Below are 57,671 nucleotides of genomic sequence, written 5' to 3' on the forward strand. Positions count from 1 at the left end.
TATCGCCGACCCTCGAACCTGTTCGTGCGCGGCTACAATCAGGCCTCGGTCAGCCTGCCCAACAAGGGCGCGGTCTACCGCAAGATCGGCCGCCGCAAGCTCGTGCCCTATTACGACCGTGGCGAGATCGAGGACGGCAAGATCGCCGGCCGCGGACTGGAGATTGCCTGGCTGAAAGACCCGACCGATCTGCTGTTCGCGCAGATCCAGGGCTCGGCCCGCATCAAGTTCGATGACGGCGCCACACTCCGGCTCAACTACGATTCTTATAACGGCTTTCCCTACACGGCCGTCGGTCGTGTCTTGATCGAGCGCGGCATCATTCCGAAGGAAGAGATGTCGATGCAGAAGATCAGGGAGTGGATGGCGCAGAATCCTGACGGCGCCAAGGAGCTGCGGCGCCAGAACCGCTCCTACATCTTTTTCCGCGAGGTCAATCTTTCCGACAAGGACGAGGCGGTGGGCGCGCAAGGCATTCCGCTGACGGCTGGGCGCTCGATTGCGGTCGACAAATCGCTGCATGTCTACGGCACGCCGTTCTTTATCGAGGGCGAGCTGCCGATCGATTCCGAACGGTCCAAAACACCATTCCACCGCCTGATGATCGCGCAGGACACCGGCTCGGCCATTATCGGTCCCGCGCGCGCCGATCTCTATTTTGGTGCCGGTCAGGACGCCGGTCGCGTCTCGGGCCGGCTGCGCCACGCCATGCACTTTGTGATGCTGGTGCCGAAGAGCCTCGATCCCGGCGTGCGCGCCGCGCGGCTGCCGGTGCCGGACCCGCGGCCGTCGGAGAAGATCGCAAAATTGTTTCCGCAGACTGATCCGGCCAAGGATTCGATCAAGGATTCGGCCAAGCCGGCGGCTGCCGCCGCGGCTGTGACGCCAGGCAAGGGCGAAACGGTCGCCGTCGCCAACCCGATCCCGTTGCCGGCGCCGCGTCCCGTGATAGAGCCTGTCCGCGAGCCGCGTCGGCACCCGAAGAGTCGTCCCCACCAGCAATGAAGCGATCGTCCCGTCCGCCCGTGCTGGATCCTCCTCGTCCCTCGCCGCGCCGGCGTGGGCTGAGCGAGGAGGACCGCGAGCTCTGGGAGCTTGTCGCGAAACAGGTCAAGCCGCTCAGGAAGCATCGCGCGACGAAGGTGCACGCCGCACCGCGAGCTGAACCTTCGCCCGCAGCGCCGGTTACCAAATCCGCGCCCTCAGCGAGGCCGTTGGCTGCCGCGCCGACGCCACGCCCATCAAAGCCGGCGATGCCGCCACTGGCTCCGCTCGGCAAGCGCGAGCGGACAAAACTGTCGCGCGGCCGCAGCGAGATCGAGGCGCGGCTCGATCTTCACGGCATGACCCAGCTGCGCGCCCATCGCGCCCTGTCGGGTTTCCTCCATCGCGCCCATGATGACGGCCTGACCTTCGTTCTCGTTATCACCGGCAAGGGCCGCAGCGGCGGCGAAAGCGGCGTGCTGCGCCGCCAGGTGCCGGAATGGCTGAGCCTGCCGGAATTCCGTGCCTTCGTGGTCGGGTTCGAGGAAGCCGGCATCGGTCATGGCGGCGAGGGCGCACTTTATGTGCGGATCAGGCGGGCGAGGTTCTAGAGAGCATGATCCGGAAAAGTGGAGACCGGTTTTCCGACCAGATCATGCTCAACTAAAAAGGCCGCACGATTCCGACGCGCGGGATCAGCGTGAGCACCAAGCCGAAGATATTGGTGTTGCGATCCTCCGCCGGGATCAGCGGCGTCTCCTGTTTTGCCGGCAGCATCTTCACCGCATGCAGGATCAGGAACATGCAGACCGCCCAGTTCGAGATCCAGCGCGAATAGTCGAATACCATCGCGAACATCACGAGATAGGCGAGGCTGACGCCGATCAGTGCGGCGATGACGAGACGGCGATGCATGCGGCTTGCGAGCGCGCCGATCAGGCCGGCAAAATAGCGCCATAGCGGCGTGTGCAGCCAGATCAGCAGCGCGAACACGGGCACGCCGAGAATGTTGTGGGGCAGGCGTCCCCAGGTATCCGCGAGCTCCTTCGCCAGCGGCTGATACCAGATGTAGCTGAATTGCAGCAGGTCAGTACGCGCCGGATCGGCCATCCGGGTTTTGAGGTAGGCGACGAAATCCGCCTCCGGGATAGGCATCGTCCCCAAGAACTGCGCGGCGAAGAACAGGATGCTCACGCAGAGCAGTGCGACCAGACCGAACGCGACGTTCGTTCGGGTGACGCCGTGTGAAAGATAGTGCCTGATGACGACGATGGTGATGATCGTCGGCACATACATCAGCAGATGAATGTGGTGGATCAGCACGAGAACGATCGAGAACAGTGCAGCCGTCGCCACGAACAGGAGTGAGCCGGCCGGCATCAACAACAGGATGATCGCAAACGCACAGCCATAGATGTCGAAATGGCCAAGCGTGTGCATGAAGTTCTTCAGGAAGAACGGCGAGCCTGCGATGAAGACGAACAATGGCAGCGTCTTCGCGGCAAAGCCGAACGTCTTCTGGAACAGCTTTGCGTACAGCGCCAGCGTCACCAGCCACGTCACCCCGCCGATTGCGAACACCAGCCACACCGGCACCTTCGCCGTGAACAGCGCGACGATCGCGCCGATCAGCGCGCGCTTGATGAAGCCGAAATGGTAGTCGACGAGGAGGTGGATGTAGGGGACATAAGGCGGCAGCTGGATCTTGTGAATGAACACGCCGGCGATGATCGCGGCGTTGATCGCGAGCAGAAGGCGCCAGGGATTTTTCTGGACGTTAGCGAGCATGTGGCACTCGATGCGCACAAAACTCCGCTCTCGTCCCGGCGAAGGCCGGGACCCATAGCCACGAATGTTCGTTTTGAGCCAAGGCTGGAGCCGCTATCTTTTCCAACAATAACCGCTGGTGGTTATGGGTCCCGGCCTTCGCCGGGACGACGGCGGATAGATAGCGGACTGGAAGGAAATTACAAAATGAACCGGCTCAAATCCGCGTTCTTGGCAAGATCGCCGACGTGCTTCTGCACGTAATCGGCATCGACCCGGAGGGTCTCGCCGTTGCGATCGGGCGCCGCGAAGGAGATTTCGTCCAGCACCCGCTCCATCACCGTCTGAAGCCGCCGCGCGCCGATATTCTCGACGGTGGAATTGACGGCGACCGCGACGTCGGCGAGCGCATCGATGGCGTCGTCGGTGATGTCGAGCGTGACGCCCTCGGTCTGCAGCAGCGCGACATATTGCTTGATCAGGGAGGCCTCGGGCTCGGTCAGGATCCGCCGCATGTCGTCGCGGGTCAGTGCCTGCAACTCGACGCGGATCGGCAGCCGGCCCTGCAATTCCGGCAGCAGGTCGGACGGCTTTGCGACGTGGAAGGCGCCGGACGCAATGAACAGGATGTGGTCGGTCTTGACCGCGCCGTGCTTGGTCGAGACCGTGGTGCCCTCGATCAGCGGCAACAGATCGCGCTGCACGCCTTCGCGCGAGACGTCGCCGCCGACGCGTCCGTCGCGGGCGCAGATCTTGTCGATCTCGTCCAGGAACACGATGCCGTTGTTCTCGACCGCGCTGATCGCTTCCTGCGTCAGCTGATCGGTGTCCAACAGCTTGTCGGATTCCTCGTTGACGAGGATCTCGTGCGAGCTTTCCACCGTCAGCCGCCGCGTCTTGCTGCGGCCGCCGAGCTTGCCGAAGATGTCACCGATCGAGACCGCGCCCATCTGTGCGCCCGGCATGCCCGGGATCTCGAACATCGGAAAACCGCTGCCGGAGGACTGCGTCTCGATCTCGATTTCCTTGTCGTTCAATTCGCCGGCGCGCAGCTTCTTGCGGAAGGAGTCCCGCGTCGCGGCGCTTGAATTGGCGCCGACCAGGGCGTCGAGCACGCGCTCCTCGGCGGCAAGCTGGGCGCGGGCCTGCACGTCCTTGCGCTTGCGCTCGCGCACCTGGGCGATCGCGACCTCGACGAGATCGCGCACGATCTGCTCGACATCGCGGCCGACATAGCCGACCTCGGTGAATTTCGTCGCCTCGACCTTCAGGAACGGTGCATTGGCAAGCTTCGCCAGCCGCCGCGCGATCTCGGTCTTTCCCACGCCGGTCGGGCCGATCATCAAGATGTTCTTCGGCAGCACTTCCTCGCGCAAGGAACCGGTGAGCTGCTGCCGGCGCCAGCGGTTGCGCAGCGCGATCGAGACGGCGCGCTTGGCGTCGGCCTGGCCGACGATGTAACGGTCGAGTTCGGAAACGATTTCGCGGGGAGAAAAGTCTGTCATGGGACCTTAGCTAGGGTCAGATGGCGGCCGGGACAAGCTGCTTTTTGGGTCGTCAGATGATCGGCGGACCCGATTGCCATTGTTTCACGGCGTCGATCGGATGGACCAGCATCAGAATATTCAGCGTCAGATTGTCGCGAATGTGCAGCGCCAGCATGATCTCGAAGGCGAGCCCGATCACGACCGTCGCCGGAATCGGCAGCACGCGTGCGGTGAGGAACCCCAGCACCATGAACAGCGTGTCCGAGATCGAATTGACGATGCTGTCGCCAAAGTAATCCAGCGAGATCGTGCCGGCGCGGTAGCGCTCGATGATGAACGGCGAATTCTCGACAATCTCCCAGGCGCCCTCGATCAGCATCGCGATGATCAGCCGCGCTGGCCACGATAGCCGGCGCGAGAGCACCAGCCAGGTCAAGCCGTAGAACAGGAAGCCGTGCAGGACGTGCGAGAAGCTGTACCAGTCGGCGATGTGCTGGGAGTTCTCAGAGCTGTTCACCACGCCATGCCAGAGCTTGACGTAGCCGCAGGTGCAGATCGGCACCCGGCCCATCGCAAACAGGATCGAGGCCTGGAGCGCCAGCAGCAGCAGTGCGATGCCGAGGAAGGCCAGCGGCCGGAGAGCTGCGGGTTGGGTCGGGCTGGAGCTCGGGGCCAATTCCATCCGCTCAGCCGGCCGTCAGCGCTTCGATGGTGACGTTGCGGTTGGTGTAGACGCAGATGTCGGCGGCGATGTCGAGGGAGCGGCGGACGATGGTCTCGGCGTCCTTGTCGGTGTCGAGCAGGGCCCGCGCCGCCGCCAGCGCGTAATTGCCGCCGGAGCCGATCGCCATGACGCCAGCCTCGGGCTCCAGCACGTCGCCAGTGCCGGTCAGCACCAGGGAGACGTCCTTGTCGGCCACGATCATCATGGCCTCCAGCCGCCTCAGATAGCGGTCTGTGCGCCAGTCCTTGGCGAGCTCGACTGCGGCCCGGGTCAACTGCCCCGGATATTGCTCGAGTTTGGCTTCCAACCGCTCAAACAGCGTGAAGGCGTCGGCGGTGGCGCCGGCGAAGCCGCCGATCACGTCGCCCTTGCCGAGTTTCCGGACCTTCTTGGCGTTGGACTTGATCACGGTCTGGCCGATCGAGACCTGGCCGTCGCCGCCGACCACCACCTTGCCGTCCTTGCGGACCGTCAAAATCGTGGTGCCGTGCCAGACCGGCAGGCTGTTCTGGGAATCCTGCATGAAATACCTCGTTGTCCGGCCTGATTTAGGCGGTCAGGGCAAAGGGTACAACTGGGGCACAACCGGCCGGTCCGGACCCAATTTCGCTCACCATAGGCAGAAGTAGAGGCCCGTCGGCCGATCCCGCAGTAGCGAACGCGTCATTGGGCTGTTAAAAGACCGGCGTTTTCAAATAGAAGCGAAAGCCAGCTTTCAATGCGCACCGCGACGATCAAGCGCAAGACCAAGGAGACCGACATCGAGGTCACCGTGAACCTCGATGGATCCGGCGTGTCCAAAATCGCGACCGGCATCGGCTTTTTCGACCATATGCTCGATCTCCTCGCCCGCCATTCCCGCATCGACCTCACGGTCAAGGCGGTCGGCGATCTGCACATTGATCATCACCATACCACCGAAGACACCGGCATTGCGCTCGGCCAGGCGGTCAAGCAGGCGCTCGGCACCATGGCGGGCATCACCCGCTATGCCGACGTCCACATGCCCATGGACGAGACGCTGTCGCGCGTGGTCATCGACATCTCGGGCCGCCCGGTCCTGGTGTTCAAGGTCGATTTCCCCCGCGACAAGATCGGCGAGTTCGACACCGAGCTGGTGCGCGAGTGGTTCCAGGCCTTCGCCATGAACGCCGGCGTGACTCTCCACGTCGAGACCCTATATGGCGATAACAGCCACCATATCGCCGAGTCTTGCTTCAAGGGTCTGGCGCGGGCGCTGCGGGCGGCGGTCACGATCGATCCACGGGCGGCGGGCGAGGTGCCCTCCACCAAGGGCTCGCTCGGCGGCTGACATCTCCGTCTTGCGGCAATCGCCGCCAGCGGCATCTACCCAATTCTCGAGAACGGGGCATCACCATGCCTGTCTATACAGTTCATGCACCCACCCCTGGAGGGGCCGATCTGCGCGCGACCGACAGATTCGTGTTCGTGCGCGACGGCTTCCATTTCTGGGCGATGGTGCTCGGCCCGTTCTGGCTGCTCTGGAACAGGCTTTGGCTGGCCCTGATCGGCTGGATCGTCTTCGTCGCTGCGTTCGATGCCGGGCTGTCCAGCCTCGGCGTTGGCCGCGGCTCGATCTTCTTCGCGAATATCATCGTCGCGCTCTTGATGGGCTTTGAGGCCTCGAGCCTGCGCCGCTGGACGCTGTCGCGCGGCAAGTGGCGGCAGCTCGACGTCGTCGTCGCTGATGATGAGGACACCGCCGAGCGCCGCTTCTTCGAGCGCTGGAGCCAAAAGCAGCGCGGCATCGTCAATGATCAATGGGCTGTCGATCGCGGCGGCCCGCCACCGACCCGCAATTTGCCGGGTCAGCAATTCTCCAGCCCGCCAATTCCGGCCGGTGGCATCATCGGATTGTTTCCAGAACCGGGAGGGTCAAGATGAGCGTCGCCATCATCGATTACGGTTCCGGCAATCTGCATTCCGCCGCCAAGGCGTTTGAGCGTGCCGCGCGCAGCATGGAGAATCCGCAAAAGGTTTTCGTCACCAGCGATCCGGATCAGGCCTACAGCGCCGATCGTCTGGTGCTGCCGGGCGTCGGTGCGTTCGCCGATTGCCGGCGCGGGCTCGATGCCGTCAACGGCATGGTCGAGGCGATCACCGAATCGGTGCGCGTCAAGGCGCGGCCGATGTTCGGCATCTGCGTCGGCATGCAGCTGTTCGCCACCCGCGGCAAGGAGCACGTCATCACGCAGGGCCTGAACTGGATCGGCGGCGACGTCGAGAAGATCACGCCGCGCGACGAAAGCCTGAAGATCCCGCATATGGGCTGGAATACGCTCGACGTGCTGCGCGATCACCCGGTGCTGGAGCGGCTGCCGCTCGGCCCCAAGGGCCAGCACGCTTATTTCGTGCACTCCTACCACCTCAACGCAGCCAATGAGGCGGACGTGCTCGCGCGCGCCGATTACGGCGGGCCGGTCACCGCGATCGTCGCCAAGGACACCGCCATCGGCACGCAATTCCACCCCGAGAAGAGCCAGCGCTTTGGGCTGGCCCTGATCTCGAACTTTTTGCGATGGAAACCGTGATCCTCTTCCCCGCTATCGACCTCAAGAACGGCCAATGCGTGCGCCTCGAGCAAGGCGACATGGCACGCGCGACCGTGTTCAATCTCGATCCCGCCGCACAGGCGCAGAGTTTTGTTGCACAGGGTTTTGAGTATCTCCATGTCGTCGACCTCGACGGGGCCTTCGCCGGCAAGCCGGTGAATGCGCAGGCCGTCGAGAGCATGCTGAAGACAATCAAGATTCCGGTGCAACTCGGCGGCGGTATTCGCGATCTCGCCACCGTCGAGGCCTGGCTCGGAAAGGGCATCAGCCGCGTCATCATCGGCACTGCCGCGGTGCGTGATCCGGAGCTGGTGAAGGTGGCTTCGAAAAAATTCCCCGGCCGTGTCGCGGTCGGGCTCGATGCCCGAGACGGCAAGGTCGCGGTCGAAGGCTGGGCCGAGACCTCGCAGGTGACGGTGCTGGAGATCGCGCAGCGTTTTGAGGATGCCGGCGTTGCCGCCATCATCTTCACCGACATCGCGCGCGATGGCCTGCTCAAGGGGTTGAACCTCGATGCGACCATTGCTTTGGCCGATTCCATCTCGATCCCCGTGATCGCCTCCGGCGGCCTCGCTTCGATCGAGGACGTCAAGGCGATGCTGACGCCGCGGGCAAAAAAGCTCGCCGGCGCGATTGCCGGCCGGGCGCTCTATGACGGCCGGCTTGATCCCGCGGCGGCGCTCACTTTGATCCGCAACACGCGCGCCGCCTAGGAGACATCAGATGTTCAAGGTGCGCGTGATCCCCTGCCTCGACGTCAAGGACGGCCGTGTCGTCAAGGGCGTCAATTTCGTCGATCTGCGCGATGCCGGCGATCCCGTCGAAGCCGCGATCGCCTATGACGCCGCCGGCGCCGACGAGCTCACGTTCCTCGACATTACCGCGACCCATGAGAACCGCGGCATCATGCTGGACGTGGTCCGGCGCACGGCGGAGGCCTGCTTCATGCCGGTGACCGTCGGCGGCGGTGTCCGGGAGGTCAACGATATCAAAACGCTGCTGCGCGCCGGCGCCGACAAGGTTTCGATTAACAGTGCCGCGGTGTCGCGGCGCGAGTTCGTCAAGGAAGCGGCCGAGAAGTTCGGTGGTCAGTGCGTGGTGGTTGCGATTGACGCCAAGCGGGTCAAGCGCGCGGGCGGCGGCGAGCGCTGGGAGATTTTTACCCATGGCGGCCGCAACTCGACCGGCATCGACGCCATCGAATATGCCCAGGAAGTGGTCTCGCTCGGTGCTGGCGAAATCTTGCTCACCTCGATGGACCGCGACGGCACAAGGCAGGGTTTTGACATCCCGCTGACCCGAGCGATCGCCGACAGCATTCCCGTTCCCGTGATCGCCTCGGGCGGCGTCGGCAATCTCGATCACCTCGTCGACGGTATCCGCGAGGGGCACGCCACCGCCGTCCTGGCCGCCTCGATCTTCCACTTCGGGGAATTCACCATCCGTGAGGCCAAGGAGCACATGGCCCGGCGCGGGCTGCCCATGCGCCTGGATGCCTGACGACTCCCGTTCATAAAAATGCTAAAGGAGCCGGTGGAAGCCGGCCTTTCGGCTGGGCGTTTTGAGTATTCTGTATGCCGCGTTTCACGATCCACGATCTGGCCGCAACCATCGACGCCCGCGCGGCGGCCGTCGGCGAGGGCAGCTACACCCGCAAGCTCCTGGACAAGGGCGCCGAACATTGCGCCAAGAAGTTCGGTGAGGAAGCAGTCGAAACCGTAATCGCAGCAGTCGAAAACGATCGCGCACATCTGATCGCCGAGGGCGCCGATCTGCTCTACCATTTCCTTGTGCTGCTCAAGGTCCGCGGCGTAAAGCTGGAAGAGGTCGAGGCCGCGCTGGACAAACGGACCTCGATGTCAGGGTTGGAAGAGAAAGCGTCGCGCAAGGGCGACTAGCCAAGGTGGGAAGGCGTCATGGATATCCGCGCACCCGAGCAGCAGTATAATCCGTATCGCGTTTATACGCGCGCGCAGTGGGCGCATCTGCGTGACGATACGCCGATGACGCTGGAGCCGGGCGAGTTCGACCGGCTGCGTTCGCTGCACGATCGCCTGGACTTGCAGGAGGTCGAGGACATCTACCTGCCGCTGTCGCGATTGCTGTCGATCTACGTCGATGCGATGCAGCGCCTGTACTACGCGGAGCGCCAGTTCCTCAACATCCGCGATCGCAAGATGCCCTACGTCATCGGCGTCGCCGGTTCGGTCGCGGTCGGAAAGTCCACCACGGCCCGCGTGCTCCAGGCATTGCTGGCGCGCTGGTCGCCGCGGCCGAAGGTCGAGCTGATCACCACCGACGGATTTCTCTATCCCAACGCCGTGCTCGACCGGCAGGGCATCATGCAGAAAAAGGGCTTTCCCGAGAGCTACGATCTGCCGCTGCTGCTCAGTTTCCTGTCCGACATCAAGGCTGGACGCCGCCATGTCCGCGCGCCCGTCTATTCGCATCTGACCTACGACATCGTGCCGAACCAGTGGGCCGAGATCGACCAGCCCGACATCCTGATCGTCGAGGGCGTCAACGTCTTGCAGACCGGCAAGCTGCCGCGCGACGGCAAGGCGGTGCCGGTCGTCTCCGACTTCTTCGACTTCTCGGTCTATATCGACGCCGACGAAGCGGCGCTGCGGCAATGGTACATCCGGCGGTTCCTGTCATTGCGCGACACCGCGTTTACCAATCCAAAATCCTACTTCAATCGCTACGCGCTGTTGTCCGACGAGGAAGCCACCGCCACCGCCATCGCGATCTGGGAGCGCACCAACCTCGCCAATCTCGAGGACAACATCCTGCCGACGCGTCCGCGCGCAACGCTGATCCTGAAGAAGGGCGCGGATCACACGGTGGAGAGCGTGGCGCTGCGAAGGTTGTAGGTTTCGGCTTCGTAGGGTGGGCAAAGGCGCGCTCTTCGCGCCGTGCCCACCATCTCTATCCGTTGCGTTGTTTGTGAGTGGTGGGCACGCTACGCTTTGCCCACCCTACGCAGCATCGCTTGCAGCTACACCACCAACTGCCGCGCCGCCGCAAGCCCCGCCAGCGCCTCATCCAGCTTTTCGCGATCGAGCGGCTTGATCAAAAATCCATTCATGCCCGCCTCGAAACAGGCGTAGCGATCTTCCACCAGCGTGTTCGCGGTGAGCGCCAGGATCGGTGTGTGGTGACCGCCGGTGGCGGCCTCGTGGGTGCGGATGCGCTTGGTCGCCTCGATGCCGTCGAGCTGCGGCATCTGGATGTCCATCAAGACGAGATCAAAGGGCGCGCCGGCCGAGCCGGCCGCGAGCCAGGATTCCAGCGCTGCCTCACCGTGGACGGCGATGACGACGCGGTGACCGAGCTTGGTCAGCAGCGAGCGCATCAACAGCGCGTTGATCTCGTTGTCTTCGGCGACGAGGATCGAAAGGCCCTTCGTCGGCGCTCTCACCGCAGCGGGTTCGACAGGCTCGGGCGCAAGGTCGGGTGAGGGGACTTCCGGCGTCAGCGCCAAGCGCGCGGCGAGCGAGGCTGCGCGCAGCGGCTTCACCAGAAAGCCCGTGAAGGCGGCCGAAAGCTTGTCATGGCGTGAGCCTGACGTCAGCAGCACCAGCCGCTGCGTTGCATGGGCGCGGGCGACTTCGCCCAGGCGATCGGCGACGGTGGTCCCGATCGCGCGATCGATCAGCACCGCATGCCACGAGCGTTCCGGCAGCAGTGCTTCGGCCACGGCCGCGTCCGCGACCAGGCACGTCTGGCCGCCCCAGCGCTCCAGCCGACGCGCGATCAACGAGGCCTCGATGCCGTCGGCGACCAGGAGCATCGACTTGCCGGTGAGGTCGGGACTTGGAAAGGCTGTCTGTCCTGCGCCGGTTTGCGACGGGGCGAGCGGAACCGCGACCTCGAAGGTCGAGCCTTTGGCCGGCGCGCTCTCCAGCGTGATGCGGCCGCCCATGCGCTTGACGATGCGCTCGCTGATGGCAAGGCCGAGCCCGGTGCCGCCATAGGTGCGCGCGACGCGGTCGTCGGCCTGCTCGAATTCGCGGAAGATGCGCGACTGCGCCTCGGGCGCGATGCCGATGCCGGTGTCGCGCACGAGGAAGCTGATTTCATTGGGCCAGATGCCGGGCTCGACGATCAGCGCGACGCCGCCATTCGCGGTGAACTTGATGGCGTTGCCGGCGAGGTTGAGCAGCACCTGACGCAGCCGGCCGGCATCGCCGATGACCTCGAGCGGCAGGCGTTCGTCGATGTAAGCTGCGATCTCGAGATGCTTGGCCTGCGCGCGCGGCGCCAGCAGCTCGGTGATCTCTTCGATCAAGGTCGACAATGCGAAGGGGCGCTGCTCGAGGTCGAGTTTGCCGGCTTCGATCTTGGAATAATCGAGCAGCTCCTCGATCAGCGCCATCAAGGCTTCGCCCGACGTTTTCACCGCCTTGGCGTAGGTGGTCTGCTCCGGCGTCAGCGTGGTGTCGAGCAACAGCCCGCCCATGCCGATGATGCCGTTCAGGGGGTTACGGATTTCATGCGAGGCCATCGCCAGGAAGCGCGATTTGGCGCGGTTGGCGGCGTCGGCCTGGTCGCGTGCGTCCGACAGCGCGCGCTCGGTCTCGGTGCGGTCGGTGACGTCGCGTCCGACGCTCTGCAATTCGGCGGGCTGGCCGGCATCGTGACGCACAAAGCCCTCGCGCCAGGCGATCCAGCGCGCGCCGAGCGGCGTTGCGATCTTCTGGTCGTGGATGCGGGTACCGTTGCTTTCGCGGGCGCTGTCGCCCTGCTCCAGCACGTCGAAATCAAAGCGCGTGCCGACCAGCGCGCTGCGCGCCTGCCCGGCCAGCGCACAATAGGCGTCGTTGGCAAAGGTGATGCGGCCCTGATGATCGCGCAGCACGATGAGATCGCCCTGCGATTCGAACAGGCTGCGGGCGCGCTCCTCGGCCTCCTTCAGCTCCCAATTGCGATCGATCAGCGCCTCGTTGTGGGCGGCGAGCGTGCGCAGCCGCTTGTTGACGAAGCGCAGCCGCATGCTGAGCGTCGCCAACCCAAGGCAGGCGAGCGCGAACAGGAAGCTCGCGCCGATCGCAAAGGTATTGGGATCATAGCCGGAGTTCTCGGCGCGGCTGCCGGAGACGAAGCCATAGGCACCGCCGAACGTCGCCGAGAAGATCATGAACGAGCGGATGGCGAAGGCGATCTTCGGGTAGCGGCGCCTGAAGCGGCGCATGCGCACCTTGATCCGGAACGTCCCACCCATCGCCACCGACCCTTATAATCCCGCAATCGCCGAGCGGGACGATGTGCCTGCCGACCTTGCGAACAGTTTGAGGTGTTGAAGCCGCCTCGAAACAGGGTTGACGAGGTGTTAACGGTTCAAAGCGAAGCGGCCTGAAGGTGACGCTGACCACCGCGGGCGCCGACGATCAGGGCCGCGGCTTCCTTCTGTGAAAACGTCTTCGAGCGCACATAGATGCGGTAGTCCGCCGGTCCCTCGGTGGAGAGATAGATCGTCGGCCGGTCACCGCCTGGCTGCCCGGAAATCGCAACGAGACGTGTCGAGGGATTGCCCTGGCAGGCGCCCGGCTCGTCGCTTGCGCCATCGTCGACCACCGCGAAGTCCGCAGCGTCCGCGCCGTCGGTGATCTGCACCCGCACGGTCGCTTGTGATGGATCGTCGGTGAAGGCGACCTGGATGCCGGCGGTCCAGAACAGGGACGTGAGCTCGACCGAGGTTTCGCCGATGGCGATGCAGGGATGCGAGACCGATCCGATCTCGCTGCGGGCAAACACCGCGGCCGCCAACAGGGGAACCACCGAGGCCAGGACCTTGAAACGCAACATGACACTCTACTCGCCAGGCCCGGTACGGGAACTTGTGGGCCTTATGGTTTGCAGAGCGTAAAGGAAACTCGTTACCGCCGGGTTGATGCGCGTTCACATTACGCCAACTGGCGCACATCCTCCGCGAGTGCGCGATAGGACAGCGCCTCGGCGAGATGGAGCCGGCCGATCTTCTCAGTGCCGTCGAGGTCGGCGAGCGTGCGCGCCACCCGCAGCACGCGGTGATAGCCGCGCGCCGACAGCCGCATGGTCTCGGCCGCATCGCGCAGCAGCTTGGCGCCTTGCGCATCCGGCTTTGCGATTTCCTCCAGCACGGAGGCTGGCGCCTCGGCATTGGTGCGGACATGCGGCAGGCCGGCATCCGCATAGCGCGCGAGCTGGATGTCGCGCGCCGCCGCCACGCGCGCCGCGACTTCGGCGGAGCCTTCCGCCGGTGGCGGCAAGATCAGATCCGCTGCGGTTACCGCCGGGACCTCGATGCGCAGGTCAATGCGGTCCATCAAAGGACCAGAGATGCGCGCCTGGTAGTCGCCGGTGCAGCGATCGATGCGGCCGCGCTTGCAGCTATAGCCCGGCTCGAACGCGTTGCCGCAGCGGCAGGGGTTCATCGCCGCGACCAGCATGAAGCGCGCAGGATAGGTGACGCGATGATTGGCGCGGGAGACCGAGACCTCGCCGTTCTCCAGCGGCTGGCGCAGCGAATCCAGCACGCGCGGATCGAACTCCGGCAGCTCGTCGAGGAACAGCACGCCCTGATGCGCGAGCGATATCTCGCCGGGCTTTGCACGCGCGCCGCCGCCGGTGAGCGCGGCCATGCTGGCGGAATGATGTGGGCAGCGGAACGGCCGCTGCGAGGTCAGTGCGCCGCCTTTGATCTCACCGGCAACGGAGGCGATCATCGACACTTCGAGCAGCTCACCCGGCGACAGCGGCGGCAGGATGGAGGGCAGGCGCGCCGCCAGCATCGACTTGCCGGCACCGGGCGCGCCGATCATCAAGAGGTGATGCCCGCCGGCGGCTGCGATCTCCAGCGCCCGCTTGGCGCTCTCCTGGCCCTTGATGTCGCGCAGGTCGAGCAGTGAGGCTGCAGCCTCATGTACCTTCGGCACCGGCCGCGAGAGCACCTGCGTGCCCTTGAAGTGGTTGGCGATCTGGATCAGCGAGTGCGCGGCGACGATCTGGATGTCCGGGCTCGCCCACGCCGCCTCCGAGCCGCAGGCGGCCGGACAGATCAATCCCTCCTCGCGGACATTGGCGCCGATGGCGGCGGGGAGAACGCCGGCAACCGGCGCAATCGAGCCGTCGAGGCCGAGCTCGCCGAGCACGGTAAAACCCGTCAGCGCATCTGGCGGGATCGCCCCGATCGCCGCCATCAGCCCGAGCGCGATCGGCAGGTCGTAATGGCTGCCTTCCTTGGGCAGATCGGCCGGCGCGAGATTGACGATGATCCGCCGCGCCGGCAGCGCCAGCCCTGAGGCAATCAGCGCCGAGCGGACGCGCTCGCGCGCTTCCGACACCGCCTTGTCGGGAAGGCCGACGATGGCAATAGTGTTTACAATAAACCCCCATTTGTGATAAGCACGGTCCTCTAAAATTCTGAGGCCGCAAATCCTTGAAACCCCACGCTTATTCCTACCTTCGGATGTCCACCGACCTCCAGCTGAAGGGGGACAGCAAGCGCCGCCAGCTTGAGGCTTCGCGTCGTTTCGCCAGCGAGAATGGCCTGGAGCTGGCCGAGGGAGCGGAGCTGGAGGACATTGGAGTCTCTGCATTCAAGGGGGCGAATGTTCGTGATGGAAGCCTCGGCCGCTTTCTCAAGGCAATCGAGTCAGGGCTTGTTAAGCCTGGCTCCTATCTGCTCGTTGAATCGCTCGACCGACTGACGAGACAGGAGCTCAACAAGGCGCAGGCTCTGTTCCTGAGCATCATCCAGGCAGGCATCAACGTCGTAACGCTAGCTGACAATCGGATGTATCGCGCCGGTACCAATGACCTGGGCGACCTGATCTATTCGCTTGTCGTCATGGCGCGCGCCCATGAAGAATCGCAGCTCAAGAGCCAGCGGATCGGAGCGGCGTGGAAGAATAAACGCTCCCGTGCGGCGGCCGGGGTACCGATGACGGCATGGTGCCCGGGCTGGCTGAAGTTGTCGGAAGACGGGAGCCGCTATATCGAAATTCCTGAAAGGGCAGCAGTAGTCCGTGGAATCTTCGAGGACTCGGCTGGTGGGCTGGGGATCCTCAGCATCGCGAACCGCTTGAACCAAGCGAATGTGCCGACCTTTGGTAGCCGCAACGGCTGGTACGCCTCTTACGTAGCGAAGATCCTGGCGAACCGCGCAGTCTTGGGCGAATCGCAACCGCATTGTCGCGAAGACGGCAAGCGAATTCCTGACGGCGATCCCAACAGGGCATTTTTTCCGGCGATCATCGGGGAAGAATTGTTCTACCGCGCGCAGGTCGCCAAATCCGAGCGAAAAGTCAGCGGCTCTGGGCGCAAGGGAAAGAACTTCACCAACCTTTTCTCCGGATTGGCGCGGTGCGCCTATTGCAAGAGTCGAATGAAGCTTGAGAACAAGGGATCGGGCCGTAAGGGAACGACTTACTTTATCTGCGACAGAGCTTGGCGAAGATTGGGGTGCCCCGGGAAGAGATGGCGGTATCAGGACTTTGAAGCATCGTACCTCGCGTTCGTCGAGGAGGTTGATTTAGAGCGAGTCCTCACCGAATCGAACGGCACGGCTGTCAACAAAGTAGCTGACGAAATTTCCGGCTTGAAGGGAGCGCTCGCGGAGACGGAGAAGTTGATGGAGAGAACATACGAGGTCTTGACGCAAGGCGGTCCAGTGGACTTCGTGACGACGAAGCTTAAGGAGCAAGAGGCGCGAAAAACGGAGTTAAAGAGGCGTCTGGAAGCCGCCGAGAAGGAGGCGCAGCGTCTCACTGCTCGACGAGAGCAACAGCATCGCACGCGCGACGAGCTAAAGCATTTGGTCGATCGCGTCCGCAATGGCGAGGACGCGCATCTTTACAAGCTGAGGGCTCAGGTGGCATCTCACCTAAAGGCACTCACCGAAAGTCTTTTGGTCGCGTCGATCGGAGAAGCGCCGCTCGTCGAGGAAAGAGTTCGCAAGTTCCAGGAGCTGGCGGGACCTGCTCACGAAGACATAGTGAGTGCGATGTCAGCTCCGTCCGGCTTCCGTGACCATAGATACTTTTCAGTCGGCCTACGAGACGGGAAAGTGCGCATTGTTTTCCCAGACCGAGATGATCCTCTGAAATTTCGACAGCAGATCACCGCGGATGGTCTATGGGGTATTCAATCTTTTTCTGCCGAAGTGTGATCCAGCCCTTATTCCTTGACCTGAATACCAGCCGGGGTTTGTAGCCGACCCCGATAGGCACTCCAAAGAGTCGTGTGCAGACAAACCTCGCTAGGCGCTGACCACTCAAAGGGAGTCTGACGCCCGGTTGACGGGTCGACATGCCAGGCGGTCTCTCTGGCCGCGCTACGACTTGTCACTCCGGCCCCGAGTAGGCAGTAAGCGCCATCGGGCAGGATGCCGCCCGCTTGATGATCCCAGAGCACGATGCCGGCTCCGATCGCCAGAAAAATCAAAATGTCTCTCATGGAAATGCCCTCTATCGGTGACACTTCGCGAGCAAGGCCTTGAGCGTGCCTATGACCCGCTGCTCGATCGCGGGGTAGTTGAACCCCTGTTGAGGCGGAAACAGTATACCGAGCGCGGACATGCGTACTTGAAGACCAGACGAAGACAGATCGATGCTCTGTAACAATTCGCCTCCAGCGTAAGGCTGGATGCCGTCGTACCAGCGCCTTTCCTGCGCAAAAAGCGCCTGACGTCTAGCGACAGCGTCTGGATATGCGGAGACGAGGTCCGCTTCGAGGGGCGGCGGTGGCAACGTGACCCAAGCGTTCGGTCGGTCTGACATGGCGGCCCTGAGCGTCGGCATGTTAGACTTTGTTAAGTCGAAGCCGAGGTTCACCGTGGGCTTGAGGCTTATCCGCGTCTCGTTGAGAGACCGAAGGTCAACGGTCGCCTCGCGCGCGACGGGTAACGAGCCGTCGATACTCCCGTCCCACTTGCGCGGGACGTCGGACGGAAGCGATCGACGCTCGACTACCGTGATTCGGCATTCATCAGGGTAGGTAACCTCGATGCTGGCGCCGTAGCGCGACAGGCACTTGACGCGATCTGCATAGAGCTGCCCCGGGAGGCAGTCTCCTGCAAGCTTGGTCATGACCCAATTGCGCTTGATGAGGCTGCCCAGCTCCTGTTCGGGAGTCGCCGTTTCCGCCGTCGTCGGCTGTCTAAGCGCATCGTTGGACTGGCCAACAGACGGATGTGACTGCGACGTAAAGACAACTACAAGCAAGCTTCTTGCAGCTTGAAAAACTTTCCCAGCCAAGCTCTTCTTCAACCAACCCTCCCAAGCTCAATCCAATTTGCGGCTTTAAAGCCGTGGGCCAATAAACCACGGGTTGGTCTGGTCCGTACATGGACCTACGCCAAGTTTTTGCGACAAACCTCCGGCGCATCCGGCATGACCGGAAGCTCTCGCAGGAGCGGCTGGCGAACGATGCTGGGGTGGACCGGGCCTACCTCAGCCGGGTCGAGCGGGCCGTGACCTACGTTGGCCTGGAGATCGTCGAGAAGCTGGCTAAGATCTTGGACGTTGACCCGGCCGAGTTCTTTCGGAAGCCGGCAAGGACAGGTGCTCGACGGAAGGGCGGCTGAGCCCCTTCGAGCCCCCGCCTGTCTTCCCGGAATGACCGGAAGGGCATGACCAGCCCCGTTACCCACCGGCATCAGGAGGCTTCCTGGCTTCGTCCCTTCTCGTCTGGGGGATTATGCGCGAAAGCGCTGGACGAGAGGGCCTCGTACGAAGAATGCCCCACATTTAGCCCGTAGGCGAATTGGACGAGTAACGGCACGTCCGGCGACTGACGCTCGCCAACTCTGACGACCATTGCGGCTGCGGGGTATGGCAGACATGACTAGCGACGTCGCGTCAGGTGAGCGATCGAGCACCCTAACGTCCGAGAATTGCCGCTCCTCGGTCGGGGTCCGAGCGTCGGACGAGCGTCTCTGACTGCGCGTGGAGGCCAATACGCACTGGAGCGGTTCGTGTCCGGTGGGAAATCTTCCCCGCCCGGTTTAACGATCGCGCCTTGAGAAGGACCGACCCGCGATAAGCTGCGCAGTCTTCCGGCGAGAGATCGGGAAGACGGGCTGGAAGCAGTGTAGCCGCCCAGCCCGTCTGAAGAGATCAAGCGGCCTTACGGGACTTACCAATCCCGCCGGTCTTGGCTGCTTGGCTGAAGTGGTCGTCCAGCTCGCCAGCCCTGACAGCCCCGATAAGGGCATCGATCACGGCCGGCAGCTTGTCCTTCGAGCCGACGACGATGCCGGCCTTGCCCTTCTCGAACTCGACCGGCTTCGAGCCGAACTTGATAGACATGACCACTTGTCCGCTCGCGTCGGTCTTCCACCACGGCCGGACGGCCTGCTGCTTGGTCGTGGCCTGACGCTCGCCGTTGACCTTAGTCCAGCGCTGGACGGTCCGGACGTGATTGGGGTCGTGGAGGAGTAGCTTCTGCTCCTCCAGCTTGGTGATGAACTTGGTCCGGCGCATCTGGACCGGATCGTTACCCGCCTTGGGCAGCGCGGTGAACGAGAGTGACTTGAGGATCGGCATCTGGGTTCTCCGTGGTTGGATAAACCCGCCCGATCTTATTCGCAGGTCGGACCTTGTACATGCCAGTGCGCAGAACGGTGGCGACCCAGGAAAGGACTGGGTAGCCACTGTCTAAGAAAGTTGATTCGCTGGGTTTTCGATCCGCCCGGGGGTCCATTGTGTACCGGTTTTGTGTGCCGAAACAAGCGAAGCGGTGATCGGAGCTTGCTGAGTTACTTGGTCCCGAACAGATCAGGAGCGCCAGCGACTTGCGCCTTCCGTCCCCCCTTTGCGCTCGGCGGAGCAGCAAGTGCGCCGGCAGCCGCTAATGCTTGGAAACCGATCAGGGGTCCTGCGCAAATGCGCTCCATCAAGCCAGCTTGGGTTGACTCAAGCTTCACCAAAGAGCCGAGCACATGGAGCAAGTTCATCAGGTCCGTTGTGTAGTCATCTAGCCAATGGTCGGGCTGCATCTTCTCTAGAGGAGACGGGGAACGTCGGTCGCCAATCATCGGACGAGACCGGTCAAACTTACGGTAGCTGAACCATTGCCGCAGAACGTTCCTACCTGAGACCTCGTATTCAAAGACCGCTTGCGGGACGTTGTCGATGAACCCCTTGCCTACAAACAATCTAAGGCGTGAAGGATCGTATTCCATGGTGTTCGGCAGCGGTTCGGGCGCACCGGGGATTGCCCCGTCTGCAGGAATAGTCGGCCCCTCTCCCGGTGGTAGCCGGGGCGGCGAGGGAGGACGGCCCGCACTAGCGTCGGCGTATCGTTCACCGTAGCTGTGCAGCCAAATCACTCGGCGTCCGATGTCTACTGCTTCAACAAACAGCTCTGACTGAGCCGTGACGGGCACACGGAGACCTGGCCGCAAAAGATCACTTTGAAAGTGCTTGGTGAAGGCAGGATGGGCCAATAATGCTGAGATGTAGGCTACCATATCTTCGGGCGACACGGTCCGGCTGAAGACTGACGAAAGGTAGTCCGTCAGCGCTGGTTTAACGTTTGGAATCGTAGCGGCAGCATCTCGCCACAACGGAAACACGCGCCCGCTTGAGGACCCCTTGTAAAAGTTCTGGTCGGGCAACAGAGCCGATAGTGTCAGCGCGGGTCCATTCTCTGGCGACCGTTTCTCAAGCGAAATGAGGAACACTTGGTGCCGGCTCATACTTTGCCAAAGCTCCGGTCGAGCAGAAAGGAGTAGTCGGTTGTCAGGGATCAGCCATTGGCGGTCAAAAGATCTAAAGCCAAATCTGATGGGGTTAACCACTGAGCCGTGATCGTTCGCGACGGTGATTTGCCTGAACTCATGTCCAACGAGCCCGTCAGTGACGACTTTATTGGTATGGCGGTCCGCCAACTTCCCATCCCGAAGCGTTGGAAAAAACAACTCCTCTTTTCGTGCTGGCGAGGTCTCAGTGACAAGCCTGTCCCATCGCTGGCGCAGGCTCGCAGTATCTGGCGCAACGACCCAAGTCCTTCCAGGCATGATGCCAGAGCTATTGGAGACGAAACAATCGTCGAGCGAGACAAACGCACCCCACTCGCCTGCCCGATCGGGCAAAAATGCATCTCTCCAGCCGCTCGGCCCGTCGAACCATCCGCTGTCAGCCAGTGACAGGTCGGTCAAAGCTTTGAACTTCTCCTCTCGCTTTCCTTCGGGAAGCTCTCGGAAGTGCAAACGGGCAGGTTCGTTCACGTTCTTTTTTGGAGCACGAGCCGCGAGCACAATGCATATTGGCTGTTGCACACCTTGAAAGATGCGGGTCGCGACCTCTGGCTGGTGTCCCTCAGGGGAGCAGTCAATGACCCAGATTTCCGAACAGTCGCGCCTGAGCTGATCCCGCATCTTTTGAAATCCAGGTCCGTTTAGGAATGCAGCAGCTGTAATAAAGCAGACTATGCCGGACCGAGGCGTATCGGCCTCACCAGTTGCGTCTTGGTGGCCAGCCCCAAAAACTTTCAGTGTTGCCCAGCGCCAAAAGTAGACATAGAGGTTCTTAAGGTGCTTGAGATCCGTGCTGACGCCCCAGTCGGTGGGTGGACTCCACAGGTCCATGGGGGCCGCTCGGCCAGCGCTGCCGGCCTCAATCCATGCGCCTTTTCCTTTGGCCTTATCCTTGTACGGCGGGTTCCCTATCACGACCGTTATCGGTTCGCTGCGCTTGATGGCGTTTGCCAGCTGCCGCGATTCCCCGATTGGCTGGGTCATAGACGAAAATTGCGTTTGAATGGCGTAGGGATCGCCGAGTGTATCGGTGACGTAGAGTCGTAACGTCGGTAAGCTGCGACTGCCTTCCTTTAGGCCCATCAAGGTTTGCACTTCGGCAATGAGTCGGAGTTGTGCCACCGCAAACGGCCCGAACTGCATTTCAAAACCAATTAACCGTTCGATCGCGGATGCGATTGCGCCCGGCACCGCTCCCGCGCCCAAATCAATCTCTACAGTCTCCGCGATACGCCTCAGCGCACCGAGGAGATAGGCTCCAGTGCCCACTGCAGGATCTGCCAATGTAACTTCCTGCGACGCAAGTCCTTGTGGCAGGCCGAATAGCGCCGTGTCGCGTAATGCCTCATCGACCAAACGGACCATGGCTGTCACGACATCCGGCGGGGTATAATAGGAACCGGTGCGCTTTCTGAGCGCGTTGTCATAGACTTCTAGAAAATCCTGGTAGAAATAGAGCCAAGCGTCCGCATCGCCCTTCGTCAGGATTCGCCAATCGACAGCATCGAGCACGCGAGCTAGAGTCCAAAGAGCGCTATCCAGCCCCTTTTGGTTCTCGGGATCGTCCGTGAGTAGGCGAAGCGCGGTACCTATGAGCGAGTTGGACTTGCGCAGCTCCAGCGCCGCCTTGTCGATACCATTCTTGAGTTCGATCTCGCGGGCCCGCGCTACCAGTAGGCCAAAGGTGACCGCTTGCGCGTAACCATCCGCAAACTCTTGGTCGCTGGCATTCGGAAAAAGCAGGGAGCGCCACTCTGCCGCGAGTGAAGTAAGGGCAGGACTGCCGCGCTCAAGCTCTTCTGTCACCTCATCACGCAGGAGCCGACAAAGCCGAGCTGTGATTTCTGCAAGTTGCTTGACAGTGCGGGGCGCTATTGGCGTCCAGTGAAGGAAGTCGCTAACGGCGGTCAGCAGGGAAGCTGGGGCAACCAGTGTGTTACCGGAGCTTTCCACGCTTCCATCGAGCGAAATCACAGTGCCCTGAAGAACACCATTGCGCCAAAGACTGAAGTTATTGCCATCGGTATAGATGAGATTGGGGAGAGATTTGAGCTTTTGCCATTGCTTCTTGTCATGCTCGTCAGTGAAACGGCGCGGGTCCGCGCCTTTCCCGGGCGCTTTCAGTTCAATGAAACCGACCAGAGCATTCTGCACGGTTGCTGCGTAGTCTGGCCGAGTGGAAAGCGAGCTTAGAGTAGTTTCCCCAACGAGACTGACGGCGTCATGGGGCAACCCTGTCAACGGTGCCAGGTCTTTTAGCAGTCGTTCGATCGGCGCACGCAGCTGATCTTCAGGCGCACCAATAGCGGCCTTGTTCGATAGTTTCGACTTGGTGGCTGCCCCGAACGTAGAGACAGCCGATTTAAAAGTAACTTCCGCAGTCACGGCTACCGATTCCCAAAGATTGCAGGCCCGAGTGGCGTGCCCGGTTAAAATTCGGAGGCAGCAGAGCGCCGCGCGGCCGAATCACCAAGCATCCGGTTATATGCCCGGCAAAATGGTTTGACACCGGTCCCGTCCAGAATGACTTCAGTGTTTGGATCAGGACGGAGTGAGTGGGTCGTCGTCAAAGAAATCTGCCTGCCTCGGGTCGCGCTCACGGGTCTGGCCTTCGCCCGGTCGACCTGTAGAAGCGGACAGCTCTGCGACTGCCATGAAGTAGCCTTCGGCAAAAACGGTGAGCATCTCCAGCTTTGTTGGCTCACTGACGCGAGGAATATCTCGCGCGTCAATGATACGAAGTTGTCGCGGTGGTTTCGACTGTTCCGCCTTCAGCCTTTTCACTTTCGGCACGCTGAAATCCAAGATTTGGAAATCGGCCGCAGCTAGATCGGGGTCATCTGCCAGAAGTTCGTCCACTAACGTAACGAAGAGCGACAGTCGCGCATCGGCCAATGGATTTGATCGCCAGAAGCTGAACCACGGAAAGGTGAGTTTACCTCCTGCCCCGTACAACAGTGGAGGATCAAAGGGCACCATCAACCCACGGCCAATCGAGTAGTAACGCCGGTCAATTCCTTGCACGAAGTCGGGGGCCACACTGGCAAAGTGATCCCGGATGAGCGGAAGAACGCCTAGCAGGTTTCCCCGCACGTCGGCCCGTTTGACGCCACGGCAAATACCTTCGACGATTTCATCGTAGGGCTGGTTGAAGACGAGCATGTCCCTTACAGCTGCAAACAATGGATTGTAGTTAAAGATCGGCGGGTTTTCGACTAGGGAGACAAGTTTCCGGCAGGTCCGCTCGGGCGTGTTGCGCCAATTGCGAGCCAGATGCTGTACCGATGGCACTTTAAGTTTCGACACGCCGGCCTCGCTTCATTGCAGAATGAATGGGGGTACCCGTTTGGAATAGAAACTTACTATCTGCTCGTCTGGGATCTTCATGCCGGGGTTTATTGCCCCCGAGTGATTCCATACAGTGTACCATGGCCCACCTACAGCGTGCGTAAGTTCAACTAAATCCCCGGGTCGGAGGCGGGAATAGAACGTTACTATTTTTGTGAGCATATCCGTTGTTGCACTATCAAAATTATATTGCACAACCTCGTTGCGTCCCGTCAGCGGATCGATTCGCGTTGCTCGCCCACCGATGGGCGACCGATCAAAACTCTTAAACTCGCGATACAGATACGGAAGGACAGGCCCGTATTCCCAAGCTTCGAATCTCTGTCCGACGAGCGGAGACTTAAGCTCAATCAACGACCATACGTGGCAGAAGTAGACGATTTTCTGCAGGGAGAGGTTCGAGATTTTCACTCCGCGCTCGGCACAGACGTCGAGGACGAAATTGGCTACCGCTCGGCCGTCGTAAGGCATTCTGACGTCCATTGTTCCTATTTCGTTCTAGTCGATTTCGCCGAGTCCGACAAGGCTGATGCTGGTGATAACCCGCGATCATGGCTGGCTTGGAGGCAGCATGGCTTCCCCTCAGGGCTGCGCCTGTCTGGCGGCTGCGGATACTCGCTCCGCTAAGGTGCACCCTCATAATCCTAATGAAGTCTGGTGACGGCCGGTCTGCGCGGCGCATCATGGCGAAGAAATTACGCGCTATCTGGATCGGCGTGATCATCAGGCCGAATGGAAGCCCCCACCAGCCCAATGTTCCGCTATAGCCGATCGCCTTCCACTGATGCTTCCGACCACACGACTGGCAACAAAGGTGAGAAAGCGACCGCCACTGCGTCCATATGACGACCGAGTGGACCCGATGGCTCTTGTGGATGTCAATATTTGCCTCGGCACCGCATTCCTCGCACGGTCCAGTTCGCAGCTTCTGGATCTCCGCATCGATTACTTTCGGAGCAAACTCGTCCAACAGCTCAAGGATTCATCCGCGCTCGCGGCATTGGTGGGTGCAGAAGCGGAGATTGCCGTGGACGGCGGCCCCACCGCGATACGTTGTCCCGCAATAATCGCAAACCGCCATCTTATTTCCGCCCTGCAGTCCCTTATATCAGGGGTTGTCGGGGCGGCGACGGGGTATTTTGTGACCAATCCATTTGAAGAAGAACTGGAGGTCTTCCGCACTGAGGAAGAGAGCGCCCAGCAGCATTTTTTTGCGTTCCTCTCGGTGCGGACCCTGGCTGGGTCGGATGAGGGTGTGCTCCGGAACATGAACTCGACGCCACTTTTCTGGCGAACCACCCATCACGCAATGCTGTTGGCGGCGTTCGCCACGCTGGGGCGGATATTCGATCAAGACGCCAAGTCGGATCACAACATTGACAAGCTGATCCGGGTCACCAATGACAACCTGCATCTGTTGACGAAGTCGGGACTCGCGGCCCGCCGTGTTGCTTCCGGCTCCATGACCCCGGCGGAGGCAAATCGCTACGCCGCCGACGCCTACGATATGACGGTGCAGGACGTGCGGGATTTGAAAAAGCAGGTAGCGCATTGGCGGCGTCTCTACGAAGACAAATACCGCGACGTGAGGCACTTCGTTTTCGCCCACAAGAAGACGCGGAGCACCGTCGAGCAGGTATTGGCGCGAACGAACATCGAGGAAGTTAAGCAATTGTTCGGCTTCCTCGCCGGAGTCTATCACGCGCTTGATCAGCTTTATATCAACGGCCGCCGGCCCGTCGTGCAGGTTCGGACGTTTGAACTACCGCCAAATTCCCGAGCGTCATCGATGTCGCCTGGTGAGCGGGTCTTTGCCGAAGGACATGAGGTGTTGCGCATGGTGACGATTCCGGATCCTGACGAGCTTCGATCTAACGCCGGTTTGGAAGCCTAGCAGTGTCAGTGAATGCGTCGCTATTCCCCGGGGGACGTTCCATTTCCGCGCATCGTTTTAAGGCTGCGTTCCGTGATCCTCACCAACCAACAGCGACATCAATGCACGCGAGACCTCGCGTCATCCCTGCTGATTGCCTAAGTCCATTTGACTCATGTGCTCCTCTTGCCCGGCGATTCCCCTCGAAAAATATGGTGACAACGCTGGTTGACTGAGTTGGGAGCCGAGTCAGGCTTGCATGCCGGTCTTTAAAACTCAGTCGAGCGTCTGGGTGAACTGATTATAGAATAACCCTTCTATCATCAGTCCCCTCAAGTCCCTGACCCTTGGGCATTTTCATGTTCGGTAAGAAGAGACCTCTTATACGACCGATTATACTTCAGCATCATCCTCGCGCTTCATAACGGGTCCAGCCCTGATCTTGCTGCGATCAAGCTCTCGGACCCCGGGGCCGGGGGTAGCCGAAATTGGGTCCCCGGAAAGGGTAGCACAGCAAGCAAGGATCCTTCGCCGCACGACTTGAAATCGATGATCCCGGCTTGCTGCTAAGATCCGCTTACGGTCGATGTCTGCTGCTGCGCCAGAAGCGGACGGAATAGCCCTCGTAGGGCTTGTCGGCTAAGGGCCAATAGGCGACTTGTGGTTCTATTCAATTACTTCGTCAGCTTGAGCGAGTAGTGTCGTTGGAACTACAAGGTTGAGTGCCTTTGCAGTTCTAACATTGATCCATAGTTCGACCCGCGTTGGCTGCTCGACTGGCAAGTCGCCGGGTCGTGTACCCTCAAGAATCCTTTTGATGTAGTAGGCTGAACGAATAAAGAGACGCCGTCTCGATGCACCATATGCGAGTAGGCCACCCTCTCCGACGAAATCTGGCGATGTTGCGAAGCTCGGAATGCGGTGCGTCAATGCCAGCGAGGCGATGCGTTCGCTCAAATCAAAAATTCCAGAATCCGACATAATTTGTAGTAGGTCGGGTCGGTGGCCGGCAATTCCGGCGAACACATCGTCTAATACCTCCGGCGTCTTCAGTTCCGCTGGGAGAACCGTCATGCCGACAGCCTCCGCTTGCGCCCGGAGCTTTTCCAGGAAAGACGAATGGGTCGGATTTCTTGGGTTAAAGAGAGCTGCAATTGTCATTGCCTTGGGAACAATGCTCCGCTGAAACTCCAGCAGCTTCGTTGTTAGATCTTCTTCAAGGTTCGCGAGACCTGTTGTGTTCCCGGAGGGTTTTGAAAGGCTAGCCACGAGACCGGCTCCGACCGGATCGTTGATCGATAGCATAACGATGGCAATGGGCGGATTAAGCTTCTGTGCGGCGCGTACGGAGGCAATCGTATGGGCGAGTATGATCGTGATGCCTGTTTGAGCTAGCTCCTGTGCCAGCGCTGGAAACCTTTCATAGTCTCCTTCCGCATAGCGCGGCTGGAGCAAATAATCCCGCCCGTCGACTAGACCGAAATCGAAAAGCCCTTGTTTGATCGCTTTGATCAGATTCACCGTATAATGCGATGTCGCTGAGCCACTTGCGAGAAGTCCGATGCGGATCGGAGTCCTTTGAGCGAGAGCCTCCAATGGTAACGCGGCTGTCGCAGCTCCCATAAGCTTCATGAACTTGCGTCGTTGCATGGCCACCTCCAGACGAGGAGAGTGTATCTTATCGCCGCAAACTGACCGCAGATAGGGTTGAAAACCGTTTCTCGATCTACAGCAAGACTTGCTGGCCGATGTCCGCATCGGGTCAAAAAGCGAAATGGCCAGTGTTGCCCGCCGACGTCTGCTTGAGCCCCTGAAGCAGACATCTCAATATCTACTAGTGTGGCCTAAACCGGCAAGTTGTCTGTCAAACCCGGCGGGGGATCACCTAACTCGGTCCGCTCTTTCAACAGCGCGCTCTCCGCTTCGTACCAGAACTTATCCATTCTGCATGCCGGTTCGCCAGCGTCCTTCCATAGCTGATAAGCCTTGATACGAATCTCTTCTTCGGTTGGACCAGACATGACCAGACTCCTCGAAACTTAATCGCACTCAAACAAAAGGGCCCTGCCTAAGCAGAGCCCCTTGTGCTGATCACCACTTCTGGCGACCGTACCAACTGTTTACTTCCTTCTGCGCTTGGTCCTTTGCGTAACCATAGCGCTGCTGCAGACGGCCTTCGAGCTGGTCTTGCTTGCCTGCAATGACGTCGAGATCATCGTCAGTAAGCTTGCCCCATTGCTCTTTGACTTTGCCCTTCATTTCCTTCCAGTTGCCTTCCACACGATTCCAATCCATCGCTAATCTCCTTTGGATGGGAATCCGCCAACTGAAGCACGCCTATTTGGTCCCTATCACCACCTGACTTCATCGTCCGTCTGCTAACATGTCCGCTAAGAGGCGCTGACCAACCGCGTGTCGTTTGTCGGTTTCCTCAAGGGCCCCATTCCTCGGCTCAAACTTGGTCACCACGACTGAGTGCGCCTCACCAGCCGCGCGAGGCCAGTCGCGCAATATTTCGATAAACCGAAATATCTCTTGCGCCGTCGGGCAAAACAGTGGTTGATAGGGTGCTGGTAGTCGACATGGGAGCCAGCGTCGTGGCTGACGGAAACGAAACGTCTACAGAGCTATCGAAGATAGCCAAGCTCAACGGAGACTTCAGGAAGAACTACGGGACACTACTCGGAGCCTTCCTTTATCTGCGCTCGATCAGTGCCGCGCGTGGACGTTCTTGGTTCTGGTCCGGCTTGGTTTCGCTCGTTTGCTCGGCGGCGATGGCTTGGCTCGGGAAACACAGCTTATCTTGGTTAGTCGGCGGATAATTCGCAACGGACATGAATCTCGCAGCAACAAGCTCGGCCGGGCGTCGAAGAGGGGCGGGGGGTAGCTGAATTTGGGTCCCCCGAAAGGGTAGCACAGCTCGCGCAACGACGCTTCGAGAGTATTCTTCTCCGCGGCCCCAGAGCCTGAAGACATCAGCATGTACGATTGATCCGGACTGGTTACACTCCAGCGTCCTATTAGCCGTCGATTTTGCGTCGGGAGGACGAAATGGGATTGGGCAAGCAAGCGAAGACGTTGAGCAAGGGGCAGGCCGAGGCCGTGCTCGCTTACCTTGCGACGACCAGGTACCCCGAGCGAAACAGACTGATCTTCCTGCTCTCAGCTAAGGCCGGCCTACGAGCGAAAGAAATCGCTTGCCTGACATGGCGAATGACCAATGACGCTTCGGGCGACATCGCCCAAGCCATTTGCCTGTTTGACATCGCGAGCAAGGGAAAGTCGGGCCGGACGATCCCGCTGCACCCGGATGCCCGTAGCGCGCTGATCGAATACAGGAAGACGATCACTCGAAGGATGAGCGAGTACGTTATCGTCACTGAGCGCGGGAGTCGGACCTCCGCGCAGGCGATCGTCAACATGTTTCAGCGCTGGTATCGGCATCTGGGCTTCTATGGCTGCTCCAGCCATAGCGGGCGGCGCACCTTCATCACCGGTGCCGCGCGGAAAATATCAAGTGTCGGCGGGTCGCTCAGAGACGTCCAGATTTTAGCGGGTCATTCCAACTTGCGGACCACCCAACGATACATCGAGCAGGACGCTGACGCGCAGAGGAAGGTCGTCCAACAACTCTAGGAGCGTGCGTCCACCAGTTGAGTTGGTGCCTCGCTTTAAAAGGTAAACCAGCGTTTATCTTTTACAATCGTCCGGCATCGGATGGCTCCGCTGAACCGGCTCTGCGTTCCTGAACCGATATCTCGATCGGCGTTATCGTCGCTGGAAATTGTCACGGAGTTAGCTCCCAGGAACTAAACGAAAGCCAAGTTGTTTTTCCGCGCGCATCAGGAGCGACGTTCATTTCGATCTTCCGGATTAGATCACTCAGATCGTAATAACCTCCGCACGCAACGTAAAACTCTGCCAGTACACGCTCCGCGCATTTGTTGAAAGCGATGAGCTGCGTGCCGTAGGCCGACGTACAGGCTTCCATGAGCCGATCGAACATACCTTTCAAGAAATCTTCAGTCTGAAGCGAAGGTTCGATCTCACAAAATGCTCGCATCGCACGAGCCTCCAAGTCTGTGCGTCTAATAGCTTCGCCCGTCCGTCGAACCAAATACTCCTTGCTGACATCCCAGACGGTAAGGTCTTCATCCAACATCACGACATCAGGGTTGCGCAGACGTATCTGATTCCTCACATGCCCCTCAACGGTCGCTGCGTTGACATCTTGGGCGCGGGCGCAAACGACAATGTCATAGGAGCCATAAATGTCATAAACGCCTACGACCGTTATTCCGTTTGGAGCTTCGTCCTCGTCAAGCTGTGGCGCCCACGTCTCAAAGGTTTTACGCACCGCGTGCAATAATTTAACCGGCGAAACCACGATCAAAATATAGAAGAGGTCGGAGGTGTCATCCTCGAATCTCGAGACATTGAATTTCGTCGGCTGCCCGAGCATGCACTTAGTAGACGGAAGTGATGGTGGTTCGCGAATTAGCCTAAGAAAGCTCTCACGCTTCTCTTCTGCTTCGCGCTCAGCTCTGGGGAGAAGGATTTCCCTAGCACGCACAGCGTCATCTAGCGGGACGAGCTCTTTCAATGTCGTGTTAAACTGCAAAACGCGCGGTTTAGCTTCCGTGTGCTTGAGAAGAACTTCAACATACCGCTGGCCCATTTCGGCTTGCGTCGAAAACATCATATCTAAGATTGGGCGGAGCATCTTGAGGCGTCGCATACCCTCGAAATTGGTAGCCAATTCGCCGCTCGGGCTCTCCCCATTCCCGATACTGACCAATTGAATGTCTTCAAAAGGCACACCTAAGTGCTGATGAGCAGCAATTATAGCAGAAAGAGATGGGTCGTTGGCCCAAAGTCCTCCGTCCACATATCGAACATTGTCTAACCGTTCCTTGGCGGGTTTTTTGGGATCATCGTGGTCTTGATTATCACGCCCAAGGCTACTCGGACCGTGTGAGGAAAAGAACATTGGTGCGGCAGAAGTCGCCAAGGCGACGTCAAGCGCTTTCCTCCGAGTATCGCGAGGCAGTCCTCCGTTTGGATCCAATGGAAGGGTCGAAAAGAGCTTGATCTTGAATTCATCAAGATTGAGAGCAGGGATTATAACGTCAGGATTGCAATCGGAGAGATAGAGATCGCGACCGCCGCGCTTGAACGTGTGTTCTAACGCTGCTCGCAAAACTTCGCTGTCATATAGCGATCCCTTGCCTAGATACGAAATGTCGCGTTGGCCCCGGCGAAAGGTGCGCTCCGGAAAGATAGTGCCGGAGAGCTTCTCGTAAAAGTCGAGTATAGTCTCCGTTGAGATTTGGAGTGCCAACGCTAGCGCGATGATCCCTCCAGTGGAGGTCCCCGTGATCAGATTGAAATGATCCGTTACCTCCTCTCCTTCGCGAAGCCAGGACTGAATTTCGGACAGAACTTTCGCTTGAAACAGGCCACGCGCCCCGCCCCCACTCAGGCTCAAAATTCGATATGTCATGATGGACGGACCCCCCTGCAAAGTCACACTAGAAGAATGCGCTTATGAAAGACCGGACTTCAAGGCTGCTGCTACGCGGGATAACTGATCTGCGATCCGTTCGGGCTCTTGATGTATTGTGGTGATGCGAAACCACGCGTCGCCGCTCGTCGGAGGGAATCCAAAGGCATTCGCGGGCAGAATGCCTATTCCCGTCGCGTTCATCAAAGAAATGAAGAGCTCATGATCAGTCCCACCAAAATATTTCGGAGCTGCTCGTACCAGCAGGACATTCCCGATGTCGTCGTTCACGACTTCGCTGAAGGCGTCGCTGCTTAATGCGATGTGTTTTAGAAGGTTGAGCGCATTCTTTTGAATGGTCTCGATCTGACCAAGTCGAAGGTTCCAGCTCAAGCGGTTGTTCAGAATCTCGCTATATAGTCGGTCGCGATTAATCGGGCGGTTCCAGCCTGCGATGTCGCCTCCTAGCAGATCCATGTCGCTCCGTTCGAGACGACCTCGCAGTTGAGCAAGGCGACACAGGAGATCTAATGCCAGGGCGCAACGTGAGGCGCTGTTGGGCGTGTTGTACTGGATAGAGACGTAATAGAAGTATCGCTCCTGTAAAACACTATCCCCAATCCAATGGCCAATGCGCCACCCAGAGCATCCTGGCCGATCCTTGGATGGGCCGGAAACCTTCACTACGAAGCGGTCTGAGTCTGTTAGAGCAAAAACCTCGGGATTTACCGCGCCGTCGGACCAGAGTGTATCTTGATAAATGTTGTCGACGATCAAGAACGTCTTTGATTGTTGGCAAAGTTCGATGATCGCTTTCAGATCATCGAACCTGGACGGGCCGTATGTAGTTTGGGCGGGGTTGCTTGGATATGTGAGGATTAGCGCTATAGGCCGTTTCTCTAAGATAGATGCCACCTGTGCGGCGGTTGGCAGAAAGCTGGCTTCCCTACGAGTCTGAAGGTAGATCGGCTGTAATCCGTGCTCTCGAGAAATTCCGTCGTAAACGGAGTACAGAGGAATAGTGAGGGCAATGCATGGTGCTTCTTGATTCGAAACGTCTCTAATCGCCGGGAGCAGACAGTTCATAACTCCGGTAGTGCCAGCTCCGATGCCAACCCCCATTGTTTCAAACGAAGGTTTTACGGAACGCCCTAACTGATGCGCAAAGCGATCTGCTCGCACCCTCTCATATTCGCGGATGAGTTGGCCAACTTCGGGAAGTCCATCGGGAGAGGCATAACCGTGCTCCGGAGCGAAAAGAGATTCACTCTCAGGCAGAGAAACGACAGGCGGATATACATCTCGGTGGAAATTAATCATATCCAGATACTCGCCGCCGGCCGTAGATACTGCCGCGAAATATTGGATTAATCGCTCGTATAAGCCGAGCCGCGTAGATGAATAAGGCAGTCTACCGACGGCGTCTTCGCCCAATGCAGTGAAATCAACTTCCTGGATCATGAAGACTGCATTCCGGTCGATGTCGGGGTGAAAGCTATGGATCGATGACGACGAAATAGTTTTCTAGAAGCCAGTCAGATATCCGATTGGCGACTGGACCTAAGGTATTACAAGGTACCGTAAGCCCATATATATGGAGCTCACCAAGGTACTGTTCTCCCTGTGTCGTTGAAACCTTTTGGCCTACACTCGCTATCGGAAACCACTTGGCAGCATATGACTGTTCAAAAAGATCGAGCGTGAACTCTGCTTCCACTTTAATAGCTTTGATTGAGCCATCGCGCGATGGGTGAACGATGACGTTCAGCATCGCTTCGTGCGATTGCGGGCTAGGCTTCTGATCTGCAGGAGCGTCAAGCCAAAGTCTTACAGACTGACGATTAAGATCTACGCCCGAAAGCTCCTTGACCATCGCGAGGACAGTTCCCCCACCCGGGCGGGGATTGATTTCGATCAACTCCCAGGCATCGCCGCAGCGCATGGCTTCAATGTGGAAGGCGCCTGAAATAAAGTTTAGTGAGCTGAGAAGAGTTCGAGTCCAAGCTTCGATCTGACGGTCTATTACCTTCTCGTCAGCAGAGGTCTTCCCGTTAAATCGCCGGATCGAACAACCGATTTCTCTAAAACCATGTTCTTCGGTGTAGTCATGGTATTTGTAACCGACTGCGCAGATATGAAGTTGCTCTCGATCTATAAAGCCATCAATTTCCCATTCTTCGCCGATCAGGCAAGGTTCAATCAAAACTTGTTTGAATGGTTCGAACCCCCGAACGAGGAAGTTCGCGCTGGGAGCTTCCGCAAGTTGTTTTGAGCAATACTGAAGCCACTCGCTGTGACTTGTGAGGCGCCTGACTCCCCGACTTCCAGAGCCGGAGATTGGCTTGGCAATGTATACGCCATCCGCGTTGGGTAGTGGACTCGGAGCGTTCAGCCATTCTGTCCGAGCATCGAAGCTGCTACAACCAGAATGGTACGCGGCGCCACGCGCAACAGGCTTAAGACGACAAGCTGTATACTGCTCAAGGAAGGGAAAGGTAATCTCAAGTCTATCCGCAGCGTATAGAAAACTTGGAGTCAGCGGATCATTGACATTGATCCAGTGAGATAGTTGCAGATTCCGTTCTGCTAGAGTGCGGCGCAATTCCTCTGCAAGCGCATCCGGAGAACCGAGAGAAGTGACGTAAATCGCTTCCGCGGCGGCCCGCGCAGTGTCCTCATGCTTGATCGACTCTAGACGTTCGCGATTTGCTGGCTCGGTTATAATAATTGGCTTTATGCCAACTGCGAATGCGCTCGTCCAAGAGTCTAGGGTCGATTTACCCGCAATTAATGAGGTGATCCCAACACACTTTTCGCGTGCCACTGTTTTCTCCAGGATACTCCAGCTCGTAGTACAACTAAATGTAGAACGATTTCTCGGCGAAATTCAATGGCATTGACGCCGCGGGCGTTCCATTTCGTCAAGCAGGACGCCGAGCCGAAAGCTGTAAGGGCCGGTCGCTTGAGGAAGCATTCCTCTTGGTCCTCCACCACCCACGGCACGGGAAATCGCCGGAGGTTGTCCATCACATTTTGCGATGAGCTGGAGTGCCTTTGAGGGGTTTGCCAGAGGCGTAGCACGGTCGCTCGAGGGGCTCCTCGCCCTTGAGCCGGTCCCGCCGGTCACAAAGATCATCGACCTTAGCTTGCATTCGGCCGAGAAGCGCTTCGGCAGAAGCGGTGGGAATACCAGCCCGCTGGAGCTGGAGAATTTCGTTGCGCTGCCTGCCGATTTGCGAGCGCATGTGATCGATCGAGTAAGCGGGCATGGGCGGATACTGCGAAGGAGGAAATCGCTCCCTTACCATAGGACCCGGCAATCGGAAGCTTCGACGCAATCCAGTTAAGCGGCTCGTCGATATTCACACAGATGCGTGGGGCCAAGATGAGCGCCAAGCGGGTTTGACTGAGGAGGCTCTCGCTCGGAAAACATTTGACGACCTTGAGGATGTCCGTCACCAGGAACTTCGCGAAATTTGCGACTTGGAAGATCGTATCGACGTGCTGGAAGAATTGGCCAAGGAGTTCGGCAGGAGAAATGAGGCCAACCAAGTTACGCTTCTTGCCCAAGTGAAAGAGCTGGAGGCTAAGCAATTCGCAAGCCCGATTTTGAAGTGATTGCAAGGCGTTAGCCGCGCAACCTATGCAACCCATCGGTTTTCACCACATTTAGTATTCGGCGAGTAAGACTCACCAAGTCCTTGACGATAAAATTCGACTCAGCCAGCCTGTTTCTACTGGTTCGGCGCGAGTGTGTTTGAGTCCCGCCGGTCACTCCCCAAAGGGTCCGCAATTATTGCTCCGCAAAGCAGCGCGCTTTGTGAGCTGGGCCTGTCGGGCAAGTGACACAGGCTCCCACACAGAGACCTAGGTGCAGTCCCGGGTAGTCGTCGGGCTTGTCCTTAGGCTTCGGCTTCTGCGGCTACTCGGCGATTTCGCCAAGTCGTTCGTCGAAGCGCTTCTCGTCGTCGTCTGTTTCGACCTCACGGGCGGCTTGCTTGAACTTTTCGATTTGAGGCTGCTCAGCCATGACGTTTATCCATTCGACGCGGCGTTATCGCCTCTATTTTGATGAAACCGGCACCGGCGATCTTCACGCGCACAAAAAAGATCAGAACCAGCGATACCTCAGCCTCACTGGCTTGGTGTTTCGGCAGGACGTTCACGACACAACCTTCACCGCGCGCGTTGCCGCTCTCAAGCGGAGGGTCTTCGGCAATCCAGACATAATACTCCACCGAAGGGAGATCATCGATAGGAAAGGCGATTTTGCAGTTTTGGAGGATCAGGAAATTCGAGCCGATTTTGACGCTCAGTTTCTAGATCTGATCGGGTATTTGCCTGGGCCTGCGTTTACAGTGTCCATCGATAAGCAGGCGCACCTAGAAAAGTATAAGACTTGGCAGTTTGATCCTTATCATTACGTGCTGACGTGTTTGGTCGAGCGCTATGGCTTGTGGCTGAACCGGCACAATTACGTCGGCGATGTGATGGGCGAAGCAAGGACTGAATGGCACGATGGCAGGCTGCGCCGTGCCTTCAATCACCAATACGATAACGGAAGCCGCTTTCTAAGGGCCGACGTCGCGCAATTGCGCTTCACTTCTCGCGATCTAAAACTTCAGCCCAAGGCCGCTAACGTTGCCGGATTGCAGGTGGCTGATTTGCTCGCCCATCCCGCCCACAGAACCTTCAAGTTCATGCAGCTGAACCAGCCCATACCAGACGACTACGGAGCGTCGCTCATACGCAAATTGGAAGCGGTCTATGACCGGAATCCATGGAATGGACTGATACGGGGGTATGGAAGGAAATGGCTCCCATAAAGGAGTACGGGGGTCTATAGGCTTTGAACCTATAACCCCCGGCGATCGCACGCGATCTCCCTTCGACCTCGGCCGAATTGGTTGCTACATACGGGATTCTGACCGGAAAATCAATAGGTTACTAACCTATTGAGACGAATCACTTTTTGCGCGCGAACCAAGCACCGCGCGGAGGGACCGAACAAGGAAACGGCCTCAGCGGCACCGGGGGGATATGCTGAGGCCGGATCAATATCTCCCGCTAGCGGGAAGCCGAAATAAAACGCTGGCTAGCGTGCCTTGTTCCTGGCCAATCGGCCCCGCGCCTTGGGGGTCCGCACCTATCCGCAGCGCGAGGCCGAACGCCCGCCAAGCAGCGACCTGACAGCCGCATCATGGTGCACACTCCTGGGTAGTCATGCCAGCCAAAATGTTCATCAGGGACGGCGTCGTGGGACATCTCGGTCAGGTGCAGAGGTTGAGAGCTGCCAACAGCCGTTTCCGCGGACCTTGCCTCAATCGTTCTTAGCCGTGCTCGCGCTCGTACCGCTTTGTATTGCGGCCGCCGATCCATAGGTAAAGAGCCACAATGACGAAAGCAGCAGAAATCGTTTGGAGGAGAGTCAGGCTCACCGATAGAAGTGCCGATCTCGTCTTTCGCCAATTATAAAGATACGACCAAACAACACAGCCGCAGTAAAGAATCGCAGCTGCCGCGTAGAGCGTCGTGTCCGTCACCTGGTGCCCTCGACGTTCTGCTTCAGTGGAAAACACAAACATGACGAGGCAGATGAGGAGAGCCAGCAGGCCACCAATGAGGCCAACATAGGTCGACGGAAGAAACCAAAACCTGACGCCCACCAAATGGATTGCTCTGATCGTTGTGAAGATCCAGCAAAACGCGGAGAAAGGCATGATCAGCAAACCAGCAGCGTTTATCCAAGCCGCGTTCTGAGTTCCGATGACAAGGTAACAGATCAAGCCCGACAGAGGCGTTGATAGTAAGCATAGAGCCGACAGGAACGGATAGTGAGTAACAGCGAGTTTCTCGTTTGGCAAAAGAAAGACCCTCCATTGGTTTCAAGCCAACAGAGGGTCCGTTTTGAGATGGATTCGGACAACAGTGTACTTTGGCGTGGCTATGATCCTTTGCCAGCCTTCTTATCCTTCGCCTTGAAATTAGTTCTTACAGCGTTCGCTGCCTGGGATAACGCTTCATCCAAGCCGCCGGCGATCGCGAGAAGTTTGATCTGTTCCAACTGCTCGACCAAATCATCCCACGCAGCGTTTCCCGTGCCCGAAGCTTTGAGCGAAGACTTTCCGCGCTCCAACTCCAGAGGCTGACGTCCGTATCTCAGCGCAAAAAATATGGTTCCGCTTGGTTCAATCCAGAAGTTTTCTTTGCTGATCCTCTTCCCATCCCTAAAGTTCGCAATCTTGGTAATCTGCTGATCGATGCTGGATGTAAACTTGTTGCGGCGTTGAAGGACAGGAGTGTTTGCGGTCGGCTTCTGAACGGAGACGAGTGAGATCGATGCGCGTGCCATGATGGGCTCCATTATTGTCAGGGAAGCCCCCGTCTCCTGGAATTGCTGCATGGGGCAACGGTAATAGAGGAGCGAATTTCTCAATCCGACTATCTGCTTGTAAGGTGCGAGCATTTTGCTTTTTGGGGTCGGGGAGAAATCGAACCGGGAATTAGCTCAGCGATGGCCGCTTACGACGGCAAATCGGCGGTGCTCACAGCGGCTTGTGACACTTAGCCGACGCGCTACTCAGCCGACATGACGTAGGATCGCAGCGGGCGCGGCGGACGGATGCAACGACAAATTGTGTGAGTGTTGCGCTCAGGTCACAGACTCCATGGCAGCCGGGCGCTAACGTCGAGCAAAATTAGAACGCATATTCAAACTGATTTTGCTTGCCCGCCTGGGCCACTCCTTCGTTCGATAGATCACTAGTCGGAGATTTCTCGATGAGGCCATTGCGTCTGCTCGTCGCGTTTTTCTGCGTCCTGCTGACAGGCTGCGGAACCTACATTCCCAGTCAGAGGGATTGGCCAAACGACGGGACTGGTGATGTCGCTAATATGAACTCAGTTCTCGTTCGCAGCATCGTCTGCGAGCTGAGCTACGCTGTAACGACTGTGATCGAAACAGATCTGGAGCAGTCTGAGCGCCGACCGAATCGTAGGAAATACGCTGATTTTTTGTATGGTTGGGGCGTCGAAGTAGCGGCTGACCTGACCGTTACGGCGAACACGGCTTTAGCCTCATCTGGTCTCTGGGCGCCAATATCTCCGGCATCCGCGGTCTTCACTCTTGGCGGCGGCATCGGAGGCGGTTTCACGGCGACGAACGAGAATAAATTCAATATCTTTTACACAGTCGCCGATCTGTATAAACCAGCCGCCTTCAGGCCCGGCACGACTGAGCGACCATGCCGATATCCGGAAGGTGGAAAAGAAGGCTCCCTTCTCGTGGATATCGATCTACGAGTTGTAGAATTGCTGTGGTCGCGTTCTCAAGTAGTCCAGCTTCGCTTAGCAGAAGCGCCGGGAACTGTTCCCATAGCTGGAGAGAAAAACGTTCTCACGCAAACAGTGTCGATCAAAGAGACCGTTGCCGGGGACATCACGCCAGCGTGGAAATTCACGACGGGTTCGGTCAATCCATCCAGCAAGCTGTTCGGTACTGGTCGCGACCGCACGCATCAGCTCGTCATTACATTTGGACCGCTTGGACCCGGCCATAAGTCATTGAATCCACTCGCCGAGCAGTTTCATCTGAACGAACAGTTGAAAGCTGGTTTGCGTGGCAATGCGATAGGTCAGTAAGGGGAGGAAGCCTTGGCAAAATCTAAGAAATCTCCATCCAAACCCACTCGTCTGAGGCCTAAAAAGTTCAAAGAACTGCTTGAGACCTTAAACGTTGCTTCTCTCCACGATGACGACATCGCCGATATCATGCTGCGTTGCGCGTCGACGCTGAACTTCAGAAAGACACTAGCTAACGACGCCGCTACCGCTGCAGGCTATTGCTATACGCAGGCTCCTGGGGAGAGCTGGGTAACCGTGTGGCAAAACCAGCATCCTGTCGAGTATCACGTACCGTTGGCGGTTGCGGAGCAACGCCACATTTCTATTTGTGGCGGATGATTATCCACATTTGAAACGATAGGATTTCGATCGCGCCGCCGCGTCATATGCCCTCGTGATGGCCCGGCGGCACGCGGAAATGCGTAATCATAGTATTGGCAGCACGCCGAATAGTCCTCTGCGCGGTGGCAGCGCTAGCGAAATTTCGCCCGGTATTTCGCCGCCAGGATCGAACTGATCGTCCTTGAAACCTTAAGGCTTTAGGCCAAGCTTCACGGAAGGAAGCTCGGACACTCTGATTTTCCGGTGTAGAGCGGAATGGTGTCGGCTTCAACGACCTCTCCTTCACTGTTCAAGATTACGTAGCTAACGATGGCGCTATCCAGTTCTTGAGCGCACTCACCCGCTGACAAACCAAGACAGGACGTGTTTTCCAAGCCAAGACATCGCCGCCGTACAAGCGATCGAAATCAGGCCGGCCCAAAACCAAGAACGACCACGAGCGGCGCTAATGGAACGCAGATAGAGGACCGCTCCGAGCAGCGTTCCATAGTTCCTCCTGAAGTCCCCGTTGAGCTTGGCAATCTTCGACAGCTCTGAAGACGTGTCGTCGGTCATGGATGCTGGCTCCTTACGTCGGCTACCAGCACCCTATGAATCACTGTTTTGCCCGACGGCGCAAGCGATCATTTCGGAATAGCGAAATACCGGATTGACGTAAATCGCAACGACCCTGGTGGATATATCGCTCCCAAAAGCGCAGCCCACTCGGCGTCAAGTCCTAAATATCTTCGTGCAGTTGAGACCTGCATCCCTATTCGCAACGAAGCGGAGATATTCATGGCCAATTCGCCAACACGCTGGCACAATCCAGCATTTAGATCTTCAGATTCCACCAACATCGAAGAGCGCCTTATCGGCAACTATCCCTCGCACCTGCGTGGGATGGCGACCAACCGATATGGTGGCAACAGCCTTTAACATGAGCGAGGGCTGCGAGGTGGGACGTATGGAGCGGCAGGACCCGCTCGCATCTATAGCGAAGAGCAACGGAAGCAATACGAGAGCGACCTACGTGAACGTGGAGAGCTCTCGTGACCCACGGCAGTTCAATGCCGCCTGTAGATGGCCGAAACATCAAGTCCCGATCGCTCTGGGATGAGTCGGAAGACTCATTCGCTTCACCGACGATCGTAAAACCTGTGCAGCAGGAGCGGCGCAAGGCGTATCGGCAACGATATCCGAATTCATTGCCAACCGACGTTCTCGAATGGCTTCAGCTCAACAAGCCTCAAAGTTACGAAGAACTAATGGACCTGCGGCGAGCCCTGTATGCTCGCCGCACGACCGGCAAGTATCGAATCCGGCTCGGTGGCTGCACATCGGTTGGCGAGCAGAAGATGCTGCTGACTGGGCCGAACAGTGCAGTCCTAATCCTCAGCGACAAGGCTCGCCACTTCTTATTGCGAACGCTTTGTCGATTGCGTAAGTCAGAGCGTTGGCCGCCAATCCGATACCAATGAATGCAAACGAGCAGTCGTGTCGTGCGGAATTGGGCCGACTAATAAATTCAATGCCATTCATATCGCCGGCAGCAGTGACGCTTACGATGAAGAAGCGTTGCGGAGCGCGTGCGGCGGACGACATCGTTGCTTCCGAGAACTTTAGGCATTTCCGCAACAGACTTGAGCACTCGCTACTCGGCAGTGCGGCCAAGCGACATGGTAAGCGCTTGCTGATGATCGTCGTGCTGGAAACGAGTGCGGATCGCCGCAATGTATCCGCACCCAATTTCTCCCTGAGTTGATATGCAAACTCGTCAGCGGCCTTGCGATTCTTCGCGGCCAAATTCCGACCGTTTAATCCGAGAACTTTGCCTCGACGTTTCGCCTCAGCCAAAGCGGCTTTCGTCCGTTCGGAGATCAGCCGGCGTTCTTCCTGGGCAAGCGCAGCAAAGATGTGAAGCTGAAAATCGGTAGCGTTGGGCATCTAGGCGCAGACTAATCCGATGACCTCTTCAAGGATGCTGGCGATGAAGAGATGACGCTGTCACGACGTGAGAAGCGGTCGAGGCGGGCGATGATGACCTTTACGTTCTCACGTTTGGCCAACCGCCGATATGCCTCTTGCCTCGACCTCTGGTGGCGGGAAGTTCGGGCAACATATGAAGTGCGTGGAGTGGTGCTGAGGGGAGGATTGCGGGAGACGACCCATTCGCCATTGAATTACGATCCTTGAGCTAAGCAGTTCGGAAACTACTGCGCTTTTCCAAAGCAATAGCCTAGTGCTCCCGGCTTGTCTGAAAATGTCCGGCATTCTTGGGTGCAAAGGAGAAGATCACTTTCGCCCGCAAGGAGGCATTTTTTTACACAAGCGTCCGAGTCAGGCTGACAATCAGGCTTGCTGGAAGGCGTCCTGTTGCTGTCTCTGGAGGTCGAATCGTTGTTGGGAATCGCAACAATTTTTGGAGCGACCGGTTTCGGTTGCTTATCCCTGTTTATTTTGCACTTTGCCCTGATCCATGTGTTGTACTGATTCACCACCATCACGTCGGCGGTATATTGCTTGACGCAAGCTTGGAACGCAGTACCGCACGCTCGATCGAAGTTAAGGCCTTCTCCGCAAGGGCCTCTGGTACCATCACCTCCACATACTTGATACTGAGGTGGGGCTTTTACCTCAGGGGGATTTGCACTCGGACATTTGTCCTCCTCCATTCGTTTCTGTAGGTCCGAGACGTCCAGCTGCTGCATTTGGGTTGCTGCAAGGGCTGGCACGTTCCCACTAACCAGCAACGCAGTCACGAGGCCGAGTAAACCGGCCCGCTTGGTTATTTTGGGGGTGCATGATTTCTTCACGATTGCGCTGAAGTCACCGTCGAATATTTGTGGCAGCATCAACGTTCTCAAATAGTCGAATCAATGCGTCATAGCGAGGATGCACTCATGGATCATCTTGAAGTCGAATAGTTGGGCGCTCGGATTGCGAAGGAACTCGTAGGGAGGAAATCGAAGCTCATTTTTGTTGTCGTGCCCTCTAGTCACGCAGTCGGAGACGCGTTCGCGCTTATCCGGCGGCGTATTCGATACTAGTTGCATCACGTCGTTGATTTCCTTGAGCTTCGCGCTGATGCATTGTTGGTTGGCACGAGTCTTTTCAAGATTGCCGTCTTCAGGAGGAGCCTCCTCGGTACACATCGCGATGACAACGGCCCGATTGTAGAAGACTAACGGCATCGCGTTATCGGCGTCCAAAGGCTTCCCATTAGCCAGACGGTCCCAATCATTTTTGACTTGAGACTCAATGATCCTATACGTCGCCTCCGCTGAGGATAATTTCTCATCGGCCAAGCTGGCCGAAGCAAAGCAGAGCGTAACCAAAGAAATCGTGGTCAGAGTGTTGCAGATGCCCACCGAGATCATCCCGTCATTGCTAGCTACGATACCTTTGTGCTCAATTTACTTCGCGGTGTCCTTCTGGATGACCTCTTCGAAGCCGGATCCGGATGATTTCAACGCATTGCAGGCTTCTGGCTTCGGAAGCACTGTATTGGCTGAACATTGCTGCCGGAGGAGCTCAGTTGCGATTTTGGCTCTCCGCTCTTTATCTTTGGCGACATCATCGTCGAATGGCTTTCGTTCGGCTGCCAACGCCTGCTGCATGCAGGCCCTATACTTCTGACCGACGCCGTTGTAGGCGCACCAAGAGGCGTCTGAGACGGTCTGGCATTCGCGAAACGCTGTAATCTTGACGCCTCCGCAAGAGGGAGCGAAGGAGACAAAGTCGTTGCTCTTGGCCTTCCAGTTTCGCTCCGAGCAATCTTTGCTGTCTTTGAGCATTCGTGCGCCGTATTCGTTTGTCAAACGCTGAAACGTTCTACACTCATCCTGAGATTTCGGATCTGCCGGAGGCATCGGCTGCACATCCGCAGCGACGACGCCACCCAGGAAAGCCAGCACAAAAGCAAAGTGCACCGACGCCGCAACAGAAGTGTGTCGTAAACGAAGTTGCATGATCTAGCCTCCGACTTCTTGAGCTAAGGGTTCGAAGGACGGCTCAAATATCCAGCGGCCCCAGACAGGGCGGCTTAAGGAGAACAGCTCTGTTTTGTAACCACGCAGCCAGATCCGATGTCGTTACAAGCCTGCCGGGCGGCCTGTCTTGCACTAGCGTAATTATCTCCTGTTGCCCAACCCAGCACCGTTCCCCCGTCGTTGTTTGTCCCCTCAGCCAAGGCTAGGCAAAGATCGTCTCTCACCGAGCGTGCTAAGCGACAGTCATTAGCGTAATTCGAACACGCGGCGATCGCATTCTGTATGGCAGCGCTAGAACTTGATTGGCTGCCCGACCACCCCCAAGAATTATTGAATGGCGAATACGCAAGGGCATTATACGACCAAGGTTTAGCATTCAGCGTCCAAGTATACTTTGGGCCGGTGAAGCGTATCTCGTCAAAGCCAACCGATTCTTCTCCATCCAGACAATCCCCACCCTGAGGCAGCAGTACTACTGTGAATGCTCGATCAGGAACGGTGCAGTAGCTTTCCTTTCCCGCCCAGGCTCCCCGCTTATTGTGTGCCGTTAAAAAGAAACTCCCTTTCCGAAGCTTTGCAATCGTGCTGCATTGACCTGAATCGATTTTGTACCAACCTTCTGACGTCCACATGTCCAAGTTTGGATCACGTTGGCCCGCGAAAGCGACATAAACAGGAAGGTATTCCTTACTACAAATCTCAAGATCAAACAGGCTATCAGATCCATCCGGCTGCAGCGAGTTAATCTCGCTCAAAGCATCTCGCGCAAATTCGCATACTTTGCATTGTGCGACGTACTGTCTAAGCCCATTCGTATTGCCTCGTGCCGCCCTATACTGGCGCTCTTCTTCTTTGGAGAAGACTTTGTTTGTTCGGGACGTGCGGAGGGTGTCTAAGTTTGCCTGAGCTTCTGCGCGGTAGGAGCACTTATAACACTCACTAATGTAGGCGATTAGCGCCTGCTCGTCGTTGATCGCTGATGTGAACTTGTTTGCGTCATCAGTCGCTTCGCGGGCCTGTTCAAGTTGCTCGAGGGTATCGCGTCTGAGCTTGTCCAATTCTGGCTTGTCCGGACAAGCGTTCCCGCATTCTTCCAATTGCCGAGTGAGAGCCGCGCCATTTGGTTGTGCCGTCTGTTGGCTGGTTGAACTGGGACGTTGCACCTGTGAATCAGGTGCTGCAAGCGCAGTCTGCAGACGCGCCGCGTTGATGGCAAAGAAACGCAGACTGCCCCGGCCTTGCGCGTCGAAATTGGCGGCCCAGACGTAGCCGAAGTTTCCTTGTATTCTGAACACCGGCATGTTCGCCTGGGCCGATCGGGTAAAATCCCCCAGGAAATCCACCAGTATACCTTTTCCTGGGCTTCGATCACCGCGCAGGACCGCCATATCCGCGTCAGCCAGCGGCTCAAGATTGAGGGAGCCCCAGCTCGCTATCAGAGCCTGAGGGATGCCCGGCCGCTTGGGTGCCTCCTGTACGCGCGCTCGCTCACCGAATTTGGTCGAGAGGCGTGCTAACTCGGCATCAATATCCGAGCGTGAGAAGGTCGCCGGCTCAAGGAATTGATTTACATACCCAACGGTACCGTCCGCTGAGTGGAGAATAGACGTAGTCGTTGTAAGCTTGCTTCCGAGCTTAGCCTCCGAGCTCACGCGCTTGCAAAAGGTAAGCTCGCGGTATTGGGTGCTTGGTGCGCAGTCGTACTGTTTATAAACCGGACTCTCTGCCCGCACCTTGCCCCCCAGAGGAAGCCCATCCACGACGAACTTGTTCTGGTCGGCTGACTGCGCATGCAGGGAACAGACAAGTACAAGATGGATCAGACCCGCTCCGAGAAAGCCCCTTACTCGGTTGTAAAACACGCGAACAACCTCCGGCTCCTGCCTAGTACAGCGTAGAAGATATGGCGGCGAAATCAACTGATGGTTGACTTCCCCGTAGCCTCCGGATCAAATCAGCGTTTTGACAACCAATTATTGTTGTGCGGCTGCGAATGGCATCCAATCTTTTCCGCCTGGTTCGCCGTTTGGCGGCGACCCATGTACTAGTGACCAGCGCACTGCTGTTGACATTCCTGCTTGGAATCGTCGGTCCTCACCAAGCGGCCGCAGATGATATCGGTTCATTAAAGTCGGCGATTGAAGCCGCCAAACGTAGCAAGATGTGCCCGACGCGGGGTGAATATTCTATCTTGAAATTCCCGACTTACTGCAAGGAATGGTGCGATATCATAATCACATGTCATGGGACCAAGCAGAACGATCCATGTGAAAACGGCGACCGCGACGGCTGTCATCGCGCTGCCGAGGGATCGAGTAGCTGCCTTCAAGACATGAATGAAAAAAACACAGTAATCCTAGAGTACAACGAAATCGTCCGGAAATGCTACCGTGATGCCGCACAAAGCACCTCCCCCGCATCGCCCTCCAACGCGCCGCACGGTAGGGCCCTAGGGGATGAACTTCAGCAGACTCGTGCGAAGGCGGATGAGGCGAAATCAAAGGCGCGCGATGCAGCGAATAAAGCCGCCCAACTAAAGGCGGCGAATGAGGCGGAGAAGAACAAGCTAAAGCAGACAGCCAATTCGATACCGTCCTGGTGTGATGGGATGGTAAATTCCTGCCAACAGCGCGCCGCGTCGCTTGACAACGCCAGCCAGGCCACTCAGTCCCAGTGCAAGGCTTATTGCCAGAATCTAAAAATCGAAAATTGCAACGGTTCTTCACCCACGATCCAGCAAGCGGCACAAGCTTGCAATGCGGGAGCTCAGCGTGACAGGCGGGAGGCGATCGAGGAAGATCAACGCAGGCGCGAAGCGCAGCGCCGAGAAGAGGAAGCGAACCGCATTCCGGCCGGTTGGGATCGCTGTTCTTGCCCTAGTGACCACGCGTATTTGGTCGGGTCAGGCAGGGCCAAACGCGTAAATGGAATTCTGTATCACCCCAGGAATGTGGGATCGTGCGATTAATACTAGGGCGTGGACGGTCCCTCGCAGCGCTGCGCTTCAACTTCGATCCACACGACTTGAGAGGAAGCAAGTTGATGGCGTTTTGGGCTGGCAGTGAGTCTATGCTAGCCGCGAACCCGCTGGATATCATTGCGTAGAACCTACACGTTTCAGGTAATTCTTCACCGTCTGCGGATAGAATCTCCGCCCGGTCACAGTGGTGATTCCTGCATCATTCAAGTGCCGCGCTATCTTGCTGTAAGATCCCCGCAATAAATCCGCATCCAATTTCGCCCTGAGTTGGGACGCAAATTCATCAGCGGTCCTGCGGTTCTTCGCGGCCAAAATCCTTCCGTTTGATCCGAGAATTTTGCCTCGACGTTTTGCTTCGGCCAACGCTGCCTTCGTTCGTTCGGAGATTAGCCGGCGTTCCTCTTGGGCGAGCGCAGCGAAGATGTGTAGCTGGAAGTCGGTCGCGTTGGGCATCTCAGCGCAGACCAAGCCTATGCCTTGCTCAAGAATGCTGGCAATGAAGCTCACGCGTCGGGAAAATCGATCAAGACGGGCGATGACGATCTTTGCGTTTTCGCGTTTGGCCAGCTGGATTGCTCGCTGCAGCTCGATGCGCGAATCGTCTCGCCCAGACTGAATATCGCAAAACTCCGCGATTAGCGTTCCATAACCCGCTACGAAGTCGGAGATTTTGCGGTGTTGAGCCGCTAGTCCTAGGCCCGATCTACCCTGGCGCTCCGTAGACACCCGGAAATATGCGATGAAGTTTGTCACGGCACCCTCTTAGGCAATAGAAGGGCGCAATCATCAAAACGGAGAATTTAGACAACTGAGTTGCCTCAAAAATACAAAATCGAGCGAGCCTTGCGGGCATCCGATTGGCATCAGGCGGACCACTAATATCCTTCGTCTGGTAGCGTGGGCAGGGTAACCTTATTCGTGCGTCACGGGTCTGCGGATATCGGGGATTGGCGATCCGAATTATACCCTCACTGGGAGATTTGAGAGGTGCACTTGAGTGGTCGTTCGATCCATCTGGTGCAGATAATCAACAATGGTTCGACGTTGAATGTCGGGATGATTGCACGGGCCGATAGTGACACTGCGGATCGGAATACGCCCCTCCTCGGGCTTCATGATGATGTACGGCACAATCCCGGCGGGGGACGTACGGAAATGACGTCCGGTCATCGGTCGTGTCTCTAGCCCCCAGCGTATCGATAGCCGCCACTCCTTTTCTACAGCAAACTGCGGATGCTTCAGCGCCGTGCACCAGTCAACGCAGATTGCAACCCACATTTCGAGGTAAGACCGCAACGCATCGTTGTCATCAAAGATGGTGCCTTGGTGCCTCCGGGCGTATCGCACGCCGAGGTCGATGCAGTCTTTGACGATCTTCTGCTGGGTGCCCGCGTCGTATACCATCGAGATCAGTTCAAAACGGTATGGCGTCCATTCAGCCATCACGAGCGGTTCTGTTGGTAACTCCAGGCAGAGAGGGACAGTATCACGACCGTAGACGCGCCACTGGTTAAGTAGGTTGTTCTCCTCACACATGCAGAAGATAAAGACGTCCGTGTAGACGAACGCGCGCTCAAACTGCTCCCGCGCGCCCGCAAAGAGCGCTCTCCAGTTCTTGGTTGTTTCATCAGCTTCTCGCTTCTCTAGCTCAGCCAGAAACAGATCGACGCCATATCGCATCTCTGAAAGATCGTTCATGTAACGGAAGTCGGAGAACCAAATCGCGTTATGCTCGACGATGCTCAGGAAGGCGGCGCTCGATGTGTAGTGATACAAGCTTGAGGGAATATCGACCGTCTTGTGAGACCGGACGCGTTGCGAGATGAGTTGTTCCAGTTCACTATAGTCCGGCTCTTTCAGAGTAGCTCTTTTCATGCCCCCATCCCGAATCTTTGCGACTATTTGCATGCTACACGAAGCGCCCGAAATCGTCGTGCACCAGGCAGGATTTCGTCGGATCAAATATGTTCATCGGCTGGCATTGACACTTTCAAACACTAATCGATCGACGATCGCGTGTACCCTGTTGGATACCTAGCTATCGCTCAAACCGACGAGCCCAGACCTGCCTGTTGCTCGGTAGCTTCCAGGAAGTAGGCGGTGACCGCCAGAGAGGTTGACCGACGATGAAGCCAGTTCTGCCATAAAGGTCTCAATCTCCCGGCTCTGGCGGATTGGATTAGGAGGTATCGCGCCGTGAAGAGATTTGGCAGCGCACAACCTCCGACCTATGCCGTGACCGGATGAACAGCCGCGGTGTAATCCCACATTCTTCTAGACTGCGACCCGTCACGCCATCTAGGGTTGTCGAGGCGGGGGAGACGGAAATGAAGTTTGATGTGATGGGGCGTATCGGCAATATGCGGTTGCCGGATGGAAAAACAGCGTTGCTGTATTCAATCTACGAAGCGGTAAGCAACGCCATTCAAGCAATTGAAGAGCGGTTTGGGAGAGCCGAGTTCGCAAAGCGGGGCATAATCAATGTTCTGGTCGACCTGAACATAGACAAATCGCTCAAATACATTGCGATCTCAGACAACGGCATCGGTCTGAATTCCACCCATTTAGCGGCGTTCGAAACTTGTGACACTAGGCAAAAATATTCCATAGGCGGAAAGGGCGTGGGTCGTCTGATCTGGATCAAGGTGTTCGATGAGATCAAGGTCAGGAGCACCTACGAAGTTGGCATCGTTGGATATGAACAGGTATCGTTCAAGTTCGATCCGACCGAAGAGGACTCGCTCGTTGGTCTAACGAAGAGCAAGGGCGAAGCGGGCGATGTCGGTACGCACATCATACTCGCAGAAGTTAAGCCGGATCAGAATGCTGGCATAACTCGGTCGCTGCTTGCTCGGCACATTTGCCATCACTTCTTTCCATATTTTATAGCGGGCAGCATGCCGCGCTTAAACGTCATGTTTGGCCGTCGTGAATTGGATGTTGGCGAATATCTCACCTCGAAGGTTGATGTGCGCGCCAAAGAGACGATTGATGTGCCCCTTGGAAGCATTGGGAAATTGGAAATATCTCACGTCTACGTTGAGAAATCGATTTCGCAAGAACTGTCGAATGCGATTCTCTTAGCAGCGCAGGGTCGCGTTGTAAAAAGCATAGAGATTGAGAAGAAGTTCGCCCTGAAGAGCCTTGAAAACGGCCGCGCGTACGTCTGCGTTGTCCATGGACAGTTCCTGGACGCCAAAGTTGATCAGGAGCGAACGGGCTTCAAAGCACTCGAAACCGAGCTCGAAGCCATTACCGATGCAGCAATGGAGGCGGCAGAACGGTTTCTTGACGAGCACATAGCTAGCGTCCGAAAATTACAAAAGCGCTTTGTGATCGAAATCCTGGAAGAGCATCCTCAGCTCGCAATTTCGGTAAAAGACATAGACGCATATGTATCAGCTCTATCGCCCAGCATGTCGGGCGAGGACATAGGTAAGACGCTCTTCACTCTGCTGTATCGCCACGAGCGTAAACTCAAGTCTCAAATTAAATACTTGGAAGATGCCGAGGCTGATGATGAAAGCGAGCATTCGCGGCGCGAGCGAATTGATGACTTGGTACAGAAGGTCACCGATGACGCTAAGAGGCGTCTCGCCGAGTATACGATCAAGCGTCATCAGATTATTCAGCTCGCGCGATCATTGCTAAGGTACAGCAGCGAAGAGAAGAAGAGCTATCATTGGGAACGAACCCTTCATGAGCTTGTCTGTCCAATGGGCAAGATGCTCGATGCCAAGGACTACGACGAACACAATCTTTGGCTGATCGATGACCTTCTTTCGTATTACAGCTTCTTCGCATCAGACAAAGCGATGTCGTCCTTCGGTATTAATGGTGAGCGTAAAGAACCGGATCTGATCTTCTTTAATCCATATGGATTCAGACGAGAAGGGACGAATGATCCAGTAGTAATCATAGAGTTTAAACGTCCCGGCGATGAAACGCTGTCTAGTGACCCGGTGGATCAAGTTCTGGAGTACATCGAAAGACTTCGAAGTCGAACTGTTAGAGACATTGAAGGGGCGATTGTCTCAGATATAAACGAGCAAACTCCATTCGAATGCATAGTAATTTGCGACCTGAGCATGGGTGCGAGGAAAAAGTTTGAGCGCAGCGTTGCGCAGAATCCAACGCCCGATGGTCAAGGGTACTATGGATTTTCTCCGAACCATAAGGCATCAATTCGAGTTCTGAGCTATGGCAAGGTATTCAGAGATGCGGAGCTGCGGAACCAAGGTTTCTTTGCCAAGCTCGGTTTGTTGCCAGAAGAGGTTCGCCGCGCTCTTAGTGCGGCGACTCAAGCTGCGGAATAGCGCCAGCTAATAACACTATCTAGTCAGCCGGCCTTAAGTAGTCCGTCCCCAATTACGGCCCCGATCCTGGCCGAGCGCGAACGTCGAAAGCAGGAAGCCCGACGAGAGCGAGACCCTTAGCGAAAAGAAGCATCTCGATCCCGGCGAGTTGACCGAAGCCGATCAGCGGCAGCCTTTAATTCTCGATGCGCTGTTCAAGACGCTTGAGAAACAGGGAGCGCGAATCAAGCAGGGAGAACGGACTCGTTCTCCAGTAGCTATCCACGCACGTCAGAATTGGTGCACTTGAGATATCAGCATGAGTTACGTTCCGCCTCCGCCTGAGCCCCCCAATCGTCCATCAGCAGGCGCACTCGGATGTGCGTTCCTCTTTCTCGCGGCAATGGCTGCCGTATTTGGGATCGCAAAGTGGCTCGGCCCGGTTCTGACTCAGAGGGGCTGGAGTTAAAGTAAAGACAACTCCAGCGGCTAGTCGTCCGCTCGGGGTCAAAAGTGTCGCTCTGACACGCCGCCGTTCACTTCCGGTCTACCCCTGTGAACGGACGCGCTCAGGCTCGCTTGCCACTTCGCTGATGGGCCAACAACAGACATGCACGCGCCGGCCTGACCGTCGGCACGCAGAGCGACAGGAGGGCCGCGGTGCTAACCTGTTGCACCGACCGATGCAAAGAACCCCTCCGGCCCATCCAGTTCCAACAGCTTCTTCCTATCGATCAGCCAGAACCGATTGCCCACCGTTCGCACGAAGTTGCGGTCATGTGAGACCAGCAGGCAGCTTGCCTGATGGTCCATCAATTCGTCCTCCAGAGCTTCCTGCCCCTCGATATCCAGATGGTTGGTCGGCTCATCGAGAAGATAGAAGTTGGGCTGGGCCAACCGCAGCAACAGCATGCCGAGACGCGCCTTCTGTCCGCCGGAAAGCCGGCCGATCGGACGGCCCTGCATCTCGATCGAGAGGCCGGAGCCTGCGAGCAACGCGCGCGCACGCTGATCGCCGACATCGAAACGGCGAATGAGCGCGCGCACCGGCGTTTCGGCATCGACAAGATAGGCGAGAGCCTGATCGCAATAGCCGAGCACGAGCGACTGCGTGGCCTTGATGCCGGCATGGGTGGCGTCCGGATTTTCGATTGCCGCGCGCAGCATCGCCACCAACCGGGTCTTGCCTACCCCGTTCGGCCCCAGCAGCGCGATCCGATCGCCCTTGCAGATAAATTGCTTGCCGGTCCTGAACAGCAACCGGCCATCCGGCGTCTCGACCGCGGCTTCATCCAGCGTGACCAGGACCTTGGCGTGCGTTCCGCGATTGGCAAGCCTAATCGTCCCTGCGGATCGTTCGAGATGCGCAGGCTTTGCCACACGTTCTAGCTTCTCGGCGCGCTGCTTCAATTGCTTGGTCTTCGACAGCAAAAGGTCGCTTCCGGAATTGATACCGATGTTGTTGAGCTTCGCCGCATGCTGGCGAAGTTGCTGGGCGGCCTTCAGGTCGCGTTGATAGCGCCGCTCGTCCGATGCGTCAGCCTCGCGAAGTGCAGCCCGCGCCCGTGTATAGGGCAATGAAAACACCTGCGACTGCTCCGGCCGCAGGAACAGCGTCCGGTTCGTGGTCGCATCGAGAAAGGCGCGATCGTGACTGGATATGACGACGGGCATATCGTGCGGCAGCGCGTTCAGCCAATTTTCAAGCCGGCCGATCCGGGCGAGGTCGAGGTGGTTGGTCGGCTCGTCGAGCAACAGCACGTCGGCCTCCGTCACCAGCACACGGACAAGCATGGCAACCCGCTGCCAGCCGCCGCTCAGGTGTTTCAGCGGCCTCTGCCGCAGCGTCTCGGGCACCTCAAGCGATTCCATCGCCACATCTACCCGCCAGCGTTCGCCAAGCCGTTGGTCAGCGGAGAGCATCTCAAGCACGGCTGCATAGAAGGGCCGATCCATCAGAGCTTCCGGCACATCCTGCTCGACATAACCCACCGTCAGCCCTCGGGATCGGGTGATCTCACCTTCGCTCGCTTCCATAGCGCCCGCGATGCAGCGCAGCAGAGTGGATTTTCCGCGACCGTTGGCCGCGACAAGCCCAATTCGGTCGCCGGCATTGACGACGAGGTTCAGCTGGGAAAAGAGCGGTGCGCTCAGCGTCACGCCGAGATTGCGGATGTTGATAAGAGTCATGATCGTTCTCTGGTCTTGCCGGCGATCACGACATCCGGGGCATGCAGCCATCGTCGGATGTCATTGTCAAAGCGCGGCGACAAATGAGAGTGCAGGCGCGCGCAAAGACGCGCAACGCTGCACAGCCACGAAGGGCAGACCGAGAACTAGTTCTGTAAAAAGTCTCTGGTCAGCCCTGCAAACGCATTTGCAGGGCGTTGACCGGGCCACGCTGGCGATAGTGCCGGAAAAATGTTGTCATCGCGCGGCCCCCCTTTCTCGATTGAGTGAAGTCAAAATAACGCACCCTTCAAAGGAGAGCAAGCCAAAGCCTCCGCCAAGTCAAACCCGAAGTCGGAAAGGCCTGAAACAGCGAGAAACGCCGGCAATCGACTCAAGAGGGGCGACGCGCTCAGATGTCCGAGTTGGGTCAAGTAGATATCTTCCGCTTTGCCCCCCGAACTCGGACATCGCTCGACGCGGCTGCGACTTCGCATGTGGGCCATCAGCCGACGTGCCGGGCCTCAAGGATCGACCCCCCGTCAGGAAGTCCTACGATTCGCAATGCATCGCACATCTTCCCGCGATACGACGGCGCGAAGCACCACATCTTGTAATAGGCGTCCGCCTCGCGGACCGTAAATCCGGGCCTCATCTTAAGCAGGGTTGCGACATGCGCTTTCGCTTCATTCGTCCGGTCAAGGAACGGCAGCGTATAGGCCATGTGAAGATGGCTGATCCATAGCTGCTCCACATAGGACTGGCGAAAGGCATCAAAGGCTTCGGCGTAGCTCCCGTATGCAAAGGCCCGTTTGGCGGACGCCCACCACCACCAGCGGGGCGTGCTGGGAGCGGTCAACGCGATGCCTTTTTCGGCAAGAGCGACACCTTCATCCCAAAAGCCCGCATACGCCATGAGGTTGCCGAGCGGCCCGAGATTCTGCGGATCATTGGGATTGAGTTCGATCGCACGCATCGTCTCGATACGAAGCAAATCAGGTTGGCAGGCCATCCACGCCGCCCGCGCCACGAGGCCGCGGACGAACGCGTCGTTCGGTGCGATCTCGACCGCGCGATTTGCGGCTTCAACCGCCATGTCGGCGAAGTAAAGGCGCTCTTCGATGCTACTAGCCTCTCCGGTTGGGGAGGGAAAGCCCCATGTCCGTTGATTATTGAAGACGAGAACAAGCGCCGCCCATGCCGCCGCGTTTCGCGGTTCCTCGCGCGTCAGGCGTTCCAGGCACTCGCGCGCTTTGGCGACAGGATCAAGAACGGTTGCGTCCGTCGGGATTCCGATTACGCCCTGGACGATGCACTCATACGGCGTCAGCTCCGCGCTCGGCTTGTTCTGGATGCGCTTGTACTCGGCGGCACCGATCGCGCCCCAATAGCTGCCGATCATGGCACTTGCTTGCCCGGATATCTCATCCTGGATGGCGAGCAGATTTACCGGGGTTACCTCTACCTTGAAGGTCTTGGTCCACAGCTGCGCGCCCGTCCGTGCATCGGTCAATTGTATGTCGACGCGAGTTAACGCACCGTCCAACCGCAGATCGCCTTCGATGAAGTAATCGACGCCGAGGGCGCGGCCGAAGTCAGCCGTGCCTTCAAACCGATCCTTGTAGGATTGCACGACGCTTCGAGCCAGAACGCGCAGTTCACTGAAGCGGCCAAGCGCGGAGACAATCTGGCGGCTAAGGCCATCAGCGAACCTGCCGAGACTGCTGGCGTCCGTCTCGAAGGGCCAGATGGCGACCGTCGGACCCGTCGAGGAGCTTCGCCCGATCTCGATGGGCTGCTCCGGCAACACGATCATGTAGCCGCGGCGGGCAACCGTGCGAACAAGATCACGCCCGGACTCGCCAAGCAAACGGCGGATGTCGGAGATGCACTGAGTAAGAGAATCTTCCGTGACCGATAAGCCGGGCCAATTGGTGGCCAACAGTTCATCCTTGGAAACAACCCGCCCTACGTTCTTCACCAGATGACGGAGCACACCGAAAGACCGGTTTCGCAGATCAACGCGGGCACCGGTCCCATCGCGCAGCTCCTCCCGCCGAAGATCGAGGGTCAAATCGGCTATCTGGACCAGATCGGGGGCGCCCAGGCCGCCTGATCTGACGTCTTGAGGACGAATATTCACTTTCTACCCCGGCGGCGAACGAGCTCTTTGGCGCTGCTGCAAGATTGCACCCGGCCGATCGCCCTTGCAAGAAATAGCAAGAGCCGGGATGGCCCAGATTTCAGAACAATTTCGGACGGCTTCACCGCAGTTTCAGGACGGAAGGTCTCGGGCTGCCTATGAATCTGCACACCTGATCGGGGAAATATGAGCCCGCCCAAGCCCTTCACGGCGAGGCCGCTTCGATCACGAATTTATCAAGGAGTTCAGCATGGTTGGCTGGGTTGTTTTGATCACCGGGGGACTGACGGGAATTGGGCGAGCCGCCGCCACGGCTTTTGCCAAGGAGGGATCGATCGTCGTCGTCGCCGGGCGGCGAAACGAAGCCGGAGCAGAACTCGTCAAGGAACTTCGTGCTTTCGGTCCGGAAGCTGAATTCATGAACGCTGATGTTCGCAAGGAAGACGATGTTCACGCGTTGATCGACAAGACCGTCGCGCGGTTCGGCCGCCTCGACGTTGCCGTAAACAACGCGGGCACGGAGGGCGTTCCGGGCCCCGTGACCGAGCAGACACCGGAAACATACGCCGCGACCTTCGACACCAACGTTCTCGGCGTGCTCCTTTGCATGAAGCATGAGCTGCGCGTGATGCAGTCTCAGGGCTTCGGCAACATCATCAACATTTCATCGACCATGGGAAGCCGCGGCGCGCCGAACGCGTCCCTCTATGTTGCAAGCAAACATGCCGTGGAAGGCCTGACCAAAGCCGGCGCGCTGGAGGCCGCTGCTTTTGGCGTGCGCGTCAACGCCGTCGCCCCCGGTCCCGTCGACACCGCCATGCTCGACCGTTTCACAGGCTCTAGTGACCGCAAGGCTGGATTGGTCGCGGGTATTCCGCTTCGGAGGGCAGGTAAGCCCGAAGAACTCGCGGACTCGATCCTGTTTCTTGCCTCCGACAAGGCCTCATTCATCACGGGTCAGATTATCAACGTCAATGGCGGCAAAACCGCCAGTTGATCACCACCTTCATTAGGACTTCACGATGGCCACCTACACCCACCACACCGCTCCAACGCAATTCGTCGAGGCGAACGGCATTCGCTTCGCCTACCGGCGCTTTGGCATGGCGGGCGGGGTGCCGCTTGTATTCAACATGCACTTCACAGGCACCATAGATCACTGGGACCCGGCGGTGACCGATGGATTTGCCGAGGATCGCGAGGTAATTCTCTTCAACAACGCTGGCGTTTCATCTAGCTCTGGCGAAGTCCCTGACACTATCGCCGGGATGGGCTCGAACGCCATCGCCTTCATAGGCGCGCTTGGTCTCACACACGTAGACGTGCTCGGCTTCTCGATCGGTGGTCTCGTGGCGCAGGAGATCGCCTTGCAAGCGCCGGGTCTCGTGCGCTTCCTTGTTCTTGTCGGCACCGGGCCCCGCAGCGGCGAGAGCATGGATACCGGCACCCCGGAGGGGAAAGAGATCTTCGGCGTGACCTATGCAAAGCCGGATGATCTCTGGCTCCGTGTCCACTTCACGCCCTCCGAAACCAGTCAGCGAGCGGGAGCCGCGTTCCTCGAGCGGTCGCACCGGCGCGTTGAGAACCGCGACCCAGAGGTTATGCAAGCCGCTGCGGTTCGTCAGCGCGCTGCAATCGCAGCATGGGGCGCCAAGCGCGAGAAGGCCTGGGACTATCTGAAAACGATCAGGCAACGCACGTTGGTCGTCAACGGTAGCGACGATGTCATCATCTACACGGTCAATTCCTTCATCCTGCAGCAGCACCTGCCGAATGCGAAGCTGATCCTCTATCCGGACTCAGCACATGGATCGCTTTTCCAGTATCCGGAGATGTTCGTCCGCGATGTCGCAGGCTTTCTCAACCAAGAGCAATGGAGCTGAGCGCTGTAGGGCCGTTCTACCAAATGCAACTGCCACGGCATCATAGCGAACGTGGCCAGCCCGTAACTGAAGGAGATTTCCCATGAATTCCCAAGTCAATTCCCCTGTCGTCCTGATCACCGGAGCGCTGACCGGCATCGCCCGCGCAACCGCACTCGCCTTTGCCCACAAGGGAGCGAGGGTTGTGGCCTCCGGCCGCCACGAAGACGCCGGCGCGGCTCTTGCGGCCGAATTGCGCGTGGCCGGCGCCCAAGCCGAGTTCATCCGCGCCGACGTGCGCCACGAGGAGGACGTTCGCGCACTGGTCGATGCGACTGTCAAGCGCTTCAGTCGCCTTGATGTCGCCGTCAACGCCGCCGGAACCGAAGGCAAGCCCGGACCCGCCACCGAACAGACCGCCGAAAGCTACGCCGCGACCTTCGACACCAATGTGCTCGGCACGATCCTCAGCATGAAGCACGAGTTGCGCGTCATGCAGGCGCAGGGCAGCGGCAGCATCATCAATATCTCTTCGACCTTTGGTCACGAGGGAGGGGCCGGTGCATCGATCTATGCTGCCAGCAAACATGCGGTCGAGGGCCTGACGAAGTCGGTTGCGCTGGAGTTCGGTGCCTCCGGCATTCGCGTCAATGCGGTGGCGCCCGGACCAATCCAGACCCCAATGCTCGATCGCTTCACCGGAGGCGAAGATGTCAAGGCATATCTGGCCACGCTCAACGCCCAAAAGCGGATCGGTCAGCCTGACGAGATCGCCCGCGCCGTTCTGTATCTCGCTTCCGAAGATGCGAGCTTCGTGACGGGCCACATCCTGAATGTCGACGGCGGCAAATCCGCAAGCTGAAGCGGACGGACAGACCAAAGTCCGGCCGGTCTTCCTCCACAATGGAAATAGAAGTCATGTCATCCGAAAATCTGAAGCTTTACGAATCTGCCGGTTCGCCCAATTCGCGCCGGGTACGCATCTTCCTGGCCGAAAAGGGAATCAGCATAGCGCGCGTTACCATTGACCTGGGCGCAAAGGAACAGCTTTCCGAAGCCTATTCCCGGATCAACCCGCGTCGCGTCGTTCCCACGCTCGTCCTTGCCGACGGAACGGCGATCGGCGAAGTGCCTGCGATCTTCCTCTATCTCGAGGAGATCCATCCTGACAGCCCGCTATTCGGCACTTCGCCCAAGGAACGGGCACTGGTTACGATGTGGGAGCGACGAATGGAACTCGAAGGTTTTGCGGCAGTGATGGAGACCGTTCGCAACGCCGCTGCCG

At 58.1% G+C, this 57,671-nt stretch carries 51 protein-coding genes and 1 pseudogene (2 of these 52 running past the window's edge); 23 read left to right on the plus strand and 29 right to left on the minus strand.

Features of this window, described 5'->3' with window-relative positions:
• Together mltA and UP06_RS18685 are read left to right on the plus strand one after the other, a co-directional pair.
• A protein-coding gene (gene mltA / locus UP06_RS18680; protein WP_045004639.1) for a murein transglycosylase A crosses the window boundary here: on the plus strand, positions 1-1,005 show its 3' portion. It extends 546 nt beyond the left edge of the window; 1,005 of the gene's 1,551 nt are visible here — the last part of the coding sequence; its start codon lies beyond the left edge, outside the window; the stop codon is at positions 1,003-1,005.
• Positions 1,002-1,595 carry a Smr/MutS family protein gene (locus tag UP06_RS18685; protein WP_045004640.1) on the plus strand — a complete coding sequence of 198 codons (594 nt, stop codon included), beginning with the start codon at positions 1,002-1,004 and terminating at the stop codon, positions 1,593-1,595. Before mltA ends, UP06_RS18685 begins: the two co-directional genes overlap by 4 nt.
• Positions 1,596-1,647: 52 nt before the next feature.
• Here UP06_RS18685 and UP06_RS18690 read toward each other — a convergent pair whose 3' ends face one another.
• From UP06_RS18690 to hslV, 4 genes are all read right to left on the minus strand, one after another.
• Entirely contained in the window at positions 1,648-2,772 is a 1,125-nt protein-coding gene (locus tag UP06_RS18690) for a hypothetical protein (protein ID WP_045004641.1), read from the minus strand.
• 179 nt (positions 2,773-2,951) lie between these two features.
• Positions 2,952-4,256, minus strand: coding sequence for an ATP-dependent protease ATPase subunit HslU (gene hslU / locus UP06_RS18695; RefSeq protein ID WP_045004642.1), 1,305 nt, complete (start codon positions 4,254-4,256; stop codon positions 2,952-2,954).
• Between the two features lie 52 nt (positions 4,257-4,308).
• On the minus strand, positions 4,309-4,920 hold the full coding sequence (locus UP06_RS18700; protein WP_045004643.1) for a DUF2585 domain-containing protein: 612 nt from the start codon (positions 4,918-4,920) through the stop codon (positions 4,309-4,311).
• 4 nt (positions 4,921-4,924) lie between these two features.
• The gene (gene hslV / locus UP06_RS18705) at positions 4,925-5,485 is read right to left on the minus strand and encodes an ATP-dependent protease subunit HslV (RefSeq protein WP_045004644.1); all 561 of its coding nucleotides are present in this window, start codon (positions 5,483-5,485) and stop codon (positions 4,925-4,927) included.
• Positions 5,486-5,680: 195 nt separating this feature from the next.
• Between hslV and hisB the strand changes: the two genes are divergently transcribed.
• The 7 genes from hisB to coaA all read left to right on the plus strand — a co-directional run bounded on the left by hisB (position 5,681) and on the right by coaA (position 10,408).
• Positions 5,681-6,274: an imidazoleglycerol-phosphate dehydratase HisB gene (gene hisB / locus UP06_RS18710; protein WP_045004645.1), complete on the plus strand. Its 594-nt coding sequence runs from the start codon at positions 5,681-5,683 to the stop codon at positions 6,272-6,274.
• 65 nt (positions 6,275-6,339) lie between these two features.
• On the plus strand, positions 6,340-6,867 hold the full coding sequence (locus UP06_RS18715; protein WP_045004646.1) for a DUF2628 domain-containing protein: 528 nt from the start codon (positions 6,340-6,342) through the stop codon (positions 6,865-6,867).
• A complete protein-coding gene (hisH, locus tag UP06_RS18720) occupies positions 6,864-7,514 on the plus strand; it encodes an imidazole glycerol phosphate synthase subunit HisH (protein ID WP_045004649.1) in 651 nt (216 codons plus the stop codon). The genes UP06_RS18715 and hisH overlap by 4 nt, the downstream gene beginning before the upstream one ends.
• Positions 7,511-8,248, plus strand: a complete 738-nt coding sequence (hisA, locus tag UP06_RS18725; RefSeq protein ID WP_045005016.1) for a 1-(5-phosphoribosyl)-5-[(5-phosphoribosylamino)methylideneamino]imidazole-4-carboxamide isomerase — start codon at positions 7,511-7,513, stop codon at positions 8,246-8,248. Before hisH ends, hisA begins: the two co-directional genes overlap by 4 nt.
• 10 nt (positions 8,249-8,258) lie before the next feature.
• On the plus strand, positions 8,259-9,035 hold the full coding sequence (gene hisF, locus UP06_RS18730; RefSeq protein WP_045004650.1) for an imidazole glycerol phosphate synthase subunit HisF: 777 nt from the start codon (positions 8,259-8,261) through the stop codon (positions 9,033-9,035).
• A 74-nt stretch (positions 9,036-9,109) separates the two neighbouring features.
• On the plus strand, positions 9,110-9,433 hold the full coding sequence (locus UP06_RS18735; RefSeq protein WP_045004651.1) for a phosphoribosyl-ATP diphosphatase: 324 nt from the start codon (positions 9,110-9,112) through the stop codon (positions 9,431-9,433).
• An 18-nt stretch (positions 9,434-9,451) separates the two neighbouring features.
• Positions 9,452-10,408, plus strand: a complete 957-nt coding sequence (coaA, locus tag UP06_RS18740; RefSeq protein WP_045004653.1) for a type I pantothenate kinase — start codon at positions 9,452-9,454, stop codon at positions 10,406-10,408.
• 125 nt (positions 10,409-10,533) lie between these two features.
• On the opposite strand, the gene UP06_RS18745 is transcribed toward coaA, so the two are convergent.
• The 3 genes and pseudogenes from UP06_RS18745 to UP06_RS18755 all read right to left on the minus strand — a co-directional run.
• Positions 10,534-12,759, minus strand: coding sequence for a PAS domain-containing hybrid sensor histidine kinase/response regulator (locus UP06_RS18745; RefSeq protein ID WP_045004654.1), 2,226 nt, complete (start codon positions 12,757-12,759; stop codon positions 10,534-10,536).
• Between the two features lie 116 nt (positions 12,760-12,875).
• On the minus strand, positions 12,876-13,343 hold the full coding sequence (locus UP06_RS18750; protein WP_045004655.1) for a hypothetical protein: 468 nt from the start codon (positions 13,341-13,343) through the stop codon (positions 12,876-12,878).
• A 98-nt stretch (positions 13,344-13,441) separates the two neighbouring features.
• Positions 13,442-14,887: pseudogene (locus UP06_RS18755) on the minus strand (YifB family Mg chelatase-like AAA ATPase); the annotation flags it as partial.
• Positions 14,888-14,985: 98 nt separating this feature from the next.
• Here UP06_RS18755 and UP06_RS18760 point away from each other — a divergent pair.
• A complete protein-coding gene (locus tag UP06_RS18760; protein WP_245305503.1) occupies positions 14,986-16,686 on the plus strand; it encodes a recombinase family protein in 1,701 nt (566 codons plus the stop codon).
• A gap of 298 nt (positions 16,687-16,984) precedes the next feature.
• On the opposite strand, the gene UP06_RS18770 is transcribed toward UP06_RS18760, so the two are convergent.
• Positions 16,985-17,785 carry a hypothetical protein gene (locus UP06_RS18770; protein WP_045004660.1) on the minus strand — a complete coding sequence of 267 codons (801 nt, stop codon included), beginning with the start codon at positions 17,783-17,785 and terminating at the stop codon, positions 16,985-16,987.
• A gap of 77 nt (positions 17,786-17,862) precedes the next feature.
• Between UP06_RS18770 and UP06_RS18775 the strand changes: the two genes are divergently transcribed.
• Positions 17,863-18,102 carry a helix-turn-helix domain-containing protein gene (locus UP06_RS18775; RefSeq protein WP_045004661.1) on the plus strand — a complete coding sequence of 80 codons (240 nt, stop codon included), beginning with the start codon at positions 17,863-17,865 and terminating at the stop codon, positions 18,100-18,102.
• Positions 18,103-18,634: 532 nt separating this feature from the next.
• On the opposite strand, the gene UP06_RS18780 is transcribed toward UP06_RS18775, so the two are convergent.
• The 4 genes from UP06_RS18780 to UP06_RS42680 all read right to left on the minus strand — a co-directional run bounded on the left by UP06_RS18780 (position 18,635) and on the right by UP06_RS42680 (position 24,108).
• Entirely contained in the window at positions 18,635-19,063 is a 429-nt protein-coding gene (locus tag UP06_RS18780; RefSeq protein ID WP_045004663.1) for a DUF6641 family protein, read from the minus strand.
• 212 nt (positions 19,064-19,275) lie between these two features.
• Entirely contained in the window at positions 19,276-22,662 is a 3,387-nt protein-coding gene (locus tag UP06_RS18785; RefSeq protein WP_156163058.1) for a type ISP restriction/modification enzyme, read from the minus strand.
• A gap of 156 nt (positions 22,663-22,818) precedes the next feature.
• A complete protein-coding gene (locus tag UP06_RS18790; RefSeq protein ID WP_197087304.1) occupies positions 22,819-23,583 on the minus strand; it encodes a hypothetical protein in 765 nt (254 codons plus the stop codon).
• A 12-nt stretch (positions 23,584-23,595) separates the two neighbouring features.
• Entirely contained in the window at positions 23,596-24,108 is a 513-nt protein-coding gene (locus UP06_RS42680; RefSeq protein ID WP_045004665.1) for a Panacea domain-containing protein, read from the minus strand.
• A gap of 379 nt (positions 24,109-24,487) precedes the next feature.
• Here UP06_RS42680 and UP06_RS18800 point away from each other — a divergent pair, with 379 nt between their 5' ends.
• Positions 24,488-25,519 (plus strand): AbiU2 domain-containing protein, encoded by a 1,032-nt coding sequence (locus UP06_RS18800; protein ID WP_045004667.1) that lies wholly within the window; start codon positions 24,488-24,490, stop codon positions 25,517-25,519.
• Between the two features lie 645 nt (positions 25,520-26,164).
• Here the strand turns inward: UP06_RS18800 and UP06_RS18805 are convergent.
• The 3 genes from UP06_RS18805 to UP06_RS18810 all read right to left on the minus strand — a co-directional run bounded on the left by UP06_RS18805 (position 26,165) and on the right by UP06_RS18810 (position 27,793).
• Complete coding sequence (locus tag UP06_RS18805) at positions 26,165-27,148, minus strand: ABC transporter substrate-binding protein (protein ID WP_197087306.1); 984 nt, start codon at positions 27,146-27,148, stop codon at positions 26,165-26,167.
• Positions 27,149-27,342: 194 nt separating this feature from the next.
• A complete protein-coding gene (locus tag UP06_RS39985; RefSeq protein WP_082081477.1) occupies positions 27,343-27,519 on the minus strand; it encodes a DUF2934 domain-containing protein in 177 nt (58 codons plus the stop codon).
• A 70-nt stretch (positions 27,520-27,589) separates the two neighbouring features.
• Complete coding sequence (locus UP06_RS18810) at positions 27,590-27,793, minus strand: CsbD family protein (RefSeq protein ID WP_045004672.1); 204 nt, start codon at positions 27,791-27,793, stop codon at positions 27,590-27,592.
• Between the two features lie 756 nt (positions 27,794-28,549).
• Here UP06_RS18810 and UP06_RS18815 point away from each other — a divergent pair.
• A complete protein-coding gene (locus UP06_RS18815; RefSeq protein ID WP_045004673.1) occupies positions 28,550-29,134 on the plus strand; it encodes a tyrosine-type recombinase/integrase in 585 nt (194 codons plus the stop codon).
• A 151-nt stretch (positions 29,135-29,285) separates the two neighbouring features.
• Here UP06_RS18815 and UP06_RS39245 read toward each other — a convergent pair whose 3' ends face one another.
• The 3 genes from UP06_RS39245 to UP06_RS39995 are packed head-to-tail and all read right to left on the minus strand — an operon-like array spanning position 29,286 to position 33,825.
• Positions 29,286-31,001, minus strand: coding sequence for a CBASS cGAMP-activated phospholipase (locus UP06_RS39245; protein ID WP_050031827.1), 1,716 nt, complete (start codon positions 30,999-31,001; stop codon positions 29,286-29,288).
• 42 nt (positions 31,002-31,043) lie between these two features.
• The gene (locus UP06_RS18825; protein WP_082081479.1) at positions 31,044-32,462 is read right to left on the minus strand and encodes a pyridoxal phosphate-dependent aminotransferase; all 1,419 of its coding nucleotides are present in this window, start codon (positions 32,460-32,462) and stop codon (positions 31,044-31,046) included.
• Positions 32,463-32,496: 34 nt separating this feature from the next.
• Positions 32,497-33,825, minus strand: coding sequence for an ATP-grasp domain-containing protein (locus UP06_RS39995; RefSeq protein ID WP_197087308.1), 1,329 nt, complete (start codon positions 33,823-33,825; stop codon positions 32,497-32,499).
• A 443-nt stretch (positions 33,826-34,268) separates the two neighbouring features.
• Here UP06_RS39995 and UP06_RS40870 point away from each other — a divergent pair, with 443 nt between their 5' ends.
• Both UP06_RS40870 and UP06_RS18855 read left to right on the plus strand, forming a co-directional pair.
• The gene (locus UP06_RS40870; protein WP_156163060.1) at positions 34,269-34,619 is read left to right on the plus strand and encodes a hypothetical protein; all 351 of its coding nucleotides are present in this window, start codon (positions 34,269-34,271) and stop codon (positions 34,617-34,619) included.
• 410 nt (positions 34,620-35,029) lie between these two features.
• Positions 35,030-35,827, plus strand: a complete 798-nt coding sequence (locus UP06_RS18855) for a DUF3800 domain-containing protein (protein ID WP_045004683.1) — start codon at positions 35,030-35,032, stop codon at positions 35,825-35,827.
• 504 nt (positions 35,828-36,331) lie between these two features.
• Here the strand turns inward: UP06_RS18855 and UP06_RS18860 are convergent.
• Both UP06_RS18860 and UP06_RS18865 read right to left on the minus strand, forming a co-directional pair.
• Positions 36,332-36,865 carry a hypothetical protein gene (locus UP06_RS18860; protein WP_156163061.1) on the minus strand — a complete coding sequence of 178 codons (534 nt, stop codon included), beginning with the start codon at positions 36,863-36,865 and terminating at the stop codon, positions 36,332-36,334.
• Between the two features lie 80 nt (positions 36,866-36,945).
• Positions 36,946-37,353, minus strand: coding sequence for a hypothetical protein (locus UP06_RS18865; protein ID WP_045005021.1), 408 nt, complete (start codon positions 37,351-37,353; stop codon positions 36,946-36,948).
• 428 nt (positions 37,354-37,781) lie between these two features.
• Here UP06_RS18865 and UP06_RS18870 point away from each other — a divergent pair, with 428 nt between their 5' ends.
• Both UP06_RS18870 and UP06_RS40875 read left to right on the plus strand, forming a co-directional pair.
• Complete coding sequence (locus tag UP06_RS18870) at positions 37,782-38,642, plus strand: hypothetical protein (RefSeq protein WP_045004686.1); 861 nt, start codon at positions 37,782-37,784, stop codon at positions 38,640-38,642.
• A gap of 12 nt (positions 38,643-38,654) precedes the next feature.
• The gene (locus UP06_RS40875) at positions 38,655-38,963 is read left to right on the plus strand and encodes a hypothetical protein (RefSeq protein ID WP_156163062.1); all 309 of its coding nucleotides are present in this window, start codon (positions 38,655-38,657) and stop codon (positions 38,961-38,963) included.
• Between the two features lie 339 nt (positions 38,964-39,302).
• Here the strand turns inward: UP06_RS40875 and UP06_RS18875 are convergent, their stop codons facing one another.
• The 5 genes from UP06_RS18875 to UP06_RS40005 all read right to left on the minus strand — a co-directional run bounded on the left by UP06_RS18875 (position 39,303) and on the right by UP06_RS40005 (position 44,799).
• On the minus strand, positions 39,303-39,521 hold the full coding sequence (locus UP06_RS18875) for a hypothetical protein (RefSeq protein ID WP_045004688.1): 219 nt from the start codon (positions 39,519-39,521) through the stop codon (positions 39,303-39,305).
• 819 nt (positions 39,522-40,340) lie between these two features.
• Entirely contained in the window at positions 40,341-40,892 is a 552-nt protein-coding gene (locus UP06_RS42565) for a recombinase family protein (protein WP_349509935.1), read from the minus strand.
• Between the two features lie 929 nt (positions 40,893-41,821).
• Positions 41,822-42,325, minus strand: a complete 504-nt coding sequence (locus tag UP06_RS18885) for a hypothetical protein (RefSeq protein ID WP_045004690.1) — start codon at positions 42,323-42,325, stop codon at positions 41,822-41,824.
• A 36-nt stretch (positions 42,326-42,361) separates the two neighbouring features.
• Positions 42,362-42,916, minus strand: coding sequence for a hypothetical protein (locus UP06_RS18890; protein ID WP_156163063.1), 555 nt, complete (start codon positions 42,914-42,916; stop codon positions 42,362-42,364).
• 74 nt (positions 42,917-42,990) lie between these two features.
• A complete protein-coding gene (locus tag UP06_RS40005; protein WP_082081489.1) occupies positions 42,991-44,799 on the minus strand; it encodes a DUF4189 domain-containing protein in 1,809 nt (602 codons plus the stop codon).
• Positions 44,800-44,930: 131 nt separating this feature from the next.
• On the opposite strand from UP06_RS40005, the gene UP06_RS40880 reads away from it, so the two are divergent.
• Positions 44,931-45,905, plus strand: a complete 975-nt coding sequence (locus tag UP06_RS40880) for a hypothetical protein (protein WP_156163064.1) — start codon at positions 44,931-44,933, stop codon at positions 45,903-45,905.
• 126 nt (positions 45,906-46,031) lie between these two features.
• Here the strand turns inward: UP06_RS40880 and UP06_RS18900 are convergent, their stop codons facing one another.
• Both UP06_RS18900 and UP06_RS18905 read right to left on the minus strand, forming a co-directional pair.
• Entirely contained in the window at positions 46,032-46,670 is a 639-nt protein-coding gene (locus UP06_RS18900) for a recombinase family protein (protein ID WP_045004697.1), read from the minus strand.
• A gap of 207 nt (positions 46,671-46,877) precedes the next feature.
• On the minus strand, positions 46,878-47,792 hold the full coding sequence (locus tag UP06_RS18905) for a DUF2971 domain-containing protein (protein WP_197087310.1): 915 nt from the start codon (positions 47,790-47,792) through the stop codon (positions 46,878-46,880).
• A gap of 452 nt (positions 47,793-48,244) precedes the next feature.
• Here UP06_RS18905 and UP06_RS18910 point away from each other — a divergent pair, with 452 nt between their 5' ends.
• On the plus strand, positions 48,245-50,233 hold the full coding sequence (locus UP06_RS18910; RefSeq protein ID WP_045004701.1) for an ATP-binding protein: 1,989 nt from the start codon (positions 48,245-48,247) through the stop codon (positions 50,231-50,233).
• A 642-nt stretch (positions 50,234-50,875) separates the two neighbouring features.
• Here UP06_RS18910 and UP06_RS18915 read toward each other — a convergent pair.
• Together UP06_RS18915 and UP06_RS18920 are read right to left on the minus strand one after the other, a co-directional pair.
• Entirely contained in the window at positions 50,876-52,402 is a 1,527-nt protein-coding gene (locus tag UP06_RS18915; RefSeq protein ID WP_045004702.1) for an ABC-F family ATP-binding cassette domain-containing protein, read from the minus strand.
• A 484-nt stretch (positions 52,403-52,886) separates the two neighbouring features.
• Entirely contained in the window at positions 52,887-54,524 is a 1,638-nt protein-coding gene (locus UP06_RS18920; RefSeq protein WP_082081491.1) for a winged helix-turn-helix domain-containing protein, read from the minus strand.
• A gap of 250 nt (positions 54,525-54,774) precedes the next feature.
• Between UP06_RS18920 and UP06_RS18925 the strand changes: the two genes are divergently transcribed.
• The 4 genes from UP06_RS18925 to UP06_RS18940 all read left to right on the plus strand — a co-directional run.
• The gene (locus UP06_RS18925) at positions 54,775-55,521 is read left to right on the plus strand and encodes an SDR family NAD(P)-dependent oxidoreductase (protein ID WP_045004706.1); all 747 of its coding nucleotides are present in this window, start codon (positions 54,775-54,777) and stop codon (positions 55,519-55,521) included.
• A gap of 25 nt (positions 55,522-55,546) precedes the next feature.
• The gene (locus UP06_RS18930) at positions 55,547-56,407 is read left to right on the plus strand and encodes an alpha/beta fold hydrolase (protein WP_045004708.1); all 861 of its coding nucleotides are present in this window, start codon (positions 55,547-55,549) and stop codon (positions 56,405-56,407) included.
• A gap of 82 nt (positions 56,408-56,489) precedes the next feature.
• Entirely contained in the window at positions 56,490-57,248 is a 759-nt protein-coding gene (locus tag UP06_RS18935; protein ID WP_045004710.1) for an SDR family NAD(P)-dependent oxidoreductase, read from the plus strand.
• A gap of 56 nt (positions 57,249-57,304) precedes the next feature.
• Positions 57,305-57,671: the 5' portion of a glutathione S-transferase family protein gene (locus UP06_RS18940; RefSeq protein WP_045004712.1), read on the plus strand. The gene runs 281 nt beyond the window's last position; only the first 367 of its 648 coding nucleotides appear in the window; it begins with the start codon at positions 57,305-57,307; its stop codon lies beyond the right edge, outside the window.

Origin of the sequence: Bradyrhizobium sp. LTSP857, from assembly GCF_000938285.1 — a bacterium.
Lineage (GTDB): Bacteria > Pseudomonadota > Alphaproteobacteria > Rhizobiales > Xanthobacteraceae > Bradyrhizobium.

Coding starts and splice junctions, on each gene's coding strand:
- UP06_RS18685 (WP_045004640.1), top strand. CDS start 1,002: ATGAAGCGATCGTCCCGTCCGCCCGTGCTGGATCCTCCTCGTCCCTCG.
- UP06_RS18690 (WP_045004641.1), bottom strand. CDS start 2,772: ATGCTCGCTAACGTCCAGAAAAATCCCTGGCGCCTTCTGCTCGCGATC.
- hslU (WP_045004642.1), bottom strand. CDS start 4,256: ATGACAGACTTTTCTCCCCGCGAAATCGTTTCCGAACTCGACCGTTAC.
- UP06_RS18700 (WP_045004643.1), bottom strand. CDS start 4,920: ATGGAATTGGCCCCGAGCTCCAGCCCGACCCAACCCGCAGCTCTCCGG.
- hslV (WP_045004644.1), bottom strand. CDS start 5,485: ATGCAGGATTCCCAGAACAGCCTGCCGGTCTGGCACGGCACCACGATT.
- hisB (WP_045004645.1), top strand. CDS start 5,681: ATGCGCACCGCGACGATCAAGCGCAAGACCAAGGAGACCGACATCGAG.
- UP06_RS18715 (WP_045004646.1), top strand. CDS start 6,340: ATGCCTGTCTATACAGTTCATGCACCCACCCCTGGAGGGGCCGATCTG.
- hisH (WP_045004649.1), top strand. CDS start 6,864: ATGAGCGTCGCCATCATCGATTACGGTTCCGGCAATCTGCATTCCGCC.
- hisF (WP_045004650.1), top strand. CDS start 8,259: ATGTTCAAGGTGCGCGTGATCCCCTGCCTCGACGTCAAGGACGGCCGT.
- UP06_RS18735 (WP_045004651.1), top strand. CDS start 9,110: ATGCCGCGTTTCACGATCCACGATCTGGCCGCAACCATCGACGCCCGC.
- coaA (WP_045004653.1), top strand. CDS start 9,452: ATGGATATCCGCGCACCCGAGCAGCAGTATAATCCGTATCGCGTTTAT.
- UP06_RS18745 (WP_045004654.1), bottom strand. CDS start 12,759: ATGGGTGGGACGTTCCGGATCAAGGTGCGCATGCGCCGCTTCAGGCGC.
- UP06_RS18750 (WP_045004655.1), bottom strand. CDS start 13,343: ATGTTGCGTTTCAAGGTCCTGGCCTCGGTGGTTCCCCTGTTGGCGGCC.
- UP06_RS18760 (WP_245305503.1), top strand. CDS start 14,986: ATGTCCACCGACCTCCAGCTGAAGGGGGACAGCAAGCGCCGCCAGCTT.
- UP06_RS18775 (WP_045004661.1), top strand. CDS start 17,863: ATGGACCTACGCCAAGTTTTTGCGACAAACCTCCGGCGCATCCGGCAT.
- UP06_RS18780 (WP_045004663.1), bottom strand. CDS start 19,063: ATGCCGATCCTCAAGTCACTCTCGTTCACCGCGCTGCCCAAGGCGGGT.
- UP06_RS42680 (WP_045004665.1), bottom strand. CDS start 24,108: ATGGACGTCAGAATGCCTTACGACGGCCGAGCGGTAGCCAATTTCGTC.
- UP06_RS18800 (WP_045004667.1), top strand. CDS start 24,488: ATGGCTCTTGTGGATGTCAATATTTGCCTCGGCACCGCATTCCTCGCA.
- UP06_RS18805 (WP_197087306.1), bottom strand. CDS start 27,148: ATGCAACGACGCAAGTTCATGAAGCTTATGGGAGCTGCGACAGCCGCG.
- UP06_RS39985 (WP_082081477.1), bottom strand. CDS start 27,519: ATGTCTGGTCCAACCGAAGAAGAGATTCGTATCAAGGCTTATCAGCTA.
- UP06_RS18810 (WP_045004672.1), bottom strand. CDS start 27,793: ATGGATTGGAATCGTGTGGAAGGCAACTGGAAGGAAATGAAGGGCAAA.
- UP06_RS18815 (WP_045004673.1), top strand. CDS start 28,550: ATGGGATTGGGCAAGCAAGCGAAGACGTTGAGCAAGGGGCAGGCCGAG.
- UP06_RS39245 (WP_050031827.1), bottom strand. CDS start 31,001: ATGACATATCGAATTTTGAGCCTGAGTGGGGGCGGGGCGCGTGGCCTG.
- UP06_RS18825 (WP_082081479.1), bottom strand. CDS start 32,462: ATGATCCAGGAAGTTGATTTCACTGCATTGGGCGAAGACGCCGTCGGT.
- UP06_RS40870 (WP_156163060.1), top strand. CDS start 34,269: ATGGGCGGATACTGCGAAGGAGGAAATCGCTCCCTTACCATAGGACCC.
- UP06_RS18855 (WP_045004683.1), top strand. CDS start 35,030: ATGACGTTTATCCATTCGACGCGGCGTTATCGCCTCTATTTTGATGAA.
- UP06_RS18865 (WP_045005021.1), bottom strand. CDS start 37,353: ATGGCACGCGCATCGATCTCACTCGTCTCCGTTCAGAAGCCGACCGCA.
- UP06_RS18870 (WP_045004686.1), top strand. CDS start 37,782: ATGAGGCCATTGCGTCTGCTCGTCGCGTTTTTCTGCGTCCTGCTGACA.
- UP06_RS18875 (WP_045004688.1), bottom strand. CDS start 39,521: ATGACCGACGACACGTCTTCAGAGCTGTCGAAGATTGCCAAGCTCAAC.
- UP06_RS42565 (WP_349509935.1), bottom strand. CDS start 40,892: ATGCCCAACGCTACCGATTTTCAGCTTCACATCTTTGCTGCGCTTGCC.
- UP06_RS18885 (WP_045004690.1), bottom strand. CDS start 42,325: ATGATCTCGGTGGGCATCTGCAACACTCTGACCACGATTTCTTTGGTT.
- UP06_RS18890 (WP_156163063.1), bottom strand. CDS start 42,916: ATGCAACTTCGTTTACGACACACTTCTGTTGCGGCGTCGGTGCACTTT.
- UP06_RS40880 (WP_156163064.1), top strand. CDS start 44,931: ATGGCATCCAATCTTTTCCGCCTGGTTCGCCGTTTGGCGGCGACCCAT.
- UP06_RS18905 (WP_197087310.1), bottom strand. CDS start 47,792: ATGAAAAGAGCTACTCTGAAAGAGCCGGACTATAGTGAACTGGAACAA.
- UP06_RS18910 (WP_045004701.1), top strand. CDS start 48,245: ATGAAGTTTGATGTGATGGGGCGTATCGGCAATATGCGGTTGCCGGAT.
- UP06_RS18915 (WP_045004702.1), bottom strand. CDS start 52,402: ATGACTCTTATCAACATCCGCAATCTCGGCGTGACGCTGAGCGCACCG.
- UP06_RS18925 (WP_045004706.1), top strand. CDS start 54,775: ATGGTTGGCTGGGTTGTTTTGATCACCGGGGGACTGACGGGAATTGGG.
- UP06_RS18930 (WP_045004708.1), top strand. CDS start 55,547: ATGGCCACCTACACCCACCACACCGCTCCAACGCAATTCGTCGAGGCG.
- UP06_RS18935 (WP_045004710.1), top strand. CDS start 56,490: ATGAATTCCCAAGTCAATTCCCCTGTCGTCCTGATCACCGGAGCGCTG.